The organism is Fontibacillus panacisegetis, from assembly GCF_900102215.1.
Taxonomy (GTDB): Bacteria; Bacillota; Bacilli; order Paenibacillales; family Paenibacillaceae; genus Fontibacillus; species Fontibacillus panacisegetis.
Genome location: NZ_FNBG01000033.1, coordinates 1 through 51569 on the forward strand (window position 1 = coordinate 1; position 51569 = coordinate 51569).

41 protein-coding genes are annotated in these 51569 nt (G+C 41.0%); 7 read left to right on the forward strand and 34 right to left on the reverse strand.

Translation table 11 applies throughout. From position 1 onward, the window contains the following. Window positions 1–360: 360 nt before the first annotated feature. From BLS49_RS20570 to BLS49_RS20590, 5 genes are all read right to left on the reverse strand, one after another. Complete coding sequence (locus tag BLS49_RS20570; protein WP_091235272.1) at window positions 361–1242, reverse strand: ROK family protein; 882 nt, start codon at window positions 1240–1242, stop codon at window positions 361–363. Between the two features lie 22 nt (window positions 1243–1264). Continuing rightward, on the reverse strand, window positions 1265–2749 hold the full coding sequence (locus BLS49_RS20575; protein WP_091235274.1) for a glycoside hydrolase family 32 protein: 1485 nt from the start codon (window positions 2747–2749) through the stop codon (window positions 1265–1267). An 80-nt stretch (window positions 2750–2829) separates the two neighbouring features. Further along, window positions 2830–4377 carry an ABC transporter substrate-binding protein gene (locus tag BLS49_RS20580; RefSeq protein ID WP_425432167.1) on the reverse strand — a complete coding sequence of 516 codons (1548 nt, stop codon included), beginning with the start codon at window positions 4375–4377 and terminating at the stop codon, window positions 2830–2832. Between the two features lie 119 nt (window positions 4378–4496). Continuing rightward, window positions 4497–5378 (reverse strand): carbohydrate ABC transporter permease, encoded by an 882-nt coding sequence (locus BLS49_RS20585; protein WP_091235278.1) that lies wholly within the window; start codon window positions 5376–5378, stop codon window positions 4497–4499. A gap of 18 nt (window positions 5379–5396) precedes the next feature. Beyond that, on the reverse strand, window positions 5397–6320 hold the full coding sequence (locus tag BLS49_RS20590; protein ID WP_425432168.1) for an ABC transporter permease: 924 nt from the start codon (window positions 6318–6320) through the stop codon (window positions 5397–5399). A 504-nt stretch (window positions 6321–6824) separates the two neighbouring features. On the opposite strand from BLS49_RS20590, the gene BLS49_RS20595 reads away from it, so the two are divergent. Together BLS49_RS20595 and BLS49_RS20600 are read left to right on the forward strand one after the other, a co-directional pair. After that, window positions 6825–7865: a LacI family DNA-binding transcriptional regulator gene (locus BLS49_RS20595; protein WP_091235280.1), complete on the forward strand. Its 1041-nt coding sequence runs from the start codon at window positions 6825–6827 to the stop codon at window positions 7863–7865. A 202-nt stretch (window positions 7866–8067) separates the two neighbouring features. After that, window positions 8068–9192 carry an acyltransferase gene (locus tag BLS49_RS20600; RefSeq protein ID WP_091235282.1) on the forward strand — a complete coding sequence of 375 codons (1125 nt, stop codon included), beginning with the start codon at window positions 8068–8070 and terminating at the stop codon, window positions 9190–9192. Between the two features lie 93 nt (window positions 9193–9285). On the opposite strand, the gene BLS49_RS20605 is transcribed toward BLS49_RS20600, so the two are convergent. The 16 genes from BLS49_RS20605 to BLS49_RS20680 form a co-directional block, all read right to left on the reverse strand. Further along, window positions 9286–10218, reverse strand: a complete 933-nt coding sequence (locus tag BLS49_RS20605) for a glycosyltransferase family 2 protein (RefSeq protein WP_091235285.1) — start codon at window positions 10216–10218, stop codon at window positions 9286–9288. Between the two features lie 120 nt (window positions 10219–10338). Next, window positions 10339–11211: a dTDP-4-dehydrorhamnose reductase gene (gene rfbD / locus BLS49_RS20610; protein ID WP_091235287.1), complete on the reverse strand. Its 873-nt coding sequence runs from the start codon at window positions 11209–11211 to the stop codon at window positions 10339–10341. After that, entirely contained in the window at window positions 11208–12230 is a 1023-nt protein-coding gene (gene rfbB / locus BLS49_RS20615) for a dTDP-glucose 4,6-dehydratase (RefSeq protein ID WP_091235289.1), read from the reverse strand. The genes rfbD and rfbB overlap by 4 nt, the downstream gene beginning before the upstream one ends. 19 nt (window positions 12231–12249) lie before the next feature. Beyond that, window positions 12250–12798 (reverse strand): dTDP-4-dehydrorhamnose 3,5-epimerase, encoded by a 549-nt coding sequence (rfbC, locus tag BLS49_RS20620; protein ID WP_091235291.1) that lies wholly within the window; start codon window positions 12796–12798, stop codon window positions 12250–12252. 26 nt (window positions 12799–12824) lie between these two features. After that, window positions 12825–13568, reverse strand: coding sequence for a sugar phosphate nucleotidyltransferase (locus BLS49_RS20625; RefSeq protein WP_091235293.1), 744 nt, complete (start codon window positions 13566–13568; stop codon window positions 12825–12827). Window position 13569: 1 nt separating this feature from the next. After that, window positions 13570–13986: a GtrA family protein gene (locus tag BLS49_RS20630; protein WP_175471492.1), complete on the reverse strand. Its 417-nt coding sequence runs from the start codon at window positions 13984–13986 to the stop codon at window positions 13570–13572. Next, on the reverse strand, window positions 13973–14329 hold the full coding sequence (locus BLS49_RS20635; protein WP_091235297.1) for a DUF2304 domain-containing protein: 357 nt from the start codon (window positions 14327–14329) through the stop codon (window positions 13973–13975). The genes BLS49_RS20630 and BLS49_RS20635 overlap by 14 nt, the downstream gene beginning before the upstream one ends. A gap of 29 nt (window positions 14330–14358) precedes the next feature. Continuing rightward, window positions 14359–15081 carry a glycosyltransferase family 2 protein gene (locus tag BLS49_RS20640; protein WP_091235299.1) on the reverse strand — a complete coding sequence of 241 codons (723 nt, stop codon included), beginning with the start codon at window positions 15079–15081 and terminating at the stop codon, window positions 14359–14361. Next, window positions 15047–16018, reverse strand: coding sequence for an NAD-dependent epimerase/dehydratase family protein (locus BLS49_RS20645; protein ID WP_091235301.1), 972 nt, complete (start codon window positions 16016–16018; stop codon window positions 15047–15049). Before BLS49_RS20645 ends, BLS49_RS20640 begins: the two co-directional genes overlap by 35 nt. 25 nt (window positions 16019–16043) lie before the next feature. Continuing rightward, window positions 16044–17876 carry a hypothetical protein gene (locus tag BLS49_RS20650; RefSeq protein ID WP_091235303.1) on the reverse strand — a complete coding sequence of 611 codons (1833 nt, stop codon included), beginning with the start codon at window positions 17874–17876 and terminating at the stop codon, window positions 16044–16046. After that, window positions 17867–18961: an acyltransferase family protein gene (locus BLS49_RS20655; protein WP_091235305.1), complete on the reverse strand. Its 1095-nt coding sequence runs from the start codon at window positions 18959–18961 to the stop codon at window positions 17867–17869. The genes BLS49_RS20650 and BLS49_RS20655 overlap by 10 nt, the downstream gene beginning before the upstream one ends. Window positions 18962–18985: 24 nt before the next feature. Next, window positions 18986–20770: a glycosyltransferase family 2 protein gene (locus BLS49_RS25545; protein ID WP_091235307.1), complete on the reverse strand. Its 1785-nt coding sequence runs from the start codon at window positions 20768–20770 to the stop codon at window positions 18986–18988. A gap of 28 nt (window positions 20771–20798) precedes the next feature. Continuing rightward, the gene (locus tag BLS49_RS20665; protein WP_091235309.1) at window positions 20799–22205 is read right to left on the reverse strand and encodes a glycosyltransferase; all 1407 of its coding nucleotides are present in this window, start codon (window positions 22203–22205) and stop codon (window positions 20799–20801) included. Continuing rightward, window positions 22202–22729: a methyltransferase domain-containing protein gene (locus BLS49_RS20670; protein WP_091235311.1), complete on the reverse strand. Its 528-nt coding sequence runs from the start codon at window positions 22727–22729 to the stop codon at window positions 22202–22204. The genes BLS49_RS20665 and BLS49_RS20670 overlap by 4 nt, the downstream gene beginning before the upstream one ends. A gap of 18 nt (window positions 22730–22747) precedes the next feature. Further along, window positions 22748–24022, reverse strand: coding sequence for an ABC transporter ATP-binding protein (locus BLS49_RS20675; RefSeq protein ID WP_091235313.1), 1275 nt, complete (start codon window positions 24020–24022; stop codon window positions 22748–22750). 11 nt (window positions 24023–24033) lie between these two features. Continuing rightward, a complete protein-coding gene (locus BLS49_RS20680; protein WP_091235315.1) occupies window positions 24034–24843 on the reverse strand; it encodes an ABC transporter permease in 810 nt (269 codons plus the stop codon). Window positions 24844–25320: 477 nt separating this feature from the next. Here BLS49_RS20680 and BLS49_RS20685 point away from each other — a divergent pair, with 477 nt between their 5' ends. Then, complete coding sequence (locus tag BLS49_RS20685; RefSeq protein WP_091235317.1) at window positions 25321–27777, forward strand: O-antigen ligase family protein; 2457 nt, start codon at window positions 25321–25323, stop codon at window positions 27775–27777. 28 nt (window positions 27778–27805) lie between these two features. On the opposite strand, the gene galU is transcribed toward BLS49_RS20685, so the two are convergent. The 7 genes from galU to uvrB all read right to left on the reverse strand — a co-directional run bounded on the left by galU (window position 27806) and on the right by uvrB (window position 39196). Continuing rightward, the gene (gene galU / locus BLS49_RS20690; RefSeq protein ID WP_091235319.1) at window positions 27806–28690 is read right to left on the reverse strand and encodes a UTP--glucose-1-phosphate uridylyltransferase GalU; all 885 of its coding nucleotides are present in this window, start codon (window positions 28688–28690) and stop codon (window positions 27806–27808) included. A gap of 201 nt (window positions 28691–28891) precedes the next feature. Beyond that, window positions 28892–29065 carry a hypothetical protein gene (locus tag BLS49_RS20695; protein ID WP_245742626.1) on the reverse strand — a complete coding sequence of 58 codons (174 nt, stop codon included), beginning with the start codon at window positions 29063–29065 and terminating at the stop codon, window positions 28892–28894. A gap of 280 nt (window positions 29066–29345) precedes the next feature. Next, complete coding sequence (locus BLS49_RS20700; RefSeq protein WP_091235323.1) at window positions 29346–30443, reverse strand: acyltransferase family protein; 1098 nt, start codon at window positions 30441–30443, stop codon at window positions 29346–29348. Window positions 30444–30886: 443 nt separating this feature from the next. Next, entirely contained in the window at window positions 30887–33403 is a 2517-nt protein-coding gene (locus tag BLS49_RS20705) for a U32 family peptidase (protein ID WP_091235325.1), read from the reverse strand. Window positions 33404–33599: 196 nt separating this feature from the next. Continuing rightward, complete coding sequence (locus BLS49_RS20710; protein WP_091235327.1) at window positions 33600–33806, reverse strand: DUF2759 family protein; 207 nt, start codon at window positions 33804–33806, stop codon at window positions 33600–33602. Window positions 33807–34283: 477 nt separating this feature from the next. Then, complete coding sequence (gene uvrA, locus BLS49_RS20715) at window positions 34284–37154, reverse strand: excinuclease ABC subunit UvrA (protein ID WP_091235329.1); 2871 nt, start codon at window positions 37152–37154, stop codon at window positions 34284–34286. A 47-nt stretch (window positions 37155–37201) separates the two neighbouring features. Further along, window positions 37202–39196 (reverse strand): excinuclease ABC subunit UvrB, encoded by a 1995-nt coding sequence (uvrB, locus tag BLS49_RS20720; protein ID WP_091235331.1) that lies wholly within the window; start codon window positions 39194–39196, stop codon window positions 37202–37204. A 222-nt stretch (window positions 39197–39418) separates the two neighbouring features. Between uvrB and BLS49_RS20725 the strand changes: the two genes are divergently transcribed. Both BLS49_RS20725 and BLS49_RS20730 read left to right on the forward strand, forming a co-directional pair. Further along, the gene (locus BLS49_RS20725; protein WP_091235333.1) at window positions 39419–40204 is read left to right on the forward strand and encodes a flagellar motor protein; all 786 of its coding nucleotides are present in this window, start codon (window positions 39419–39421) and stop codon (window positions 40202–40204) included. Then, window positions 40201–41040, forward strand: coding sequence for an OmpA/MotB family protein (locus tag BLS49_RS20730; protein WP_091235334.1), 840 nt, complete (start codon window positions 40201–40203; stop codon window positions 41038–41040). Before BLS49_RS20725 ends, BLS49_RS20730 begins: the two co-directional genes overlap by 4 nt. 261 nt (window positions 41041–41301) lie before the next feature. Here BLS49_RS20730 and BLS49_RS20735 read toward each other — a convergent pair whose 3' ends face one another. From BLS49_RS20735 to ftsE, 5 genes are all read right to left on the reverse strand, one after another. After that, window positions 41302–42612, reverse strand: a complete 1311-nt coding sequence (locus tag BLS49_RS20735) for a PDZ domain-containing protein (RefSeq protein ID WP_175471494.1) — start codon at window positions 42610–42612, stop codon at window positions 41302–41304. Window positions 42613–42697: 85 nt separating this feature from the next. Then, entirely contained in the window at window positions 42698–44149 is a 1452-nt protein-coding gene (locus BLS49_RS20740) for a S41 family peptidase (protein WP_091235336.1), read from the reverse strand. A gap of 140 nt (window positions 44150–44289) precedes the next feature. Beyond that, on the reverse strand, window positions 44290–45513 hold the full coding sequence (locus BLS49_RS20745; protein ID WP_091235346.1) for a murein hydrolase activator EnvC family protein: 1224 nt from the start codon (window positions 45511–45513) through the stop codon (window positions 44290–44292). A gap of 65 nt (window positions 45514–45578) precedes the next feature. Further along, window positions 45579–46493, reverse strand: coding sequence for a permease-like cell division protein FtsX (ftsX, locus tag BLS49_RS20750; RefSeq protein WP_091235337.1), 915 nt, complete (start codon window positions 46491–46493; stop codon window positions 45579–45581). After that, a complete protein-coding gene (gene ftsE, locus BLS49_RS20755) occupies window positions 46483–47169 on the reverse strand; it encodes a cell division ATP-binding protein FtsE (protein ID WP_091235339.1) in 687 nt (228 codons plus the stop codon). Before ftsE ends, ftsX begins: the two co-directional genes overlap by 11 nt. 288 nt (window positions 47170–47457) lie before the next feature. Here ftsE and BLS49_RS20760 point away from each other — a divergent pair, with 288 nt between their 5' ends. Then, the gene (locus BLS49_RS20760) at window positions 47458–48945 is read left to right on the forward strand and encodes a VanW family protein (RefSeq protein WP_091235342.1); all 1488 of its coding nucleotides are present in this window, start codon (window positions 47458–47460) and stop codon (window positions 48943–48945) included. Between the two features lie 259 nt (window positions 48946–49204). Here BLS49_RS20760 and BLS49_RS20765 read toward each other — a convergent pair whose 3' ends face one another. Then, the gene (locus BLS49_RS20765) at window positions 49205–49897 is read right to left on the reverse strand and encodes an endonuclease domain-containing protein (protein WP_245742634.1); all 693 of its coding nucleotides are present in this window, start codon (window positions 49895–49897) and stop codon (window positions 49205–49207) included. 249 nt (window positions 49898–50146) lie between these two features. On the opposite strand from BLS49_RS20765, the gene BLS49_RS20770 reads away from it, so the two are divergent. Continuing rightward, the gene (locus tag BLS49_RS20770) at window positions 50147–51406 is read left to right on the forward strand and encodes a CynX/NimT family MFS transporter (protein ID WP_091235344.1); all 1260 of its coding nucleotides are present in this window, start codon (window positions 50147–50149) and stop codon (window positions 51404–51406) included. The last annotated feature ends 163 nt before the right edge of the window (window positions 51407–51569 follow it).

A 51569-nucleotide genomic window follows, 5' to 3' on the forward strand; every position in this document is an offset into this window, starting at 1 on the left:
GGAAGATGATCCTGCACCGCTTGATTCCGCCACATTCTATGACTGTATCTTACGTGTAATAGTGTCATGATGCGGAATTCCTGAAATTCCTGCAAATATACAGGCTTTGATCATGTAAAGCCTCTAAATGCCCTAAATTGCTGCAAATGTGCAGGCTTTCTCTAAGGATTCTCTTCAAACTAGTCTATTCCGAACAATATTCCTGCATTTTGGCAGGCTTTTATTCATCCTTTCATGGCTACTTTAAAAAAAACTGTATTTTTGCATCCTTTTCCTGATATCTTGCCTTTACACTGCTAAACAAGAAGCGTCCCTCAAAGTTATCTTAGATAACTTTTGGGACAGCCTCACTTATGAAGCTTATTTAGTTGTCCGCAGTGCAGCAAGCCCCAATGCCAGTGCCCCACATAATCCGGCTTGCTGTCCAAGGCCCGGGGGTACAATGTACTCATCTATGTGATCCAAAATTTCGCTTGCGCTCACATAGCCGTTCAGATTTTCCTTCACCGCATCCCTGATCAGTGGAAACAGTTGGGACTGCTGCATCACGCCACCACCAAGGATGACTTTCTCCGGAGAATTCAGGAGAATAGCTCCTGTAATAGATTGAGCCAAATAAAAAGCTTCTATCTCCCAAGCCGGATGATCCACTGGAAGCTCATGCCCTTTCAGTGTCCAGCGGGCCTCGATTGCTGGTCCGGCCGCCATGCCTTCAAGGCAATCTCCATGATAAGGACAAATGCCTGCAAAATCATCATTGGGATGCCTCCTTGGCAATACATGTCCCCCTTCGGGATGAACTAAACCATGGACGAGCTTACCCTCCGAATAGACGCCGATGCCGATGCCCGTTCCTATTGTGTAATACAGGCAACTGCTCAATCCCTTCGCTGCTCCCCAGGTAGCCTCGCCAAAGGCCGCTGCATTCACATCAGTATCCCAGCCGTAAGGAACATCAAACTCTCGCCGCAAGGTGCCCAAAAAGTCATAATTTTCCCAACCCGGCTTTGGGGTTGTTGTGACATAACCGTAGGTCGGACTCCCGTGACGGATATCGATCGGCCCAAAGGAACCGATACCAATCGCATCTACCTGCTTGTCTTTGAAATACGAGATCACTTTATCGAGCGTGATTTCCGGATGTTCTGTCGCAAAGCTAATGCTATCCCTAATCTCGCCTCGTTCATTCCCGATTCCGCACACAAACTTGGTTCCACCTGCTTCGATCGCTCCAATACGCATTATTAGACTCCCCTTCCTGAGCTTACTCCAAAACCTTATCAGACGTTGTCAAAGAATAAACCGACATTGAAGCAAGCAAGAGACGTTCATTATCTGTAGCCAGAGAAATCCCCATGGAATCACCATCCGGGAAAATCAGGTCGGTGATAACTGCCTGACCATGATTTGCGAATACTTCAACTGAAGAACGATCCACAAAAATGTGAAGATCGATCATCTCCCCCTGAAATTGAGTTTGCAGCTTTGCAGTTTGAATCCCGCTGAATTGTTCATGGAAATCTTGCAATCCGGACTTCGTCCGGTCCACATACAGCTCCCCGCGATCCGCATCCACGCCGACCACAGTCTCTACACGACCGCCCTTTCTCACCTTAAATGCAATGGATGTACCGGAGGCGAGTACAGTTTTCAGTTCATAACTCTCCAAACGTAAGGTGGATAATGCCTTTTCTGCTTCTTGAAGGGAGACATTTGTAAGCTCCAGTACCGGAACACGATTGTTTTCCAGTTCACGTACAGGCTTTTGCACCAAAGTAACACTGCCGTCTTTTCCCGATTGAAGCTCAATTTCCCGCGGGATTGTCATGGCGCCACGAAACTCCTCCGCCGGAGTACGGTTAGCATACTTCCAATTGCTCATCCATCCGATAAAGAGGCGTCTGCCATCCTCCGCCGGAATATCGGACCAGCTTACACCCGCATAGTTGTCCCTACCGTAATCCAGCCAGCGAATCTCTTTGGAATCCACGTCGGGAATAAACGTCAGACCGTCAAAATCACCGGTGAAATACTGTGTTCTTGAACCCTCGACATAGTCTTGAGAATCACCAACACTAACCAGCATCACCCATTTTTCTTTCGATGGGTCACCGTCGACATTCAGGGGGAATAAATCCGGACACTCCCACACTCCGCCATGGAAACCTATTCCAGTGCCAAACTCACTTCCGAATGTCCACGATTTCAAATCAGGAGAATGATACAAGCATACTGTCTGTCCGCAAGCCAGAATCATAACCCACCGCTGTGTCTGCTTGTGCCAGAACACTTTAGGATCACGAAAGTCAATGAAGGTATCATGTTTCAGCACCGGATTCCCTTCATACTTTGCCCAGGTTCTACCGTTATCCTTACTATACGCAAGGCTTTGGGTTTGGACAGGATGACTGCCTTTCTGTTCAAGATGATGCGTAAAAATTGCGACAAGTCCAGGTTCATTCTCAAAAAATCCAGTTGTATTATTCCAATCTACCACAGCGCTTCCCGAGAAAATCATGCCGTTCTCATCGGGCGCAAGTGCAATGTCAAGCTCCTCCCATACGACCAGATCCTTGCTGACAGCATGGCCCCAATGCATCAGTCCCATGGTCATTTCATAAGGATGATACTGAAAGAAAAGATGATATTCTCCTTTATAATACACCATCCCGTTCGGATCGTTCATCCACTTCTCTTTAGGTGAGAAATGATATAATCCTCTGTAAGTTTCCTTAATACTTGTAGTCATGGATATCTCCTCTCCTTTTCCTCACAATTCAGATCCGGCAGTATTATGCCAGCGATTGTTTCTATTTCTAAATGATTTTATTATTTAGTGGCCCGATCATAACCGGACTGTTTGATTTCAAGCCATTCCTGCAGCCCCAAACGGTCCAGCTCTTTCAAATATGCATCCCATTGCTGGTCGATCTTGCCGTTTTGGTACCATTCTGTGCGCATTCTCAATACATAAGCGAATAAATCTGTCTCAATAGTAGTCAGGCGATCAAGCTCTTCTATCGAGTTAAATACGCTAGGCATCACGTTTTCCGCTTTCATATGAGGGGCCATAATTTCCTTGACGATTCTCATTCTTTCTTTGGCATCATCCGGCAATGTGGTATATTTACCGTAGTAGCTGTCCAGAATGGCGAGCGGACCACCGACACTTGTTTTCTCTCTCAGCTCAACCGGTGCCATTCCGTTAAGGGGCAGATGCTTCAGCGTATTTTTCTCTGCATCGTACTCAAAAATGTTTTGCTGCTTGTCATCACCATAGGTTCCCCAGTTGTTCTGAACGGATTGAATCGGATCATACATTTGATCGACCCATTTTGCTGTCGCCTCCAGGTTTTTGTTAGCGCTCGTAATTACCATTCTTCCGCGATGGAAGCCGAGGGCGTTCGTCCGGGTGACGTTAATCTCGCCATCAGGGCCAGCTAATGGTGACATTACGTCATAGCTGTCATCAGCACCGGAAATATTCGCTTTATCCCATGAAAAGTAAAGTCCGTATTTATGATCCTTCCCTTTGGCAAGGTAAGTACTCCAATCCTGCGTATAAGCCTCCACATCGATAAGTCCTTCTTTATAAAGCTCATTGATGAATTTCACCGCATTTTTGTAATCTTCTTCAGCTGGTGTAAATACAACTTTGCCGTCGTTCGTTACAACTGCGTGATCCGGATTTTCTCCAAGGCCAAATGACGCGAACAGAAATGCAATGTCCTCAGCACCCGGCTTGTTAATAAAGGACAACGGAATCTCATCCGCCTGACCGTTTCCGTTCGGGTCCTGCGTTTTAAAGGCAATCAGCACTTTTTTCAGTTCTTCCGTCGTTTTTGGCATTTCTAGCCCAAGTTTTTTTAACCACTCCACATTAATCCACGGAACCGCATCCACAGCCTGAATGCGCTCTTTGCCGCTTCCGAGCTCCTCTATCCACGGAAAGGCGTAAATATTACCATCCGGCGCCGTTATCATAGCTTTGTATTCAGGTGCTGCCTCCAGCACTTTATTAAAATTCGGCATATATTGTTCAATGAGGTCATTCACCGGAATTATAGCCCCGTCCTTGGCCAGCTTTAAGAGCTCATAATCACCGTATCCCGCATCAAAAATCGCATCTGGCAAATCACCGCTCGCCATGGCGAGATTTCTTTTTTCCACAAACACATCCTTCGTGAAGTTCTTCCAGTTGATGTGAACGTTTGTCTTTTCCTCCAGACGCTGATTAATGAGCTTATCATTAGGATCAGAAGGAGCGAGTGCAGAACTCTGCGTCATAAAGTTTAACGTCACCTTCCCGTTCGGGTCTTGCTCCTTGCTGGCGGAACCCCCGCCTCCCCCGCTGCTGCATGCAGAAAGCAAGAGCATTGAAGCAATTACGGACGCTGATAAGGCCTTCAGGGCAAATCCCGGTTGTTGTTTGATCTTTGTCATGTTTTGACCTCCCATTTATGTGTGTATTAAAAAAATCTATGTGCAGTTGGCCTCTATTTAAGAGAACCAACCATGACACCCTTCTCAAAATATTTCTGGAAGAACGGATACATAATGACAAGCGGAAGACTGGATATCACGATGGCAGCGTATTTGATAATTTCAGACAAACGTTTCATTTCCGCCATAGCAAGCTGATCGCTAATCATGCCCGGATCCACCTGATTCTGTATAAGAATGGACCGAAGGACAAGCTGCAACGGATGCAAATTCGGGTTATCCAGATAAATCATTGCATCAAAATAAGAGTTCCATTGTCCCACAAAAGCATATAGCGCAAGGACAAAAATAATCGGTTTGGAAAGCGGTAAAACGATTTGAAAGAAAATTTTCATTTCCGAGGCACCATCCACATTGGCTGCTTCCTTCAATTCATTGGGCACCCCTTTAAAAAAGGTGCGTGACAAAATAATGTTCCATACATTAACGGCACCAGGGATAATAATCGCCCAGATCGTATCGAGCAATCCGAGATTTTTGACAAGAAGGTATGTAGGAATCAGCCCTCCGCCAAAAAATAGCGTGATCAGGAACAATGTCATAAAAAATCGGCGGCCTTTTAGTCGCTCATCCGACAAGGCATATCCCGCAAAAACAGAAACGATCACTGTTATAAAGGAAAAGGAGATGGAATACAGAACTGCATTGCCAAACCCCCGAACCATAGCCGGATTGGACAAAATCTTTTGATAGCCGTCCAAGGTCCAATCCGAAACTTTAAATGATAATCCGCGGCTAAGCAGCACGGAGGGGTCCATAAATGAGGCAACAACAATGTAAAGCAGCGGCAGGACCACAATAAGTACAGCCAAGGTCAACAGGATGGCGTTTAATGCAAGCAGAAAGCGATCCAAGCCGGAATGTTTGATAGGCATTGCATTTTGCTCCTTTCTTTAGTAGAGACCTTCGCCCTCGTTCAGTTTTTTGACAATGAAGTTCACAGTAACCAGCAGAATCACATTGATTACTGCGTTAAATAACCCAACGGCGGCAGAATAAGCATAATCACCCGATTGCAACCCAATTTTATAGACATAAGTGGGAATGATTTCGGAGGTCGGCAAATTCATGGACGTTTGCATCAGATAAGCCTTCTCAAAGCCAATCGACATAATCCCGCCTGCCGCAAGAATGAACACTATCGCCATAATCGGACGTAGGGTCGGAATATCAATGTGGCGAATCCTTTGGAACAGGTTAGCCCCGTCAAGGCTGGCAGCATTGTGCAACTCAGGGTCAACATTCGCCAACGCAGCCACATATATAATGGACGCCCAGCCTGCTCCCGTCCAAATATCCGACAAAATATATATCCATCTGAAATACTCTGGCCTCGACATGAACATGATCGGTTCGCCTGTTATCGAGGTGAACAACTGATTGATCGGGCCGGTTGGTGACAAAAAGATAAACAACATACCGACAACAACGACAACAGAAATGAAATTAGGGGCATACAGAAACAATTGAATATTTTTCTTCATCCTCGCTCTGCGAACCTGGTTTAGCATCAGCGCCAGCAGGATCGGTACAGGGAAGCCAAGGATCAGTCCGAAAAGGCTCAAATTAAGCGTATTCATAAAGATCAATTCGAAATTGGGCGAAGACAGAAACTTGTCAAAATGCTTGAAGCCTACCCATTCACTGCCGATGATTCCTTTAATCGGGCTAAAATCTTTAAAGGCAATAACTGCTCCATACATAGGACCATATTTAAATATCAAGGTCAGGAGCAACGCCGGGGTAAGCAATAAATATAGAAAATAGTGTTTTTTCAAATATTCTAACGGGCTTTGCCGGCTGTGATTTCTAAGCACCGTGCTGCCTTTAGCGGACTTAATCGAGTTTTGCAAAAGTTTGCCTCCGTTCTTTAATAAAGTTTACATTTGTCAATCGGAAAAGGCTTTCATAAATAGATTATTATTTCTGCATCCCCTGCTGTATTTACAATTTATCAAATCAATTATCATTCGTCAATACATTATGTAAAATTATTGTTGTGCATTTGACAATTTATCGGCCGCATTTTCTAGTAAAAATATTTACATTTTGGCGATCATTGTTTCATTTATCTTGATATTCGAAATAAAAATGCTTTTTTAAGGCTGCAAAAAACAAATATAAATTATTTTTTAGTAATATATGGATGTGATTGATGTGTATTTTGTAAAGTTTCGGTTTGCAAAATGTAAACTTAATTTCACATTTGTAATGTTCTTATTGCTATTTTGCGTAAACTATAATACATTTGAATGAGATATCATAAGAACAAGTCTACTTTTGTAGAGATGGTTCAGAACATAGATAGTAGAGGTGAAATTATGGCGAAAGAAAAGGTAACTATTCAAGACATCGCCGATGCTTTGGGAATTTCCCGAAACACTGCCTCCAAAGCGCTTAACGGAATTGAGAGTATTCCTGATGAAACCCGAAATAAAGTCATCAAAAAAGCGATCGAGTTAAAATATAAACAGTTTGCTTTTATAGAAAGTGATAGTATTTTGACCAAAAGCCCAAAAAATATTGCTTTATTAACCGAAAACCTGCCCAACACATCTCACTTTGGCTCCACCTTAATAAGTGGTCTGGAGAAAACAATTAGTGCAGAGGGCTATAATTTATCGATTCACATTGTTAGAGATTTTGAACAGAAATCCCTGTCATTGCCTAACAATTTTGATGAATCGAATGTTGACGGAATTATATGCATTGAGCTTTTCGATCTGGAATACAGTAATCTCATTACGAGCTTGGGCATACCCACCATTTTTATTGACTGCTCCGCTTTTATTTGTTATCCGGATTTTCAGGCTGATATCCTATTGATGGAGAATGAGCACAGTACATACCAGCTCACCAAAAAATTGATCAATGGCGGATATAAGAGTTTCGGGTTTATCGGGGACTACAACCACTGTCGAAGCTTTAATGAAAGATGGGCAGGCTTCAATCGCGCCCTGAACGAGGCAGGGATCAGACTTGATCTTGCCCAGTGCATCGTAGATGAGGACCGCTTGTTTTCCTCCAAGCCGGCATGGATGGATGAACGGCTGAAAGAGATGGATGAGCTTCCTGCCGCTTTTGTTTGTGCCAACGATTATATTGCCGTGAGCGTGATGAAATCGCTGAAGAACCTCAACCATTCAATTCCGCAGGATATTGTCATTTGCGGCTTTGACAACTGGCCAGAATCCATGATTGTCGAACCCCATTTAACAACGGTCCATATTTATAGCAACGAAATGGGGATCAAGGCTGCAGAAATGCTTCTTTCCCGCATCAACAAACCGGATCAACCTTATCAGGTTTCCCATATTTTTACCAAACCTTTGATCCGAGGAACCACTCCGAATCTCAGTTAAGCTTTTCAGAAGCCTGGGACTATTTCTTGCCATACTTCATGGCTAGAGGTAGTCCTGTTTTTGTGATCCTTGCAAAAGAACTGGTTAGAGAGAAATGATATTGGATTAAGCTAACGCATTAATGACCAATATGCTTCTGATTGACGAAATCCCGAATTTTCATTATGGTAGGTCTAGCTCAAAGCAATAGGAGAGGATCGATTTGAGAAAAGCTAAACTAGAGGAGATCGAAATCTTAAGAGGAATTGCCTTCTTGGCAGTAGTGATGCAGCACACTATCGCAGGTATATTTTATCAGCCTGGCCTCAGTCCTATGGCGTTAAACGTCGGTACAACGTTACTAGGATTGATCCGGTTTGCGGTTCCGTTATTTGTGTTTATCACCGGAGTCGTGCTGTTCTACAACTATGATGCCAAAGTGAACTATAAAGATTTTCTGCGAAAAAGATTCAAACAGGTTATTATCCCCTATCTGGCCTGGACTGTTTTTTATTATGCATGGGTCGGTTTTCTAAGCGGGGTCGAGGCAACAAGCACGTGGAATCAATTGGCTGATGTCATCCAGCTTGCTTTTACCGGAAAAGCCTCCTACCACTTGTGGTTCATGGTTATGATTATTCCGTTTTATGTGCTGTTCCCGTTATGTAAATTACTAATCTCTAAAAACAGGAAATGGCCGATCAACCTCGCAGTGGTTGCGACTATATTCGTTATGAATATGCTTCTGGTTTATGCACTATCCAAAGGTATGATTACGAGTGATAACCCTAATCTGGGATTTATCTTCAATTATTTGGACCGTAATTTTCTATTCTGGATCTTTTATTTCATGTTAGGTGGACTCGTGGGGCTATACTATGACCGCTGGAAGACCTTCGTGCATAAAACCTGGGTGTTCAGTTTACTGCTCTTGGGAATTTGCATGTATTATATCTGTGTCAAAATTTTTCGGATCAATGAAGGGGTCACCGATAACCCCTATCTGTTTAGCGCTAATGTAACAGCTCCGCTGAAGCCATTCATGATGGTCACTATTCTGCTTCTACTCGTTATGGTATTTTACTTGGCGGAAAAAATTGCAGCAAACCGGAGCCGTCCAGCGAACCTGCTAAGAACGTTTGGAAAATACTCTTTTGGTGCATACCTCATTCATGCCTTTGCTTTGAATATAGTGAACAATCTGGTTATCAGTTACTTAGGCGTGTTGGGAGCATTTGCGCAGACGATCATATCCTTCGTATTGTGCTCGTTGTTGAGCTTGATTCTATGCGTGGGGATCAGCAGAGTGAAAAGTTCGTTTGGTGAGGTGTTGGTGGGGAGGGTGTAGGAGTGGGGGAGACTTTCGGTAGTATAAGGGAAACGACTTCCCTTATACTCTCATATTCATTCCATTCTCGAAAAATAGAGAAGGCATCTCCCGCTATTCAAAAAGTTTACTCCGAATCTCCCCCCGCTTTTCTCGCAAACTTGGCAGCTGTCGCCAAAAATCAATCCAGGCTCCAAGCACCTTCGGTTCCTTCAACAGCATATAGCCGTGAACGGCCACCTCATATGCCAGCAACTGCGGCAGGCTTCTAAGCCAGCGATATCCTGACAAGTTTTTGTACATCATTTTATAACGGTTAATGAAAGAATGCCTGCGTACAAAAAGGGGCTGAGAGCTTCTGCTACCTTTTTTCCATCCACGTTTGTGGACTCCAACTGCATTAGCACAGTAATAAGCTTTCCAACCAAGTTGTCCCGCCCTCCATGCTACATCTACATCTTCCTTGTAAGCAAAAAAGTCAGCATCAAAGAACTCACCTTGAATAGAAATGTCTTCGATCATTTTTCTCGAGTACATTGCAGCTGCACCTGATACACCGAAAACTTCAGCTGAATCCATCCATTGATGGACAGGTTCTCCGGCTCCACGATCGAAGGCTCTCCAAATTTTATTTATTACTAATCCTGTACTGTCTATCGTCTCGGAAGAAGATTGAAGTATTAATCTACCTGTCGCGCTACCGGTCTCAGGATGTTGTTCCATATAGCTAATCAGGTGCTCAACATATGTCTCTCCAAGGACAACATCGGGGTTCAGTACCAGCACATAGTCCGTATTGGTGAGATGAATTCCTTGATTATGTGCAGGTGCAAACCCTGTATTCTGGACATTCTTAATAACTTGAATATGCTCACCAAACGGCTCAGCAAAGCTACGTACTTTTGATACTGTATGATCTGAGGAAGCATTATCGATAACAAGAATGCGTTCAATATGCCAGGTCTGCTGCAGAACAGCAGTCAAGCATTCTTCGATATCCTCAGAACTATTGTAGGTTACGATCTGTACACTGACTGTTGGGGTCATAGTTAATATTCCTTTTCCAATGTGATGAATTAAAAGAAAAAAAACACTATTGTTTAATAGTGTCCTTAATCTACTCTATTATAATAAAACAAGCCCCGTTTCTCTAGTCGGGTTCACTAACTAATCACTTTCAGCAGCTTGCAGTTCCTTCAAAAAATCCCGAAGCCCTTCTCTCCATGATCTTATATCCTTAAAACCATTCGTACGAATAGACAAATGCTCCATCACTGAATTCCGGGGTCTGGGTGCTGGTCTCGGGAAATCTTCAGTAGTGCATGGATTAACTTGAATTGAAAAAGATTTACCTATAGCCGCAGCCTCTTCAAAAATCGCCTGAGCGAATTCATACCAGGTACATTCTCCTGAATTGGAGGCATGGTAAACTCCGTACTTTTCTGTACTGATAAGCTCCAGCAAAAATCCCGCCAAATCAACGGTATAAGTTGGTGAACCTTTTTGGTCGTTAACAACGCTGATCTCAGGCTTTTCAAAGCCTAAGCGTAACATCGTTTTAACAAAGTTATTACCATAAAGGCCATACACCCAGGAAGTTCGCACAATGAAATACTTAGAGGACAAACTCTTGACTAATTCCTCGCCAGCTCTTTTGGACTTACCGTAAATGCTTTGCGGATTCGTATTATCGTACTCTTGGTAAGGTAGAGTTGATGTCCCATCAAACACGTAGTCTGTGCTGATATAGCAAAACTTAGCTCCAGTGCATTCCGCAGCTACTACCATATTTCTAGTACCTACTGCATTTACGGCATAAGCACTATCAATGTCACCCTCCGCCTGATCCACTGCTGTATATGCAGCACAATGAATGATTGCATCAGGTTTAAGATTGAGCACTTGATCCAAGCAGGCTACCTGATCCGTTATGTCTAATGTATCGCGATCACAGCCTATAACATTATGGTTAGCCTGCTCCAAAATATTCACAAGATCTTGACCGAGCTGACCTCTAGCTCCCGTTACCAGTACCCTCATTTGCCTTCACCCAGACGTTCGCCATATTGCTTCGCGTAATATTCCTGATAAGCACCGGATTGAATACGAGTCCACCAATCTTTATTTTCTAAGTACCAGGCAATAGTCTCCTTAATACCAGTCTCAAAGGAATGCTTCGGCTTCCAACCAAGCTCTGTCATAGTTTTAGTCGGGTCAATACCATAACGTCGGTCATGTCCAGGGCGATCCTTCACATAAGCAATCAGGGATTCAGGCTTACCCAGCTGTTCCAAAATGGTTTTGACGATGTGTACGTTCGTACGCTCGTTATTTCCACCAATGTTATATACCTCACCATTTCTTCCCTTATGAATGACAAGATCAATCGCACTGCAGTGATCCTCTACATACAACCAGTCGCGGATGTTTAAACCATCACCATAAATCGGAAGCTGTTCATCTGCCAGAGCTTTGGAAATCATCAATGGGATCAATTTTTCAGGGAACTGATATGGTCCATAGTTATTTGAGCAGCGTGTGATGTTTACAGGTAGCCCGAATGTCTCGTGATACGCACGAACCAGCAGGTCTCCGCCTGCTTTACTAGCAGAGTATGGACTATTGGGCTGAAGCGGAGTTTCTTCCGTAAATAATCCCGTTTCTCCAAGTGATCCATACACTTCATCCGTCGATACTTGGACGAATTTTGTAACATTATGTTTCCTGGCAGCATCAAGCAAAACTTGAGTACCCAGAACATTCGTTTTAACAAAAACATCCGGTTCAAGGATACTGCGATCTACATGAGATTCAGCAGCGAAGTTAACTACAACGTCGACACCTTGACCGATGAGCTCATTCATTTTTTGAACATTGGTAATGTCCGCTTTGACAAAGGTATGATTGGGATTGCCCTCGATTGATTTGAGGTTTTCCAAATTTCCAGCGTAGGTAAGTGCATCTACATTGATAATATGATAATCAGGATGCTGCTGTAACATATATAATACGAAGTTGCTGCCGATGAATCCGGCGCCGCCTGTGACGAGCAGTTTCATGGATGGTGACCTCCTAGTTCTAGTCGAAATTCAATTCCGCTTCCGCAAGTGTCGGATGACGGCGATCCTTGTCCGAGAGCAATGGCTCACTCACAGGCCAATCAATATTAAGGGCAGGATCATTCCATAATATGCCGCGATCGTTCTCTGGGGAATAGTATTCATCCACTTTATAGAGAACTTGGGTGTTTGGCACAAGGGTACAGAAGCCGTGGGCGAAGCCTTTGGGAACCAATAACTGACGTTTATTGTGCTCGCTAAGGATGACTCCAACCCATTGACCAAAAGTAGGCGATCCCTTGCGGATATCCAGGATTACATCGTAAATAGCTCCCGTAAGCACTCGAATTAACTTCGACTGGGCTTTAGGATTCAGTTGATAGTGTAATCCCCGTAAAACTCCCGCTTCAGCAGATAATGACTGATTGTCTTGAATAAAATTATATTTAACTCCAATTTGCTTCATCACTTCTTCATTGTAGCTTTCCATAAAAAAACCCCGGTGATCTCCGTGTACCACTGGTTCGAGTAAACAAGCGCCCTGGAGCTCTAAAGGAGTTATTTTCATAATAACATATCCTCCCTAATAGAAGATCATAATTTCAATTTACCGAATTCTTCACCGAACACTAAACTTTGAGCAAGTTCATTGGCTTTAGCCAGAGATGCATGTGTTCCCGCATCTGTCCACCAACCTTTAAGCACATCAAAGCTTAACTCTCCTCGTTCAATATATGCATTATTCACATCTGTGATTTCCAATTCACCGCGTGCCGAAGGTTTTAATGTTTGAATGATCTCAAACACCTTATGATCAAACATATAGATTCCTGTTACCGCATAATTAGACTTTGGCTGCTTCGGCTTTTCTTCAATCGAGACTATACGATCACCTTGAAGTTCGGGGACTCCGAAGCGTGTTGGATCTTGTACCTCTTGAATCAGAATTTTCGCACCGTTTCTCTGTTCACGGAAATGTGAAACATAAGGAGTAATATCATCCGAAAAAACATTATCACCAAGTATGACAACCATTTGATCATCTCCGACAAATTGCTCAGCCAAACCAAGTGCTTGAGCAATTCCTCCAGCTTCGTCTTGAACTTTGTAAGTAAAGGAAACTCTCATTTCGCTTCCACTGCCGAGTAAGCCTACTACATCGCCCATATGTTCCTTACCAGTAACGATGAGAATATCAGTGAGGCCCGCTTGTTTGAGTTTGTTTACACTATGAAAAATCATAGGATATTTGCCGACAGGAAGTAAATGCTTATTTGTAACCTTAGTTAATGGGTATAAGCGCGATCCTGTACCTCCGGCTAAAATTATACCTTTCATGTTACTCCACCTGAACCTTTTTTTTAGATTTAGTATTAAATGCCCAGTACTTATTCAATATAAAGTTCAAAATAGGAACGACAACTATTGAAATAATTTGACCGATCATATAATGCATGAGAAGAATATTTTCAAAAATAAAAAGTATGGTTATATTAACAAATAACCCAAATGAAGAAACAGTGGCGTATTTTATAAAAAACTTCAGGGTAATACTTCTTTTAAAAGTCAAAATACTATTTAAATAATATGAGATTAGTAATGACAACAAGTAACCAAATATAGATGATAACAGAGGATTTAATCCCGTTTGTTCAGTAAGTAACCACAATATACCGGTATGAATTACAGTACCAATTATACCTACAAACCCATATTTAAAAAATTGGCCTGACAGCAATCGCTTAATCTTGCTCATTTTTCTCGCATACTTCCATGATTTTTTGTTCCAACAAAGCATTTCTTTGTATTAGTTCCTTAACATTATTAGTTAGAATAGATATTTGTTGTCCCTGTCTTAATAACAAAATTAAGATAAACATCATAGCGCACAAAAATAAAAGTGAAGGTGGGTACTCAATACCCAATATGCGAGAAAACTGATCTATTACTTTAGGAAAGATAGAGAGAATAAAAACTACTACTGCTCCTAGCATCCAGAACATACTTTCCTTTTCAGAAAATAAGTTCTTCTTAACACGATTGTATACATAAAATATTACCAACAATCCTATTAAAGCAAAAAATATTCTAGTAATCATTGATCTATTCTCCTAAATTGAATATAATGTTAATAATTGGAAATTGTCCTTTGTTTGCTTATAAGTATAAATATGATCGCATAGAACATTTTTATCATGTACTTTATAGGTTTAATGAAACCACTATGCATACTTGTTCCAAATTCTCTATTTCTCATTTCCACTTGACACTCTGCTATACTGTACTTTTCAAGCAGCATTTCAATGAGTAAATTTGCATCTGGATACTCAGGATAATTGTTCATCTGAGCATACTTTTCAAATACAGATTTTTTCAACACTTGAAAGCCTGAAGTTGGATCTGTAATATTCACCTTACATATTTGTTTAATAATGCCACTAAAAAAATGAGTACCAATTTTTCTAAAAAAACTATGATTATACTTATTTTTTGTTTTGAATCTAGAACCTATAACTATATCTACATCTTGTTCCTTCAAAATATTTAGTAGCTTTTCTGCCTCTGATGCTATATGTTGTCCATCACCATCAAATTGTATGACAATTTCATAATCTTTCTCTACCGCATATTTAAATCCTGTTTGAAGAGCGCCGGAGTACCCTAGGTTAACAGGAAGTGAGACAACGACTATATCTTTAATTAACATCAACGTCTGTAACGTATCATCTGTAGAACAGTCGTTTACTACTAGAATATCTACATAACTCAAATCTTGTTTTATTTCATCAATAACATTAGCAATATTTTGCGCTTCATTATATGCTGGAATAATCAGAAGAATCTCCGACATAGTGCAGCTCCTTCGTAATTGTTTTTTTAAATTCTAGTTTTTTATATGTTTCTAATAATCCCTGTTCAATTGTAAAGCTCGGTTTCCAATTCAATTGTTTGAACATTTTTGAATTATCTAAGTAACTATCTTTTATATCACCTTCACGTGCAGGTCCATAGACAGGCTTAATTGAAGCGTTCGTTATTCTAGAAATCTTTTTAGCAACTTCTTTAATATTAACTGGGGTATTGGTGCTGACATTAAAAGTTTCATTATCGCCTTTATTCATAGCAAGAATATTTGCACTCACTATATCCTTAACGTAAATAAAATCTCTTGTTTGAGTGCCATCTCCATATATTATAGGGGTTTCGTTATTTAAATATTTGTTAAAAAATATTGATATAACTCCTCCTTCTCCTTGATAACTTTGACGTTCACCGTAAACATTTGCAAATCTTAATATTGTATACTTTATATTATTCATATTAGAAAATACTTTTATATAATTTTCAGGTGTATATTTTGATAGACCATAATAAGATATAGGTTTACTATCAAATTCCTCATTTATAGGTAGTTTCTTGGGGTTACCGTAAATCGCCGCCGAAGAAGCGTAGACAATTTTATTTACGCCATATTTGATGCATTGCTTTAGTATATTTATTGATCCATTAATATTAACATTTGCATCGAACTCTGGCATATTAATAGACTTCTGTACATCTACTTGTGCTGCTAAGTGGTACACTAACTCAGGACGAAACTCTTCAAATACATCACTTATCGTTTTATCACAAATATCAATTTCAACAAATCTAGCAGCTATATTCAAGTTTTCAATAGAACCCGATGATAAATTATCGACAACAACCACTTCATGCATTTCTTCTATCAGCCTATCCACTAAATGCGAACCAATGAAACCACACCCACCAGTGACCAGTATTCTCATTGAAAGTAATCTCCTCTTTTAATGCCTATTTAACAGTTCTATACTTATAAAGAGTTGCGCCTTCTGTCTTATAAACTGTATCAAATAAGCTCAGATCAACATTTTGCTCCTTAACCCAATTATCACTTGTCCCATGAATTAATACGATATATGAGTTTTTGTTTGGGTCTGATTTCCAAGCATTATAGTCCAATATATTGGGCTCGTACATTGCGGCTAGAGCAGTATTGTTATATTTAGGCCATATTTCTGTATATGAATAAAACCATAGCTGCTGTAACAAGTCCCCTATAACAGGTAAATATGAGTTTTCCCCCACATATTCATCTTTATTCGCTAAAATGTAGTCCATAAATTCCCGTTGCTCATTAGTATATATAATACTCATGTTTTTAGATACATCCTTATTAAACTTTTGTACTTTTGTGATATTTCTCTCAATTTCTATATTAAACAAATTATTTTTTTTTTGTATAGGTTCATCAAAAGCAATAGATGCTAATCCCAGAAAACATATAACACCTATATAACATATAAATAATGGTTTAAACTTCTCCTTCGTATAATTCAAGCCTATTGCAAATAGTAGGATAAAAATATTTTCTAACAAATAATAGTTTTTATAAAAATAATAAGAAGATGCTATTCCTAGCATACCAAATATAAAAATTACAATCGCATAACTAAAGTACGTGATTGAACTTGCAAGAATTAAAGATTTTTGTTTTTCTCGCAGTAAATAAAATAAAGCGACCCCAGAAAAAAGTAAATAGGGTTTAAAATCCGAATATAGTTCCCTATATATAAAACCTTCTGCTGAAATAGAACCAACACCCCCAGCTTCCACTGTGTGATTTAAAAAAACTAGATATACACAACCAAATAGAAAGGTAAAACCACAAACAATTAAATTTTCAAGAGTAGACATTCTTTTAATAACTGTTTGAATATTTAAATCTGGCTTTTTATATCCATCTTTCAATAAATTAGTGAGTACGAATCCCATTATTGCAGGTGGAATAAAATAATAATAAGCAAACATTAGCCCTACTAAATTTAAGGTGAGTAATACTATTCTTAGAGTACCTTTTTCTATTCTATCTGCTATGAAAATAAACGCTAACGCTAATAAAATACCTGCCATTTGGCTGGTAAAACCGAAAAGTATACTATTCATGTTATAGCCAATTGCTGTTGCGATACTCAAAATAGTAATTTGCAAATAATCAGTTTTTTTGGTTATACTTATATACATGTTATATATTGTGATTATTGTAAAAAAATAGAAAATGAAATTACTAGTGAGATATATTCCCAAATTCAAAGAGTTAGAGGTAGAAAAACTCATTAACAAACCTGTATTCACATAAGATAAAAAAGGATAGCTCGACATGTGCATATAGGAAATCATATCATTTATGCTTAGTAAGAGTCTTCCTGTATGAGAGAAGTACTTAGAAAACAAGTAATGTACAGAAGGATCTGTCGTAAGAAAGTTTATATTCATTGAAGAAGTGTACATATGAAAAAAAACAAAAATACTAAAAGCTAAACTTAAAATACAAACATATATATCATGCGTGGTAAATTTTAATTTTGATATTTTCAAGTCTATTTTTCTTTTTCTATATAAAGTAATTAAAAAAATAATTACTAAAACATTTATAATAGAAATTGTTACTCCAGTCGTTCTGATGTTAATCAAATCTAAAATAAGGCTACACAAGGCAATATAAGATAAATATGAAACAAATAAAACGTTAATTACCATTATGATTCTATCAATTTCGTGAGAAATGATAACAAATGCTATACTTAATAAAGCAATTGATGTTAACAAAAATAATATTAGTTGCATTGATTTACATCACCCTTTAATTGATTAGCGCTACTGTTGCTAGTATTTTTTTTAAACTTCAAAGCCTGTTTTTCTACTAGATGCCACGAAAAAAATGCAAACATTAAAGTTATTGGTAAGGAAATCATAAAATTAATAAATGGTGACGTTTGATTATTTAGTTTCCACTGTACAATTTGTTGAACAGGAAACGCATATATGTATATGCCATAGGAAAGGTCTCCATATTTGGATACTTTACTAAAAATAGATTTACCGTAAAACGCAAAAAATACTATTAAATAAGACCCGCAGAATAAAAAGGCACCTTTAAAGTTTCCTAATTGCATTGTTATAATCAAAACTACTATGCAACCAATTGCCCAAATGGGTTTTAATTTTATACTTTCACGGTAAGAATAAAAAATCGCTCCCATTAAAAAGTATAATATCAATTCTAAAAGGCTGCCCAATAAAAAACCATGTATATTAGTATTAAGAAGTTGCTGAGGAATGATGCTATTTAAAATAAATATGATAATAAATAATAAAAGTACACCTTTACCTTTTTTTATAAGTCCATAGTATCCTATAATTGCCAGTCCTATATAACATAGTATTTCATATGGAAGTGTCCAAATTGATCCATTAATGGCACTTGGATATACATTATTTTCAAACACCCCTGGTAATCCGTATTGAATACTTATTAGAAATGCATTATTAAAGTAACTCCATGTCGAATAATTTCGGAAATACTCTGATAATGTTAATGTTGTTAATAATGGTCCTAAAACTAATACTGTTAAAATTGTAACTATCCATATGGCAGGAAACAATCTTAAAATACGATTTAATATGAATTGTTTTAAATTTGAATGTTCATAACTCTTACTTATTAAAAACCCGCTGATTACAAAAAATATTGATACAGCAATTCCACCAAAGGTCCATTGTCCTCTAGAAATAGAAGAAAATAGTTCAGTTTGCTGCCCAGTAATCGGATAGCTGTGAGAAACGATTACTAAAACTGCTGCAATCAGCCTTATAAAATCCAAATTATTAGATCTTGAATGTATTTTCTCAATAAGCAACTCACTTTTCATTTATTCACCCTCACCATTTCAATCCTATTTCAGTATCTTTTTACCATAATAAAACAACTTGTTTTTCACTTTAAATAAAAGAGTCCTAAAACTCATTCCCTTAATCTTGTAAATAATAGTTGGTGGTTTCTCCATTAAATATTCCACATCTTTAAATATAGATGCCATATCAATTTGAAATTTATACTTCAGATTTTTTTCTCTTACGATAGATAAGTATTGATCAAAGAGAGCTTGCCTCTCAGTGTTATGACTTATATTAGACGGAACCCGATATAAGGAGGTTAGTTTCTCAACATATAGGAAATCATATTTAAAAGCATACCTCATCCATAAATCCCAATCCTCCAAAACTTCCAAATCAGGATCTATCCCCCCCAAATCCTCATATATTTGTCGATCAAATAAAACTGTTTGAATTGGAAAATAGTTATGATGCATAAGTACTAATCTATTAAAAGGTTGCCTATGTTGTACATTATGGAATATTTCTCTATAGATATAGGGTTCTCGAGAAACAACCTCTGTTGGTACTTCAAAGCTAATGGAATATGCTGCTTTACATTCAGGATGCTTTAAAATGCTAGATACTAGGACTTCCACATGATCCGCATAAAGCAAATCATCATCATCTAAAAAATTGAAGTACTTTCCTCGTGCTAATTCTAACGCCATATTTCCTACAATGCATCTTCCAACTTTATCATTTGTAGACTTGTAAACTATATTTAAATCTTGAAATTCTTCATGCAGTAAGCTTTCAGAAATCGGTGGGCCATCCTCGACAATAATCACTTCAATATTTTTATATGTCTGATTTCTAACACTAAGCAACGCTTCTCTAAGAACATTTGGTCTTCCACATGTACGAATTAATATCGATACTAAAGGAAAACCATCTGGTTGTTCATTAACATAAAAAGCTCCATCCCTATTAATCTCATAATCCCAAAGTTTAAAATCTGGTCTAAATTGACTTTTATCAGCCTTCCGCTTCCATTTTCTATATTTAACTCCCTCAAATGGACTTTTCAATAGTTTTTTTAATATTGTACTTTTATGGCTTTTAGCCGGTCCATTAATAAATAATAGGCCACTAAACATTACATGTCCCTTAATAATATCCTTAATACTACCAAACTTATAACGGAGCATCAGATTCATGTAAGTACTATTATAAAATTGGTTTGGTTTTACTTCTCCCGCGCTCATATAAGTGTAGTGGTGAACCACACTTTTAGGTACATAGTTTAATTTATATCCTTGGGCTCTAAATCTCCAACTTAGATCCACATCTTCACCATACATAAATATTCTTTCATCAAACATACCTATTTGTATAAAATAATCTCTTCGTACTAAGCAACACGCTCCACTGGACCAACTTGTTTCCATAGTAACAGGATTATATACCTTAGGATGTTCATATGGAAATTGCCTCGATTCCCATAACCCAACATTATCATCAGAACTATCAATTGCATTTATTAATTCAGTAATACAATTGCAATCCACCTCAGTGTCAATATTCAGAAAGAAAATATAATCCTGTTTTGTATGATTAACACCATAATTATTAGCCTTCCCGAACCCTAAATTCTTATCCAAAAAAAAGTGTTGATAGCCACCAAATAAATGTTTGTTTTCATAAGACTCTATTATTTTTCTACTATTGTCTTTAGAGTTATTATCTACGAAAGTAAGATACAATTTTTCTAAAGGATAATTCTGATTAGTCAAACTTTTCAATAGTCCTGAAATCCACTTTTCAGAATTATAAGAAACAAAAATTATGTCTATCGTACTCATTCTTATCTCCTTATGCTCACCACATAATTTATTTCATGTCATTATTTCTATTTTCCAGTTCACCTTCTAGCCACTTTATACCTTCATCCTTTTCTTTTAATTGAGCCTTCAGCCACTCTATACCCTCATCCTTTTCTTTTAATTGTGTCTTCAGCCACTCTATACCCTCATCCTTTTCTTTTAATTGTGCCTTTAACCACTCTATCCCTTCATTCCTTTCCAGTAACTGATTTTCTAACCACTGTATTCCTTTGTCCTTTTCCCCATTCGTATTTTCAAGCCAATTAATATATTTTTCTTTATCTTCAATTAGCATATTACTTTTCTTATAAGCATCTTTATAGAATGCAAGCTCTGCATAAGATATCATTTTATTGTTTGCTTGATCTCGCGAGTGCTGTCTATATTCAAGCAGGGGCTGATTTACCTTTTTAGCAAGCCACCCCTGACTTATCATTCTGGAAAATAAATTAAAGTCCTCTGGAACTGTACTCTCTTGAAGATATCCTCCTACTTCTTCAAAGGCCTCGCGTCTATACATTGAAGAACCATGTATAAAATTTTTTCCTTCTTTAATTGTTTCAATTGCATTTGTATCGAATTCCGGAAAATTAATGATATAGAATTCATTATATTTTATTGAACCCTTCCATTCTTCATTAAAACTATCATAGACAATGCGAGCTCTCGGACCAAATAGCGCAAAATCAGTATAAGCAATTCCAATTCTAGGGTTACAGTCTAATATCTCAGAAGTCCTTTCAATATAATCACTTCTGAAACGATTATCTGCTCCCAAAAAGCAAATATAATCTGACTTAGTTAAAGAAACTGCCTTATTAAAATTCTGGACAATCCCCAAATTTGTTGGATTTCTATTAAATTTTATAAGGTCAGGATACTTTTCAACGTAAATTGAGGCAATTTCTTGTGTATTATCTTCAGAGCAATCATCAGTAATAAGAATTTCATCTGGCAGAAATGTTTGTCGCAATACTGATTCTATTGCTTCTATTAAAAAGGAGCCATAGTTATATGAGGCAATAATTACTGCAGTGGTCTTCTTTTTAAAGTTGCTATCATTTTTAACTAAATAGTATTCTCCATTATAAGTGAATCTTTCATGTACATGAATCTGGGTGTTCTTCAGAAGATTTTCTAACTCATTCTCGACTAAAACACTTCTAACTTTCTCCGATATAATAAATTCAAAGGGATAGTTAAACTGATTGCAAAGAAACACAACTGCCTTCAAATCAGTCTCTCCTGTAATGTTAATAAACAAAACTACATGATTAATATTAAAAGCATCATAATTCGAAAATGGAACAATTTCTTTTGTCCTTAATTCGAGAAGTTGCTTATATAATTGATCCATAGTTACTTGACAGTTATCATTACTTTCATAATAAACTCCCTCGTATTTAAGGATCATTTGATATACACCTCTAATTTATAAATGTCATTCTCATTATCAAAATAAAGTTGATTCTTCAGCAAGTAGGGGAACCTCATTCTATAGTAATCATCAACATGACATGTAATTACAACCCCATTTTCATTTAATATATTGTCGATAATCTTATATATTAAATTGCATGAACCGCCTATATAGGGTTCATATAACACCTCAGAAAATAGAACAAGATCATACTTAGAATTTTTTTCATCTATAAGATCAAACAGGGAGTGTTTGGAAAATTCCACATTCCTCGTACAATTTTCATCTGCCTTTTGTATAACAGCATCCGAAATATCAATACCCAAGATATGATTACCTCTTATTTTTTTAGTTATATATCCATCGCCGCAGCCGATATCTATCACATTGTCAAAACTTCTAAAACTGGACTCTGCTATAATAATATCCCTTTTATCATTTAAAAATTTTGCATATTTATCAGAATCGGTTATAGAATTTTGAATATTCAAATAATCATTAATAGCATCAATACCCATTATCTATCCTCTCCCAACCTAAAGCAAAGTTACATCCATTGGGATCCCCATCAATGACCATCTGGTCTGATTCGGTGGATCGTTACTTTTGAAAAGAGCAACATTGTCAATTCGATCAAAAAACTTGTTAGTTGGAATATTATCTACTAATAAAATTGTAAAAGTATAATAACCAGACCTCAGATAATTAGCAAAACTGAACTCTATAATATTTAACTTGTTTGCTCGAACATTTTTAATATTTATGCCCTCATACCTAGTGTTCGTTCCAACTAATTCAACCTGATTTTTGTCTCTTACATGCATACCAACAACAATTTCATCTAAATCTATTTTTGAAATTACTTCAATTCTTAACGTCATTTTCTGATTAAAATCAAATTCATTACATGGTTCCCCTTTAGCGTTATAAAGAGCACAATATTGAACTATAGCCTCACCAGTTCCACTTCTAGTATTTGAAACTGCTTCGGCGAATTTTTTTGCCGCCTTAGAAGATTTGCTTGCACTTTCAATAGGATGTATATTGTTTACTCTATTCAGCAATCCTTCATTACTACGCAAATCATTAATATATATATCTGAAACAGTCCCAGCGTCGCCCTCAAGTTTTATTTTTCCATTTTCTATATAAATGACTCGATTACATAAAGACTTAATTGCTCCTGTATCATGGCTAACAAACAAAATTGTACAACCTTGTTCCATCAAGTCACGCATTTTTTTCATACATTTGGCCTGAAATGCCGCATCTCCAACACTCAAAGCCTCATCAATAATTAGGATTTCTGGTTCAACATTAATAGCAACGGCAAATGCCAAACGTGCAAACATACCACTTGAATATGTCTTAACTGGTTGGTATACAAAGTCTCCTATATCAGCAAACGCTAGTATTTTACTGATTTTTCTATCCATTTCCTCCTTTGAGTAGCCCATAATTGTTCCATTAAGGAAAATATTTTCCATCCCTGTATACTCCGGATTAAAGCCCGCACCCAATTCAAGAAGAGCTGAGACTTTGCCATTTACAACAACTGAACCACTAGTAGGCTGTAATACTCCCGTTATCAACTTTAATAAAGTCGACTTTCCAGATCCATTTTTTCCAATAACCCCAACTATCTCCCCTTTACTTACTTTGAAACTAACTCCATCTAATGCCCTGAATTCTTTATGCCACTTTTTTTTACGAGGTAATATAGCCTCTTTAAGGCGGTCTGAGGTCTGGTTGTAGAGTTTGTAAATTTTAACTACATTCTCCACACTAATTATTGTATCATTTTCTTCCATATTACCATCTCCTAAAGTACATCCGCGAAATGGGGCTTCATTCTTTTATATAGAACTATCCCTGTACCTGTTAATACACAAATTAGAGTCCAAAAGTATATCGTAAGATTATAATGATGCCAAAATCCAACATGGTGAATTAGTGAATCACGATAACCCTGAACAATATAAAATAAAGGATTAATTTTGAAAAAAAACTGGTATTTTTCTGGTACAATATCGAACGACCAAAAAATTGGTGTTACCCAAAATAACACCTGTAGTATCATAGTAATGAACTGCGCTATATCCCTGCTAAAGACTACAAGTGTAGAAGTAATAATTGTAATACTAAATACCAATGCTACGGTTGCTATTAAGTAATATAAAATTTGAAAGTGGTATACACTTGGTGATACTCCATAGCTATATGTTAGAACAAGTAAAATGACTATAAAAAACAGATGAGCGAATAATGAAGAAACTATCTTAACAATTGGTAACAAACTGATTTTGAACACAACTTTTTTTACTAGGTAGCTATTTTCCAAAAAAACACTCGTCGTATTATTAATTGCATCAGAAAAAAAATACCAAGGAACTATGGCAGCCATTAACCACAATAAAAATGGAAAATCATCTATTGGCATATTCCTAAATCCCAGTTGAAACACAACCCAATAAACTAGAATCATAAATGCAGGCTGAATGAAAGCCCATAGTACACCGAGATATGATCCCAAGTACTTCGATTTAAAATCCTTAAGAGATAATGCAACAATCATATTTTTACTTTTGTACAAGCTGAATATGCTATTAAAAACCTTCTTAATTAAAACCATAACGATCCTTCCTTGATTCCAAATAGAAACCCCAACTGCTTTAATAAATTCATATTAAATATGCATTAAGTTAAAATATCCTTGTATCTTACTAAAAAAGTTCAGGAAACTTGTCTAGTTTATACGGTAAGCAGGTGAAAAGATAGAGTAATGACGAGAATAATCTTTCACTGTTCAAATTAATGAGTAACTTTTCATTTGGATTAATATTGAGTGTCTGTGCACCATAATATTATGGGTCAGTATGTTCGAAGCAATCATCTGTTTAATCAGGTCGTTGAAGTTGTAAGCCATGTAGCAGTTACGCTTTATGCTCCTGTCGATCATCCAACTATTCATTTCAGGAATTCCCTATGAGGATTTGCTATTCCAACAGAGCAAAATTACGTTTAACATCACAATATTTTGTCAATTCTTTCTCTCCTACCATTGCTATGATAAAATACTAACGTACCAACTAGCAAAGGAGATAAAAACGTGTCGAATCCAGTATACGGGAAAAAAGCCATTGAGTCGAGGAATGGAAAAAATTTGTCTGCGACGATGTGGGTGTTAATTGTTGGTTTAATTCTATTTTTTGTCTGGGCTCCGTTCCAAGCAGGTGTGTTTAACGGTCTTGTATTAATTTTTGAAAAATCATTATTTCAGGCTGTATTAATTGGTAGTCTTTTATTGATTGTTTGGATCGTGGCATATTATAAAAGGATAAAGCTTGACGATCAGAGAGATTGGTTGGCAGTGATTGTGCTTCTATTACCGATTACGTATATACTCTCTCTCATATCGGCAGCAAGTATGTTTTTTGCTACAAACTCGCTGTTAATTCAATTTCTTTATGCTTTTGTTTTCATTATTGGACTGTATCTACTACAAAATAAACAAGCCAATACTATCATAGAAACTTCTATCATTACCGTAGCTTATCTCATTGTCTTTTTCGGACTGTTCAACTGGCTGGGGCAAGGGAGAACTGTTTCTGCTATTGTCGGCTGGTTTACTGGTATTGTCATCAATGGACAATATCACCAGGCGGTGTGGGTTGATTCAAACGGTCCTCGGCTTGCATCTGTATTTCAATATCCAAATACATATGCTGCCTTTTTAATGGCCTTTTTGTTTGTAGCTGTATTTGCTATTACACGTTCCAAAAAATGGTGGGCACAAGCAATTCACGCTTTCACAATTGTACCGATTGTAATTTCGATCCTGCTTACCCTATCTCGTGGGGGCTTGATGTTCCTGCCGATCGTGTTTATCATTCTTCTCTTGTTTTTGAAACCTGCCAAGCAAATCCTTTGGATTGTATATTGTCTAATAGGCGGTGTTGCAACACTGCTCATTTCTAAACCAGTAACGAATTTGGGACAACAATTCCATTTAGGTCAGATTGGTGATCCAGCTAAAGGATGGTTTTACGTACTTGGCGCTTCTTTGATCGTAGCTATTGCTGCCGTACTGATTCAACGGTTCGTGGCACCTTGGTTAGAGAACATTACAACAAACTGGAATACGAAAAAGTTGGCCAGTGTGTGGCTTCCTGTTATTTCTGTCGTTGCTGTTGTCGTCATTGTCTTTTTATTTCTTGGAACTAATCTCAAGCATGTTCTGCCTGGTAATATTGGTGCTCGTCTTGAAAACATCAATTTACAACAGCACAGTGTACTGGAACGTCTAACCTTCTATAAAGATGCTGTTAAAGTAATCAAGGATTATCCTGTTGTCGGTGTTGGTGGCGGTGCGTGGGCTTCTATCTATGAAAAATATCAAAACAACCCGTATTCAAGCCGTCAAGCCCACAGCTTTATCATGCAGTATTTAGTTGAAGTTGGGATATTAGGATTTATTGTGCTTATAGGTTTCCTAGCATTCATTTTCTATAAATATATTCGCGGATATATTCATAGTGATGAGGAAAAACGCAATAACTACTTTGTTTATTTCATCGTCGTTCTTTCTATTCTAGTCCACAGTTTAATGGACTTTAACATGAGTTATGTCTTTATGGGTATGCTGGTCTTCCTCGGACTTGGCGGTATGGCCGCAGCAATGGACAATCGCCCGATCAAGAGGCTTACTATCAAACCATCCGTTATGCGCGGTCTTTACAGCTCTGTAATGGTTGTTGCATCATTGATTCTGGTCTTTACCTCAATCCGTTATATGCAAGCCAGCCAAGCTGTATTAAAAGGACAAACATTAATGCAAACAAGCTCTGATTTCCAAGAAATCAAGGCGCCAATCGATGAAGCACTGAAAAAGCGCAGCAATCATCCGGATGCTGTAGTGAGTTTAAATGTTCTGCTAAAAGCGGCATATGAACAAACTCAAGAGGAGTCTTTCTACAATGAAGACGTTAAGCTTTTAACAAATGCGCTAAAGAAAGATTCATTTAATAAAAACATGTACAATCAGCTAATGTCCTTATATAAACTAAAAGGCGAGACCGATAAGGCCTATCTCGTGCTGAAAGATAATGCTGACCGCTACAACTACGATCAAAACTGGTATGAGCAACTAATTGTTCAATCTTTTGAGTTGGGATATCAGGCGCTAGGAAATCAGGATGTTGCTAAAAAGGAACTATATTTCAATACAGGGATACAAGCTTATGAACACGTCGTACGTGGTGTTGAGCATTTGAAGACACTCCCGGAGGGGCAGCTTCAAGGTAACCCGTTTTCTGTTACCCAGCTAATGGTCCTTAACGCAGGTAAAATGCAATATATGATGAATAAGCCTGCTGAAGCAGCAGATATTTTCAGACAATGGATCAACCAGGATCTAAATGATCCAACCAACCGAGAGATCGCTCGCTGGTATCTGGCAGCATTGCAAAAAACCGGTGGCAGCGATCAAGCCGTGTACGATCAACTGATTCAAATCGATCCGAGTGAAAAAGATTCAATAAATCAATTGACAGGGTTGACTTTCTAATCCGTTAATACAAAAAAATCGGCTCCTCTTATGAGAGGCCGATTTTTTTATCGTCAATCATTTTCGTCATGTATTCCAATAATCCACTACGCAGTTCCTTGTTCTGCAGTGCATAATGAATCGTAGTTTGAATGAAGCCTAACTTTTCCCCTACATCATGCCTTAAACCATCAAAATGATAGGCTACAATGCGTTCAATCTCTCTAAGCCTTGAAATAGCATCAGTTAACTGTATTTCACCGCCTACACCTTCATGTTGACTATCCAAAATATCAAAAATGGCAGGTGTTAAAATGTATCTGCCCATGATTGCAAGATTGGAAGGAGCCTGGTCTACTAGTGGTTTTTCAACCAATTGTTTTGCTTGGTATACCCGATCGCCAATTTCTGTACCGTCTACAATCCCGTAACGTGACACTTCCTCCCACGGGATTGGCTGCACACCTACAACTGATGCCTTCTGAAAGTTATATACGTCTATCATCTGTCTTAGACATGGAACTTCGGATTCTACGATATCATCGCCAAGAAGAACAGCGAATGGCTCATCTCCGATAAATTTCCTGGCGCACCAGATGGCATGTCCCAGACCCTTAGGTTCTTTTTGCCGAATGTAATGAATATCAGCCATTTCTGACGATTTACGCACCTCATTCAGTAACTCCCATTTACCCTTTTCTGATAAGTTATGCTCAAGCTCAAATGAATGATCAAAGTGATCTTCGATAGCACGCTTCCCTTTCCCAGTCACAATAATGATATCCTCAATCCCTGAGGCAACAGCTTCTTCGACAATGTACTGAATCGTCGGTTTATCTACAATAGGCAGCATTTCCTTAGGCATTGCCTTGGTCGCTGGCAGGAAGCGGGTTCCCAACCCTGCTGCGGGGATAATTGCTTTACGAATTTTCATAAACCATGCCTCCCATAAAAATAGTAATACTTGCCACTGTATCATAGATGTATTATCTAATAACATTCATAAAAGCTCAAACTTGTTGTCAGCTTGTGTCCTCATATCTCTTCTCATCATCTATAAATTACAATAAAAAAGGCAAATCGGAAAGTGAAAGTCTCCAATTTGCCTAAGGATGTTTACATATTACCTATCAACTCAACTAAATAACTGACGAAATGAATGGCGTTTAGACTCAACAATTTGGTCACTTTGGCGACCTCCGGGTTCAGGAGTACGAAGATAGCGCTCGGTTCCGAATTCGATTTTCCGATACTGCTCATCCCCACCGATTTCCAGCCGCCCATGAACCTGTGTCACCAACGATTGCATTTCGAGGAATCCTTCAAACATCACTTTCACCCTCCTATATCAATTGATTTGATAGATTATTGATTTCATATTGTTTACGCTTTCATCATACCATATTACGGATTTTTTTCTAAGTGATAAACTTTGTTTATTGGTCTAAAAATCGGTATTTCACAAATTGTACAACATTTCAGACTGTTACATCATTCCAAGAATAACTAATAGGCCTTATAGCTCCAAGGCCTATTAAATGTTATCTTATCTTTTTGTTAATGTGCAGTATCGTCCTACTACAGACTATTCAAAACATTCTTTTAACAGTTCCTACATTAATAAATCCTCGAGTTATCCTTGATTTCCCAAGAAAATATGTGAAGATAAGAGCAACCAAAAACCCAACTACATTAATAAGAACAAATACAATTAAACTTGGATTATGATACCCTAAAAATGCCCCGACTTTTGGAATTATAAGTGAAATCCAAATTAATACCCAATAATGTAATATAAAAACCCCAAACGAATAATCCCTACCCCATTCGGAAATCTTACTACACCATTTTAAATCGATTGTACTGAATTTATCGCCGATATATAGAAAGAAGATAGACATCCAAATTGGAATTGAAGCCTTCCAAGGAGTCCCATTTAATTCTCCCCAGTGTAACCTACCATAAACAAAGCCCATGATTACTATTGGAATCATGATACTCATCATAACAACTATCGACGATTTTGGAGAATAGTTTTTTACAAATTTTGATATATTTAATGATTCATAAAGAAATCCAATAGCCATAGTACCTAAGGCTAACTTATTTAATAATAAATATGAACTAACAACATTTGTCACATCCAGTGGAACAAAAGTAATACCAAACAAAACCCCGGTACAAATAACAATTATTGACCCTCTTCCAATGACGTTATTAATCACTCTTGATGCTAAAAAAGCAAACGCATAGATGACAATTAAATGAATCAAAAAATACCCTGGGGAGTAGTTGACTGAAATAAATGTGTTCCATGCATCTTGAATAATTGCGCTAAATGAATCTCCTCTTACAAACAAATGAAAAGGGTATCTTGAATATCCTTCATAAAGTATGTAATTGGGTATATCGTAAATCACGATACAAATAAAAATAATAACTAACAATTTTTGAATTTTAGAAAGCACTTTACTTATAGGGGCATTAATCATTGATTTTAAAGCCAAACGAGAAGATACTACATAAAAAAACGGCATTGCCCACATAATAGTATATAATTTAAACTCATCCACCAATGGACGCTGATATGAACCATCTAGCAAACCATAATATGAACTGTGAAACCAAACAATACAGAAGCAAGCAATAAACCTAAAAATATCTGTTATATTATTCGTAGACCTCATTACATATCTCCTAAGTGTTTACTATACTGTAAATAATACAAGTTTATACCTATTATTGGAATGTTAGCAGTGTAGTTTGTTTCTGATATAAAACTAGGATCCACACTATTCATAAAAAAGCAATGTAGAAAGCATTATTATCACTCTATTTTATCACCACCAGACGTAATTCCTCTTCTTCAATTATAGGCTTAACAACAATAATACTCCCTGTTAACACCTTATAAAAGTAAAAAACTGGGGAAGCAAACACTTTTACCACTCGAAGAACAAACATTCAGAGCATTTATTAACCATAGAGTTCAATTCTACCTCGATCTACGACTGTAAGATAATCCTTTAAACTCATTCCTAAATCATTAAAACTTTCGTAACAACCACAACAAAAGACGATTCTAGCACAGGCGCTAAACCGAATCGTCTTTATCATTCATCATTTCTATTTATTTCACCAACTGCCCCCGCGTAACCCCCAACTGATTCGTCGCCTTCAGCGTCTTCCATACCTGCGTTCCGCTAATCTCTCCACGAAGTGCACGGTTGTACAGGTTAATAACTTCATGTACTTGTTCTGGTGTTTCTTCCAGAAACTCTACACGGTAGCTGCTTACACCGAGATCAAGGAAGTGATTCAAGTATTCTGCGCCGGATTGTTCGATCGCATTATAGACGGTGTTGCGGCAGCCTTCATCAACGCGAACGGGATGGGACATTCCGATCCGATCCTGGAGGGATGCGCGTTGCTCTTCGCATGGTCGGCCGCAGTTGGTGTAGTTGGTGCCTTCACTGAGGAAGGTGCAGTACACGCAGTGCTCGGTATGGAACATCGGCAAATGCTGATGGATGACGACTTCCATTTGTGAGGTGCGGCTTTGTCCGAGCAAATCAACCATCTGCTGGATGTTCAGGTCATAAGAAGGTGTGACGATGTCACAGCCTGCTTCAAGGAACAGTTCAACTGCCAGATGATTAGCGATGTTCAGTGAGAAATCACCAATCAGACGCGGGTGAATTGCGTCAGGGTTTTCTTGGCGGTGGCGCAAATAATAGTATAGCGCACCGGTGTTGCGTACCAGGACTGCGTCGGGATTGAGACGCAGGATGTTGTTGTGATAGCCGTTCTCGCCAGGCATATGAATGCGCGGCGTAGCGAGCGCGATTTTGCGGTCCGCTGCACGAACGGCTTCAACCGCTGCCGGGAACTGCTTGATGAACTCGAAGTCGGCGTAAATATGCTCTACGCCGGCTTCGAGCGCAGCCTCCACCTGCGGGAGGCTGCGGCACAGCGCGGTGAGCTTCGCCTCACCGCGACGCACCGCGCGGCGCTCGGCCTTGCCCGAGCTGCCGAGCGGGTCCACCGCCCGTGTCACGTACACGGGCGGCTTCGGCCGTTCGCCGGCTAGCAGCTCCACTGCGCGCCGGCGAATGCCGTTCAGCTCTCGCATCGGGAGGATTACGTCGCCTTCAAGCGACGTTTCCAACTGCTCGAGCTGAAACACCGTGCCCCCGAGACGGCCGAACTGCTCTTCGAGCAGGGCATCGTCCATCGGGCGTTTTTGCGCGACCTCGAGCAGCAGCTCCGAGTCCACGCGCACGGTCGTTCCTTTCTGTACATCCGTCCAGAAAGTCACAAGCGGCTCGCCAGCCTTGCCGCTTACACCGACATGCACCGGGAATACCCGGTACGGCTTGTCCGTCTCAAAGGTCTGACGCAATCTTTTATCCAATGCCTGGTCACTCGTCTTCCAGATCCGGTCACCCACGTGCACCCGATGCAAATCCACATCATGCCGTCCCGGAATAATATCCACGATCCAGTTTTCATCGGCCTCGCCCTCAATCTTCACACCTTTGCGGCGCAAATCATAAATACGTCCGCCTTCTTCCTTTTTCGCAGGGTCCCCGGCATCAAAAACAATCCCGTCACCGCGCTTAATCGGAGCTTCAATCTTACACACAACCCCGTCGCGAAGCACCTGCTCGACACGACCTACATACACACCGCGGCTCTTTGGAAAAGTCCCCTCCACAAGCTTCTTGTTGTTCGTTCCATCCAAAAACCCATGCGTAAACCCACGCGAGAAGCTCTGCTGTAATTCACGAATTTCTTCCTTCGATGGCCGTGTATCGTCTCCATCAAAATACCGATCAATCGCCTTGCGGTATTTACTCACCACGTTAGCTACATATTCCGGACTCTTCAGTCGTCCTTCTATTTTAAAAGAAGTTACCCCTGCCTCAATCAACTCCGGCATAATATCGATCGCCGCCAAATCCTTAGGAGAGAGCAAATACGCAACATCCCCCATAGGCTTTTGCACACCATCTACCATCAAATCATACGGCAAACGGCAGGCTTGCGCGCATTCACCACGGTTCGCTGAACGTCCACCCCACATTTCTGAGGTAAGACATTGGCCGGAGTACGATACACAGATTGCCCCATGCACAAAAACCTCCATCGGAAGCTTCGCTTGATCCCCGATCGTCTTGATTTGCTTCAGATTATTTTCACGTCCTAATACGACTCGTTCCATTCCCCAAGGCTTCGTAAATTCAACCGCCTCCGGCGAGGTAATCGTCATTTGTGTTGAACCGTGAATCGGAAAATCAGGTGAAATTTCACGTATCATTTTTACCAAGCCAAGATCCTGTACGATAACCGCGTCCACGCCCGCATCAATACAAGCCTCAATCAGTTCCTGCGCATCTCGCAATTCATCTTCAAACACAAGTATATTAAAAGTTAAAAATCCCTTTACACCATAGCTATGCAAAAACGCCATAATTTCCGATAATTCATCCATACGAAAATTGTTCGCACGAGCCCGGGCATTAAACTTCTCCACTCCAAAAAATATCGCATCCGCACCATTAGCCACAGCCGCACGCATGCAATCCCAATCCCCTGCTGGGGCCAACAGCTCAACATCCTGTCTAGTTAGTACATTCTGATTCATAAATATCCTCCTGAATAAATCTGCACATATATCTATAACTTCAATAAGTATTTTCTCAAGCAGTCCAACTTGTCCATTCTAACAGACTAATGCCCAAGACTCTACCCATACCATAAAAAGTAATATCAAGAAAAAGACACCCTGTTCCTCTAGCAGAAACAAAGTGCCTTCATGTACGTTAACTAATGGTTTCCCTTTAACTAAACCAGGATTTGACCATGATTGCATCCGACGCCAAAAACACGAGCAGACTAAAGATGCCAAAGCCAATCGCAAACAGGTTCTTCTCACGTTGGGTTGCCAACCGTACTACACCAATCAAAATTACGATTGTAAACAAAATCATGAAAATATCAAACCCGTTAAAGGTCGAAGTCGTTTCCCCCGCAGCAGCGAGTAACATTGCAAGCCCCCCTCTGAGTCTCGGCGAAATTACATATACTTATATGTTATCCTGCCCACCTTCATGTTGCAAGTAAAAAGTCAAAAAATTGTTAAATTTTTCTCCGTTTCAGTCGAAATAATGAAGTATTAGCTATTCCACGTGTGTGTTTTGTAATTGACAACCCTCTGATTCTTATTTTTCCTCTCTGTACTCAATCTGTGGACAAATCACTCAAATGTCCATGCAAAAGTGGACACATACTATATAATCATTTCTACTTCAATTAATCTATATATAGATAACTAACACCTTCACAAATACAACATGCAGTTATTAAACATCTTGCACGAAGGCATCTCAGTAATAGTTCAGTGTCCACCTTTCAAAAGACATTTCATCGATTTATCCACCAGACAAGGACAATAACCTGCCACCGCAATCACAAATTAGAAAACCGCCCGAAAAAAATCGGACGGTTTCGCAAACAACATTACCCTAGACCTCTATCTGCTGAAGCTTCATTTGCTCCTGTGTACGCTTCGTGTCGCGCTCCAGGATTGGCGCTAAATAGCGGCCTGTATATGATTCCTCTACCTTGACAATCTCCTCAGGTGTTCCTGTAGCTATAATCGTTCCGCCACCACTACCACCTTCCGGCCCTAGATCAATCAAATAATCCGCAGTCTTGATTACGTCCAGATTATGCTCAATCACCAAGACGGTCTCGCCGGAATCAACCAGACGATGCAGCACCTTAAGTAAACGATCAATATCATCAACATGCAGACCCGTCGTTGGCTCATCCAGAATATAAATCGTCTTGCCCGTGCTGCGGCGATACAGCTCCGATGCAAGCTTCACACGCTGAGCTTCACCACCGGACAATGTAGTAGCAGGTTGTCCCAGATTGATGTACCCAAGTCCTACATCCAGCAAGGTTTGCAGCTTGCGGTGAATTTTCGGGATGTTTTGGAAGAACTCCGTCGCATCTTCTACTGTCATAGCCAGTACATCTGCAATACTCTTGTTCTTATACTTAACCTCAAGCGTCTCACGATTGTATCTGTTGCCTTTGCACACTTCACAAGGAACATACACATCCGGCAAGAAGTGCATTTCAATTTTGATGATACCGTCGCCACGGCAGGCTTCACACCGTCCGCCCTTGATATTAAAGCTAAACCGACCTTTCTTATATCCGCGCACCTTCGCTTCGTTCGTTTGAGAAAACAGATCGCGAATATCATCAAAGACACCCGTATACGTCGCTGGATTTGAACGCGGTGTGCGGCCGATTGGAGATTGGTCGATATCCACTACCTTATCCACGTGCTCCAAGCCTTTAATCTCACGATATTGACCCGGGCGTATCTTGGCTCTGTTCAAATCTCTGGCCAGAGTCTTATATAAAATCTCATTAACTAAAGTTGATTTCCCTGATCCAGATACGCCTGTTACGGCTGTAAAAACACCGATCGGGAACTTCACATTAATATTCTTGAGATTGTTCTCCTTGGCTCCCTTCACTTCCAGCCAACGACCATCTGGCTTGCGACGGTCACCAGTTACAGGAATAAACTTCTTACCGCTTAAATATTGTCCGGTCAGTGAATCAGGATCATTCATCACTTCCTGTGGTGTACCCTGCGAAACAACATTACCACCATGAATCCCTGCACCAGGACCAATGTCTACAATATAATCAGCGGCCATCATTGTATCTTCATCATGCTCGACAACGATTAGCGTATTACCGATATCTCGCATATGAGCCAATGTAGCAATTAATCGGTCATTGTCACGCTGATGGAGACCGATACTTGGTTCGTCCAAAATATACAATACTCCCATCAGACTTGAGCCAATCTGTGTAGCCAAACGAATACGCTGCGCTTCACCGCCTGACAATGTACCTGCAGCACGGCTAAGCGTCAAATAATCGAGCCCTACGTTAACAAGGAACCCTAGACGGCTGTTAATTTCTTTGAGAATCATTTGAGCTATTATCTGTTCTTTTTCGGTAAGGTTGACCCCCTCGAAAAACTGCATAGCTTCGCCAATTGAAAGCGAAGTAACATAGGCCATGTTTTTCTCATTGATCGTAACCGCAAGACTTTCACTCTTAAGTCGATGTCCTTTACATGTACTACAAGGCTTCGTCCCCATAAATTCTTCAATAAATTCACGAATGCCTTCTGAGCTTGTATCACGATAACGGCGCTCCAAATTATGCACAATTCCTTCAAACGTAACATACGCATCCTTGCTCATTCCAAAATCATTCTGATAACGGAATCGGATCTTCGTATCACCTGTACCATTCAGAAGCTTGTCCATCTGATCTTTGCTTAGCTCTGACACTGGTACATCCTGAGGAATCTTATAATGCTCACATACTGATTTTAGAAACTGCGGATAATAATTGGACGTACTGCCTGCCCAAGCTTCAAAAGCCCCATCTTCAATACTCTTTGATGTATCAGGCACAAGCAAGTCGGGATCTACAATCATCTTCGCACCGAGACCATCACATTCTGGACAAGCGCCAAAAGGACTGTTAAATGAAAACATTCTTGGGGACAATTCTTCAATGCTGAAGCCGCAAATCGGACATGCAAAATTGGAGCTAAAGCGCAGCTCCTCCTGTCCAATAATATCAACTAGAAGCTGACCTCCCGACATCTTAAGCGCAGTTTCAATCGAATCCGCTAATCTACTTCGTACATCCTCTTTCACAACGATCCGGTCAACGATGACCTCGATCGAATGCTTCTTGTTCTTCTCAAGTTCAATGTTCTCCGACAGATCGCGCTGCTCACCATTCACGCGAACACGAACAAATCCTTGTTTGGAGATTTCAGTAAAGAGACTTTTATGCTCTCCCTTTTTGCCAGATACGACAGGAGCTAAAATTTGCAGTCTCGTCTTCTCAGGGTACTGCATGATTCGATCTACCATCTGCTCTACGGTCTGAGAAGTAATTTCGATGCCATGCTCAGGGCAATGCGGATGACCAACTCGTGCGAATAGAAGCCGCAAATAGTCGTAGACTTCAGTAACCGTGCCTACAGTGGAACGGGGGTTGCGACTTGTCGTCTTCTGATCAATTGAAATAGCCGGAGACAAGCCTTCAATAGAGTCAACATCCGGCTTCTCCATTTGTCCTAAAAATTGCCGAGCGTACGCCGAGAGAGATTCCACATAACGGCGCTGACCCTCTGCATATATCGTATCGAAGGCTAGCGATGATTTACCTGATCCACTCAGTCCTGTCAGAACGACAAAACGATCTCGCGGTATCGTAATATTTACATTTTTTAAATTGTGCGCTCTCGCGCCTTTAATCACAATATTTTCACTAGCCAAAAGTCTCATCTCCTTGATACAACTATGTTCTTTTTGCTGTTATTCCATTATTCAGCCTTAAGCTCCATAATCGCGTCGCGAAGCTCTGCCGCTCTCTCAAACTGCAGGTTCTTCGCCGCTTCCTTCATTTCAGCTTCCATCCGACCGATCATCGCCTCACGATCACGTTTAGACATCTTACTCTTAGCCGCATCCGAAAGGTAGTCACTTTTGCTCTCAGCTACGCGGGTAGCCTCAATAACGTCACGAACCTTCTTGCGAATCGTCTGCGGAGTAATGCCATGCTTCTCATTATAGGCAATCTGTATGCTGCGACGGCGTTCGGTCTCCTTAATCGCTTTGTCCATCGATTCCGTGATGTTATCACCATACATTAACACGCGACCTTCTGAATTCCGCGCCGCACGTCCTATCGTCTGAATAAGAGACCTCTCAGACCGAAGGAAACCTTCTTTATCCGCATCCAGAATTGCCACAAGAGTTACCTCAGGCAGATCGAGGCCCTCCCGCAAAAGATTGATTCCAATGAGAACATGGAATGTTCCAAGTCGAAGATCACGCAATATGCTCATCCGCTCAAGTGTCTTGATATCAGAGTGAAGATATCGTACCTTTATGCCGATCTCCTTCAAGTAATCCGTCAAATCTTCTGACATCTTCTTAGTCAGCGTAGTGACGAGAACTCTTTCATCCTTCGCGATCCGGTCGCGAATTTCCCCGATTAAGTCGTCGATTTGCCCCTTAGTAGGCCGCACCTCAATAATTGGATCAAGCAACCCTGTCGGCCGAATAATTTGCTCAACCATCGTATTGCAGTGTTCGATTTCATAAGGTCCCGGCGTTGCCGATACGTAGATTAGCTGATCTGCTTTCCCCTCAAACTCCTCAAAACGAAGCGGCCGGTTATCAAGGGCAGACGGCAGTCTGAAACCATGCTCAACGAGCACATTTTTACGCGCTTGGTCACCGTTATACATCGCTCGTATTTGAGGCAGCGTCACATGGGATTCATCAATAACGACCAGCATATCGTCCGGAAAATAATCCATCAGCGTATACGGTGTGGCTCCACGTTCACGGAACGTCAATGGACCGGAGTAATTTTCAATCCCCGAGCAGAAGCCCACTTCTTTCATCATTTCAATGTCATATCTTGTTCGCTGCTCAAGACGCTGAGCCTCCAGCAGCTTGCCTTGCGATCTGAATAATTCAAGCCGCTCCTCAAGCTCGCGCTCAATGTCAGTAATGGCTACCTTCATTGTCTCTTCTTGAGTTACGAAGTGAGATGCCGGGAAAATAGCTACATGCTCCCTGTCTCCAACCAATTCTCCCGTCAGGACGTCAATTTCAGTAATCCGGTCTATTTCATCACCGAAAAATTCAACCCTAATCGCTTGTTCTCCCTTTGATGCTGGGAAAATTTCCAGTACATCACCGCGCACGCGGAATGTTCCGCGTACAAAATTGATGTCGTTGCGCTGATACTGAATATCGACCAGGCGGCTTAAAATCTGATTTCTTGGTTTTTCCATCCCTACGCGCAGAGACAGAACAAGGTTGCCGTATTCCAATGGGGAACCGAGGCCATAAATGCACGATACGCTAGCCACAATAATGACATCGCGCCGTTCAAAAAGCGAGCTTGTCGCAGAGTGCCGTAATTTGTCGATTTCTTCGTTGATGCTGGAATCTTTCTCTATATAGGTGTCGGATGAAGGAATATAAGCTTCTGGTTGGTAGTAGTCATAGTAGCTGACAAAATAATCTACAGAATTATGTGGAAAAAACTCTTTAAACTCACCCGCAAGCTGCGCAGCGAGTGTCTTGTTGTGAGCGATGACCAGAGTGGGGCGATTCAATTGTGCTATCGTATGGGCTATTGTGAACGTTTTACCTGTGCCTGTAGCCCCTAATAGGGTCTGGTGCTTTTTACCCATCTTTACACCTTCGACCAATTGCTCCACAGCCCGCGGCTGGTCTCCCTGCGGCGAATATTCGGAAATAAGCTCGAATTTATTGTTACTAAAGACAATATCACTCATTGTCCAACATCACCCTTATCGTCTAAAATGAGATACTAGAGGGGAAATCCACCTGAATTCAACTTACTTCTATAATTAACCTTTACGGTGATTTTCAAAAATAGAAGACAAGAAACGACTCATTCCGAAAAATGTAAAATAGGAATAAGTGTTCTCATGTATTATACCTTTTTCATTATTTATATGCAAACGATATGTTAAGAAATGGAGCTGGAGTTAAGAATGGATATTACAACAATATTGGGGATCATTATCGGTCTCGCCGCACTCATCGGCGGATTCGTGTGGGAAGGCGGAGAATTGGCAGGGCTTATGCAGCTTGCAGCAGCCGTTATCGTGTTTGGCGGTACGCTGGCTGCCGTTATGGTCAGTTTTCCTTTCGCCAAGCTGCGCACTGTACCAAAGGCTATCGTGCTCGCTTTTACCTCAAGCCAGCACGACGAGAATCAACTGATTGAGGACATCGTCAGTATGTCGACCATTGCTCGGCGTGAAGGGGTGCTGGCTCTGGAACGCAAATCAAACGTGCATGCTGATGCCTTTTTGCGGGAGGGTGTTCAGCTTGCTGTTGACGGCACTGAACAAGGCATGATCAAACAAATCATGGAATACGAAATTGATGCTATTCAGAATAAATACGACGGATATGCGAAAATATTCGAATCCGCAGGTGGATATGCACCGACGATGGGAATTATCGGTACAGTCATGGGGCTTATTCACGTTTTAGGCAGTCTGACCGAGCCGACATCATTAGGACCCTCAATTGCCCTGGCCTTTACCGCGACTTTGTATGGGGTTGCCAGTGCCAACCTGATTTTTCTTCCGATCGCTTCCAAGCTTAAAGCGCGTGGTGAAGATGAAATCAACCGGATGGAAATGATGCTGGAAGGTATTCTTTCGATTCAGAATGGCGACCACCCACTGCTTGTCCGGCGCAAATTGGTATCTTTTACAGCTATTACTCATCAGAAGGCTGCTAGCCCGTCCGAGGAGATTGGAGCATGAGAGAGAGATCAAGATCATCTCGGCGCAATCGACATGTCACGCATGATATGAAAGACCGTTGGATGATTACATATGCCGATTTAATTACTTTATTACTCATTTTTTTCGTAGTCATGTATGCAATGAGTCGTCTGGATGTAGAGAAATACGAAATCGTGACGCAATCGCTGCAGCTTACCTTCAAAAGTGGAGACTCACTCATTGAAAAGGGAACCGGCATCCTTGGTACGGAGGACCAGTATGATTTTAAAAATCCACCTTCGAATCAAGGCAACAACGAGAATGGATCAACTGGAGCAGAAGGTGATTCGAGCAGCAATGACGACTCACAAAAGCCGCTAACCGAACGTGAGCTTGCCTTCCGCAAACAGGAAGAGGAATTGCAGAACCTCATGAATCGAATTCAGACTTACGTCAAGGACAACAAACTGGAGGATCAAATTAATGTAACCGATATGCCCAAAGGCATTTCTATTACTTTAAGCGATCGTTTTCTGTTTGATACCGGCAAGGCTGAATTAAAAGCTGGGTCTGCTAAAACTTTATCTAGATTAGCCAGTCTGTTCAGCGAGCTGGACACGGCGATCAGTATCGAGGGTCACACCGACAACAATCCTATCGTCCGCGCCTCAACCTATAAGGATAACTGGGAGTTGTCCGGGGCGAGAGCTCTGTCGGTGCTGCGTTATTTCATCGATAAGGAGGAGCTTGATCCAGACGGCTTCCAATATGCCGGATACGGAGATACAAGACCAGCAGCAGACAACTCCACATCAGAAGGAAGAGCTAAAAATCGTCGTGTTGAAATTACTGTGCTAAGACAGTTGCAGCAATAGCCCTTATATCGTGCTTCATAATTAAATAGAGGAAATTACTTCTCTTATTTCTTGAGAATGGGTTGTTTTTTTGAGAATAAGGGAATTTTCTTCCTCTATTAGTGCAAAATCAGGCCAAGCAGTCAAATGAACAGCTGATAGCACCACAATAGCGGAATTAATTTCCCTTATTTTTTCAGAAATGAGATACCTTTGAGGAATAGAGGAACTTTCTTACCCTATCACAACTAACAACCAAATTTGCTCATAGCCCTTCGTTGTTTATGATTGATTGTTTACGTTCACGTTCGTGTCGTGGCTACCGCCTCTGTTGACATTTTTCGCCCCGCGCTTAGGCTTAAGCAATTGCAGCAGGGATAATGGCTGAAGACGTACAGCTACAGGAGCCTTTTCGTCCGGAGATAAAATCACACCTAGCTGATGGTGTTCACCAGCATAAAGGGCGCGTTGAAGAAATTTACTCTCCCCAGCGAGGTTGCGAACCTCCAGCTTACAAAATGCTGCGTTCAATCTTAATGCCGCATGCAGTTCCTCTTTTGTGCCCACATGCACTCCGTTTGCTCGTACAATCGTCTCACCCGGCTGTATTCCCATTGCAACTGCCGGACTTTCAGGAATTACTGCAAGCACTCTTAACCCACCTAACGGATTCACATACAACGGGCTCAGCTGCTGTTCATCATAGCGACTCCGGAACACCAGATATTCGTGAATTCCAAAAGAACAAAGCGCTGCAACCACTATAAACGGAGACCATTTAGACGATATGACCGCCAATATTACAATAAAAGTACCATACCACATTAATCTTCCCGACGTAATTCTAGCTTTGGCTTGTGGCAGCATTCCGATTGTCATTTCCGAGAATCCCATCACGATTGGCAGTGCAACAAGACCGAAGCCCCCTTGCCATGCGTCCCCCCCGAAGAATGGACTCCATGGCAATACTCCTCCTGTCGTCTGCGCTGGTATGAGTAACAATAGTGGAACTGGCCATAGACTCTGCATTTGGTATCCGCCGACCAGCTTCCCTCGCTTTCCCTCATAAAAGAGAGGGCCCGCGAAAGATGCTCCTTGCCAGCGAACAAGCATCCCCTCCGCCAAATGAAGCACACCTACAAGACATAGCAGTGCAGGGATATTTAGTTCACGTATAGCAAATACGGCCTGTCCAACGACACTTTCACCTTCAAATGAAGGAACCAGGTTCAATATAAACTGGATGACCCCCAAAAGCCCTACCGAATAAGCTAAACATAAATACCTTACTCTCAGAAACAGCAATATTACCGTCGCTATCCAAATACAAATAATACCCTCTACCGTTAACGTCATCCCAATAAAAGCGAAAGCTATAGAAATACCTATGCCTGCTACCAGTCCACCCAGAACTGTTCGCCAGGTTTGGGTCAGCCAGCTATGAAGCTTCACATGAAACAATTTTCGTTCTAAAAGCACCTGCCTACGATATAAGAGCATAATCAAAATGATCGAAATATAATAAAAAGGCTGCAATAAGAGCTGTACTCCAGCCTCCGCGAAATTCCACAATCCTTCAAGTACGAGATCCAAGAGAGGTTCACTCCTATCTAATGGTCTTAACATAATTAGCAGAAAAAAAGAAGGCCAGTGTCAGCCTTCTTCATGTATTCGACGCCTAAGATGCAATATCCTTCCGGATTTCTTCAATTGCCCGGTTCATTTGATTATCGTTCTTCTTATCCTGAATTTGCTTTATCAGACTACTTTCCAAAGCCTCCGCAGTCTTGGCATCCAGAACGCCCGTTACTTCAAGCTTATTGTCATCCTGGAATTTCTTAACCGCATTTTCCGTACCTTTACCAAAATAACCGTCCTTGCGACCTGGATCATATCCTAAGCCGCTGAGCATGATTTGGGCACTCTTAATATCGTCACCCAGCGTATCGTATTTATAGTTTTTTTCTTTGTTAATTGGCGCTACCGAGAAATAATCTGGTTGGGATACCGCTAAATCCGGCTTAATGCCCTTTTTGTGAATCCACTCTCCATTAGGAGTCAACCACTTGGCGATCGTTACTTTCAAGAGGCTGCCATCTCCCAATTCATGAGTAAAGCTCGTCTGAACCGTACCTTTCCCGTAGGTTGCTTCACCGATCAGCTTCGCACCCGCAGATTCCTGCAACGCTCCGGCCAAAATCTCAGATGCACTGGCACTCCCTTTATTAGTGAGTACAGCTACAGGATAGGACTTGCCCCCGCCTTTGGACAACGTCCCCTCACGCCGTTTATTTTTGTCCTCAACCAGTACGATGCCTTTACCTTTAGGAACGAACTGTTGCGCCATCTCGATTACAACCGGCAAAACTCCTCCTGGATTGTTACGCACATCAATAACAAGACCTTTCATACCCTTTTGTTCTAAGGCAGCTAGTTCTTTTTGGAACCGCTCTGCTGTGTTCATCGAAAACTCAGTAACTCCAATAACACCGACCCCGCCTTGCTCCATGCGGGCATACACTGTCTCCAGTGCAATATCAGCCCGGACAATTTTGAATTCCAGCGACGCCGCAGAACCGGACCGTTTCACTTTCACTTTAGCCTCTGTACCTTTAGGACCGCGAATTTTAGATACCGCTTCATTCAGACTTAAGCCCTCAAACGATTCTCCATTCACTGACAGCAAAATATCTTTAGGCTTGATCCCTGCCTTTTCAGCAGGGGAGCCCTTGATTGGAGACACAACAACGACATTCCCATTCTCCATGGACACCTCAGCACCAATTCCCGTAAAAGAGCCTTCAATCTGCTCAGAGAACTGCTGTGCCGTCTCAGGCCCCATGTAAGAGCTGAACGGATCACCCAGTGCACGCATCATGCCATCAATAGCACCATTAACGAGCTTGCTCTGATCTACGTCCTCAACATAATTCTTTTTGACAAGCTCGAGCGCCGTTTCAATTTTTTTGATATCACTTTTGGTGCTTGATCCGGAATTATCGGCAAAAATACCACTGGTGACCGGACCTGCGCCTGCAAAACTCCACTGTCCCGTAAAGGTCAAGGTGAGCAAGCTGCTAACAAGCATCGCAATTACTACAAAAAAAGCTACTGTACGTCCTTTAAACATGGATGAATTCACCGCCTATAGTTGGTATATATAGTATATGTCTGGCTTGTACGGAATATTTACGAAGCAAAAAGAAGGGAAAAACGGATACGCCTTGTCTAAAGGTGGTATCCGTTTCCAGCAAGCACAATCATATTTTATTACAAATAAGGCATAGGGTCTACAGGATTACCATCGATACGAACCTCAAAGTGGCAGTGCGGTCCAGTTGAGTTTCCTGTACTACCGACCTCAGCAATCTTCTGACCCTTTTTCACCTGCTCGCCTTTTTCAACCTTAATCCCGCCATTGCGAATATGGCCATACAGTGTCCATACGTTGTCTCCATGGTCAATAATAACGGTGTTGCCGTAACCACTCCACCATTCAGCGACGATGACTATGCCGCCTTCTGCAGCATGAATGTCAGTACCCTCTGCAGCTGCAAGATCGACCCCAGTATGGGCCTTAACTTTTCCAGTTATAGGATGAACACGAGTACCGTACCCTGAGGATAGACGCGCCCCGCTAACCGGAAGGCTCATCGATCCGCCATTTCCTTTAAAGCTGCCGCTGGAAGATCCTGAAGAGCTGCGTTTATAAGTATATACTTGCGCTGCTTTCAGCTTGTTTTTTTCCTTCTCCAATTCAGCACGCTTCGTAGCAAGCTGGATGAGCAGCTGCTCCTGTTCTTCACTAATATCGTCGGACTCTTCAATTTCTGCGTGGTATTTAGCGATCAATTGCTGTTTCTCTTTTTCCTTCTCTTCTAAAATGCCCTTACGAGATTCAGCATCTGCATACAAGGATTTGACCTTTGCATAATCATTCTTAAGCTGTTCCTGCTGCTCAATAATTAATTGCTTATCATGCTTGTGCTCTTCAAGCAAAATATGATCCTGATTGGCTATAGCCTGCAAGGAATCCGCTCGTTCCAGAAAATCTGTAAAGCTAGTTGAGGATAACAGCACATCCAAATAGGAAACTACGCCATCCGTATACATCAGCCTCACTCTTGAATCCAGCAAATTGGAACGTTCTTCGATACGAGCCTTCGTCTCATCGAGCTTGACGGCCGTATCGCGCAAGTTCTGCTCTGTATCATCAATCTGGATAGAAATTCGGGCCAGTTCATCACTGACATTCGTAATTTGCTCCATTACTTGCTTGAGATAGTCATTATTTTTATTCACGTAGTGCTGAGCTTCTTGTTTCTTATCCGCCGCGTTATCCTGCGCCTGCTTAGCTTCCTTGGCCTGCTGCTGAAGCGCTTTAAGCTCTTTATCAATTTGATTAATTGTTTTTGTCTTGGCATAGCCCTGAGCAGGCTGGAAGATCATAGCAGCTAAAGCGACAACGGCAATTGTGGATACCCATTTTTTCAACTTCGATTCCCCGTCCTTCTTTATCAATCTACCATCTCTAGACAATTACTATAAGCTTAATATAACTACACCTTTAAGAACTTACGAATGGACATTGTGCTCCCCCAAACGCCGATCAAAAGACCAAGACCCACAATTAGTGCAGCCAGCTCCAGTGAAATCTCATGGATTGGAACAAGTTTGATTGCTAGCGTAATATCTGCATTTAAGGAATTGACTAATTCACTATATCCAAAAAACAAAATGCCTACCGTTATCGATGAGCCTATGAGTCCGATTAAGGCACCCTCTACGAAGAAAGGCCATCGAATAAATGTATTCGTCGCACCTACCAGCTTCATGATGCCAATCTCTCGGCGGCGAGCCAGTATGGTAACTCGAATCGTATTCGAAATAAGAAACATCGCCATAAGTCCCAGACCTGCTACAAATGCAAACCCAATGTTGCGGACCGCTCTGGTTATTTTGAACAATTTCTCGGTGGTCCCTTTGCCATAGTTGACCTTATAAATGGGATTGTCTTGATATTTTTCATTTAAAGCATTGATTTTGCTCGCTAGATAAGGCACTGTGGTCGGTTCAACCACTTCGACTTTGAGCGTATCCGGAATCGGATTCGTTTTCTCATCATAACCTTCTAGTAAGTCCTTACCTTCTTCACCAAGCTTCTCTCTAAAATCTTTGAGCCCTTCTTCCTTTGGAATCAGAGTCACGCGGCTCACCTCATCCATTGAAGCGATCTCATTTTGGAGCTTGTCACGGACTGGTTTCTCTACGTTTGAGGCCAGGTATACACTAATCTGAACCTGACTATCGGCTTCATCAGCAAAGGAGTTCACATTCAGAACTAATAAAATAAAAACTCCCAAAACCAGTAGAGAAACTACGATAGATGTAACGGATGCCACAGACATCCACCCGTTGCGGAATACGTTCTTCGAGCCTTCGCGAAAGTGTCTGAAGAGGGTGTTAAAAGTCATAACCATATTCCCCTCTCAGCTGATCTCGAACAATGTTGCCATGCTCGATTGCAATAACCCGCTTCCGCATCGTATTTACAATATCCTTGTTATGAGTCGCCATAACAATAGTTGTGCCGCGAAAATTAATTTCGTCCAATAACTGCATGATACCCCACGATGTCTCAGGGTCGAGATTTCCCGTAGGCTCGTCCGCGATGATGACCGAAGGATTGTTAACAATCGCTCTGGCAATAGCGACGCGCTGCTGCTCGCCCCCCGATAGCTGCGAAGGATCACGGTTTGCTTTATTTTTCAGACCTACAAGGTCCAGCACTTCATTTACACGTTTCTTGATTACTTTCTTAGGGGCTTCAATAACTTCCAGCGCAAAAGCTATATTCTCGTATGCCGTCAGCTTGGGCAGCAGTCGAAAATCCTGGAATACAACGCCGATGTTCCGGCGTACATATGGTATTTTACGAGGTTTAAGCTTGCCTATATTAAATCCGTTGACGGAAATTTGGCCCTTGGTCGGTACCTCTTCCCGATAGATCAGCTTCATAAAAGTGGATTTGCCGGCACCCGAAGGTCCAACCAGATATACAAATTCATTGCGGTCAATTTTGACTGATACTCCCTTAAGGGCATGTGTCCCGTTCGGATACGTCTTCCAGATATCCTGCATTTCTATCACTTGATCACGTCCTAAACTTGATTCCTTGGTCTACGTTAGTTTGTTGCCGCGTTCTCTCGTTCGACATGGTTACTTTGGCCTGATATACCAGCATGTTAAAATTCGTCATCATTTACATGCACTTAATTTACATTCGACATGTTCCAGCCAATTCCTTTAAAACATGAGCTAATTCACCAGTCCGTTATTTATTGTAACAAAGATGTTACCAATTGAGTACCCGAAACTTTCCAGAATTCCATCATATATAAAATTTCATATGAAATTAAATGAACAAAGGAGAAGCGTATGCGAAAACTTCATCTTTCTTTCATAATAATATCTCTCATATTTCTTACTGTTGTCGTCCTGTTCGGAGGGATTCAATTATATACGTCAAAGAACACAGTACCAGGCGGCACTGTTGTAGGAAATCTCGACTTAGGCGGATATTCCCAAGCTCATGCTGTCCAGATGCTTGATAAGGAACTATCAGCTCTGTCGAACGGCCGTGTAGTATTCACTCTTCAGGAAAACAAAGAAACTACATTCTCCTATACCTGGAATGAACTCGGTGTCAGCTGGGACGCTCCAGAATTTCGTGCAGCACTTCTTGCACTTTCGTCGGGAAATCTCTGGGATCGCGCTGTCGCTCGTAAAAATTTTCCCGAAAACTGGAGCCTTCAGGTTGCCTTGGATCAGAATAAATTAATAAAAATATTTAGTCCTGCGTGGGAAACCGAGCATTTTGGAGATCCGGTCAACGCCGTTCGGTCTTTAGGGCAGGATGACAGTATCCGCTATCTGCCCGGGTATCCGGCACAACGAATCCAATGGGCCGCCTTTATCGCACTTATACGTGAAGCCATACCCAATCAAATTGCAGCTCCCGATGAACCGGTGTCGAAATCCAAGATCATTATTCCTGTAATTCTTCAGCAGCCCTCTATAACCATTGAGAGTTTGAAGCGAGAGGGAATTCATCGCAAAATTTCGCAGTTTACAACTTCGCTTCTAGCCAGCTCGGAAGGTCGCGTTCACAATGTCGATGCCGCAGCGCGCAGCATCGACGGCTTGATTTTGCCGCCTGACGGCATTTTTGACTATGCCTCCATTGTTGAAGCAGCCGAACACGACTACGGCTTCCGCGAAGCCCCTGTCATTGTGAACGGCAAGCTCGTCCCAGGTGTTGGAGGCGGCATTTGCCAAGTGTCCAGCACATTGTACAATGCAGCGATTCGTGCCGGCCTTGAAATTGTAGAGCGCCGCAATCACTCCTTACCGGTTAGCTACGTCCCCAGAGGACAGGATGCTACCTTTGCCAAGGGATATATAAATTTTCAATTTAAAAATACCACGGACCACCATCTACTTATTTCTGCAAGGGTTCAAAATGGACAACTTACCATCAAATTGTTCGGAAATACCCCCGAGAATATATATTACGATATAGAATCCATTACAAAAGAGGTACTTCCTGCCTCAAATAAATACGTTGTCAGCTCTGCCGTACCTTCAGGGAGCCAAGAGATCATCCTGGAGGGAAAACCCGGATATGTCGTGGAAACCTACAGAATTAAAAAGGTGAACGGCAAGTCGCTCAAACGCACACGCCTCTCCCGTGACACCTATCCTGCCCAACCCGCCGTAATCGCTGTCCATGACTTATCCGAAAATGAGGGAGAAACGAATTCCGGCTCCAGAACCAACTCTCGCAAGCCTCCCCAAATCATAGTTGAAGACGGAGTGGATGCTCCTACTTTTCGTGCTATATATGAGAGGGAGCTTGGTGACTGATTGGGCAAAATTCCGAATAAAGGAAAAAATGTTCGCTATTCGCTCCAAAACAGCCTTTTTGCTAATAATAGAGGAAAAAAAGTACGCTATTAGGCTCGGAACTGGGCAAATTCAGGTAATTTGGATTCAGTTTTAATGGATAGAGGAAATTACTTCCTCTATTCTTCTGAAGTTCGCGTTTTCCCACCAAATAAGGGAACTTTTTTCCTCTATCCCAAGCTACCAGACGTCTGCCACCGCACATCGCACAACCCGCTCTCTACAGTAAGTAATCCTTCCCCTCCAAATTCAACTTGTATGCACGAATGCGCTGAGATCCTCCAACGGGTTGAATCCATTTTTTAGTCAACATCTGATGTAACCATACTCTCGCAGTCTTTGTTGTAACGCCAAAATGATTAGCAAGATCAGTTGGAGTAACTGGGCAACTACTCTTAAGAAATAAGCGAATAATCTCCTTTTCCTCCCAATCGACCTCCACTACACGCTCATCTTGTCCAAGCCATCGTCCCATGAATTGTTGCAGCTTCTGCTGACAAAATCTAGGGTTCTCTTTTACATCATCATACGAGTACCGCAGCACTTTCCATCCGTCGATAACCAGATCATTCTGACGTCTGCATTGATCTGAAAATTGTACGCGACTTATATGGCGCATATGCGGCCCATAACCATCAATTTCAATTGCGAGCTGCAAACCCGGGCGAAGATAAGCGAAGTCTAGATATCGAAATCCATCTTTATAATCTACGACCTCATACTCTGGGTGCAGGTTTTCAAAGTTACCTATGGCCAGCCACCACACATTTTCCAAAAACAGCTTCTCTGCATGTCCATGCCCTTCCTGTAATCTTCTAGCCCTTTCACCACTCCTGATCCCTAGATGCTGTTCAATATACCCTGCGTGCTCCTCCTCAAACCTTTTGTTCAAACCAGTATCCCATACTCCCACGCAATCCCTTCTTTCGCCAAAAAATAACGCCCCCCGTCCACAGTACAAAACCATAGACAAGAGGCGTGCGCTTCACGACCTGCATTATATATTTTTTTAACTCACCATTTGCTGCTGCTCATATTTTAACATCACTGTACCTTCACGGAAAAGGATCATTTTTACATTTTCGCTATTGAATACAACTGACTTCATATGTTAAGGTTAATCCACTTTAAGTAATACTCAACAGGAGGCAACAAACACGTCATGATACAACAGAGTAACATATCTCTTTTAGATGCTGATTCTAATTCTATTACAGCTAAAAAGGCTACTCCGCTGATTCTTTTCATAGCGATTCTGCTAACAGCAGCCACTCAGCGTTCGCCAATAACCGGCGTAGGTTCACTGATTGTAGACATCCAGCATTCAACAGGCCTATCTCATACACTTGCAGGGATGCTGACTACATTACCTCTCATTGCTTTTGCCGTGTTTGCACTGGCAGCACCGAAGCTTTCAGTCCGGTTTGGTATGGAGCTGACCCTCTTGTCCTGTATGATTGCACTGACGGTCGGGATTATTGTTCGCTCTCTCTCAACAGTAACTGAGCTTTTTATCGGGACCGCCCTCATCGGAAGTGCTATTGCAGTCTGCAACGTACTAGTTCCAAGTATGATAAAAAGAGATTATTCTCATCGTATCGGCCTTATGACTGCCTTATATACCTCATCGATGAATTTAATGTCAGCCATAGCTTCAGGCATTAGCGTTCCACTTTCTCGCACCGCCATCGGTTGGCGTGGATCTCTGGCCTGCTGGGTCATACTCTCCGTGATTACCGCATTGTGTTGGTTGCCACTGCTTGGCAGAAACAAAGAGCATAAATCTTTTGTCAAGCAACAAAGTACCAGTGCTGATCATTCCATAGTTAAAATCGCAAGCAAGCCAAAAAGTTTGTGGGTTTCTCCGGTTGCGTGGCAGGTTACTGTGTTTATGGGGCTGCAATCGATCATGTTCTATGTTGGCATCTCTTGGCTGCCGGAAATTCTTCATGAACGGGGAATGAGTATCGATAAAGCTGGCTGGATGCTGTCACTCATGCAAATCTTAGGTATGGTCGGCTCCTTCGTCATGCCTCTAATCGCGGCTCGTACTCAAAGCCAAAAGCTGCTAACAGCAGCTTCCGCTTCACTTTTCCTGTTTGGATTCGGAGGGATATGGCTTGGCTCTACCGTACTTGCTCCGTTATTCATTACTCTAATCGGGCTCGGTTGCGGTACAACATTCAGTCTGGTTATTTTATTTTTTGCATTCCGAACCAGAACTGCTGAAGAAGCTGCCAAGCTATCCGGCATGGCTCAATCGGTCGGATATCTGGTAGCAGCGGTTGGACCGACGCTATTCGGCTTTATTCATGACAAGAGCGGCAATTGGAATGCTCCTCTAGCTACCATCACCTGTTTAACTATTTTGACGATCATTATAGGCTATCTCGCAGGACGCAAGGGTTATGTCAACGGCTAGTAAGGTAAGCTTTCGCTAATAATAAACAGTTTTTGTGTACGGGGTTGTCCCCAGGGGCTGTCACGTTTTCCCGGCTACCGCCATCATAGAATGACCATACATCTAGGCCAACCAGTAATATCTGGTTGACCTCATAATACGAAGGGGCTGTCCCAAAAGTAGG

What these genes read in the sequence shown, in the direction of transcription:
- BLS49_RS20760 (WP_091235342.1), top strand. Translation starts at nt 47,458, where the DNA reads ATGCGAAAACTTCATCTTTCTTTCATAATAATATCTCTCATATTTCTT.
- BLS49_RS20730 (WP_091235334.1), top strand. Translation starts at nt 40,201, where the DNA reads ATGAGAGAGAGATCAAGATCATCTCGGCGCAATCGACATGTCACGCAT.
- galU (WP_091235319.1), bottom strand. Translation starts at nt 28,690, where the DNA reads ATGAAAATTCGTAAAGCAATTATCCCCGCAGCAGGGTTGGGAACCCGC.
- BLS49_RS20625 (WP_091235293.1), bottom strand. Translation starts at nt 13,568, where the DNA reads ATGAAAGGTATAATTTTAGCCGGAGGTACAGGATCGCGCTTATACCCA.
- BLS49_RS20635 (WP_091235297.1), bottom strand. Translation starts at nt 14,329, where the DNA reads ATGATTACTAGAATATTTTTTGCTTTAATAGGATTGTTGGTAATATTT.
- BLS49_RS20575 (WP_091235274.1), bottom strand. Translation starts at nt 2,749, where the DNA reads ATGACTACAAGTATTAAGGAAACTTACAGAGGATTATATCATTTCTCA.
- BLS49_RS20710 (WP_091235327.1), bottom strand. Translation starts at nt 33,806, where the DNA reads ATGTTACTCGCTGCTGCGGGGGAAACGACTTCGACCTTTAACGGGTTT.
- BLS49_RS20585 (WP_091235278.1), bottom strand. Translation starts at nt 5,378, where the DNA reads ATGCCTATCAAACATTCCGGCTTGGATCGCTTTCTGCTTGCATTAAAC.
- BLS49_RS20770 (WP_091235344.1), top strand. Translation starts at nt 50,147, where the DNA reads ATGATACAACAGAGTAACATATCTCTTTTAGATGCTGATTCTAATTCT.
- BLS49_RS20630 (WP_175471492.1), bottom strand. Translation starts at nt 13,986, where the DNA reads ATGAGCAAGATTAAGCGATTGCTGTCAGGCCAATTTTTTAAATATGGG.
- BLS49_RS20670 (WP_091235311.1), bottom strand. Translation starts at nt 22,729, where the DNA reads ATGGGTATTGATGCTATTAATGATTATTTGAATATTCAAAATTCTATA.
- BLS49_RS20595 (WP_091235280.1), top strand. Translation starts at nt 6,825, where the DNA reads ATGGCGAAAGAAAAGGTAACTATTCAAGACATCGCCGATGCTTTGGGA.
- BLS49_RS20640 (WP_091235299.1), bottom strand. Translation starts at nt 15,081, where the DNA reads ATGTCGGAGATTCTTCTGATTATTCCAGCATATAATGAAGCGCAAAAT.
- BLS49_RS20695 (WP_245742626.1), bottom strand. Translation starts at nt 29,065, where the DNA reads ATGCAATCGTTGGTGACACAGGTTCATGGGCGGCTGGAAATCGGTGGG.
- BLS49_RS20700 (WP_091235323.1), bottom strand. Translation starts at nt 30,443, where the DNA reads ATGAGGTCTACGAATAATATAACAGATATTTTTAGGTTTATTGCTTGC.
- ftsX (WP_091235337.1), bottom strand. Translation starts at nt 46,493, where the DNA reads ATGACTTTTAACACCCTCTTCAGACACTTTCGCGAAGGCTCGAAGAAC.
- BLS49_RS20650 (WP_091235303.1), bottom strand. Translation starts at nt 17,876, where the DNA reads ATGCAACTAATATTATTTTTGTTAACATCAATTGCTTTATTAAGTATA.
- BLS49_RS20580 (WP_425432167.1), bottom strand. Translation starts at nt 4,377, where the DNA reads ATGCTCTTGCTTTCTGCATGCAGCAGCGGGGGAGGCGGGGGTTCCGCC.
- uvrB (WP_091235331.1), bottom strand. Translation starts at nt 39,196, where the DNA reads ATGAGTGATATTGTCTTTAGTAACAATAAATTCGAGCTTATTTCCGAA.
- BLS49_RS20665 (WP_091235309.1), bottom strand. Translation starts at nt 22,205, where the DNA reads ATGATCCTTAAATACGAGGGAGTTTATTATGAAAGTAATGATAACTGT.
- BLS49_RS20655 (WP_091235305.1), bottom strand. Translation starts at nt 18,961, where the DNA reads ATGAAAAGTGAGTTGCTTATTGAGAAAATACATTCAAGATCTAATAAT.
- BLS49_RS20605 (WP_091235285.1), bottom strand. Translation starts at nt 10,218, where the DNA reads ATGACCCCAACAGTCAGTGTACAGATCGTAACCTACAATAGTTCTGAG.
- BLS49_RS20570 (WP_091235272.1), bottom strand. Translation starts at nt 1,242, where the DNA reads ATGCGTATTGGAGCGATCGAAGCAGGTGGAACCAAGTTTGTGTGCGGA.
- rfbC (WP_091235291.1), bottom strand. Translation starts at nt 12,798, where the DNA reads ATGAAAATAACTCCTTTAGAGCTCCAGGGCGCTTGTTTACTCGAACCA.
- BLS49_RS20705 (WP_091235325.1), bottom strand. Translation starts at nt 33,403, where the DNA reads ATGAATCAGAATGTACTAACTAGACAGGATGTTGAGCTGTTGGCCCCA.
- rfbD (WP_091235287.1), bottom strand. Translation starts at nt 11,211, where the DNA reads ATGAGGGTACTGGTAACGGGAGCTAGAGGTCAGCTCGGTCAAGATCTT.
- BLS49_RS20740 (WP_091235336.1), bottom strand. Translation starts at nt 44,149, where the DNA reads ATGTTTAAAGGACGTACAGTAGCTTTTTTTGTAGTAATTGCGATGCTT.
- BLS49_RS20675 (WP_091235313.1), bottom strand. Translation starts at nt 24,022, where the DNA reads ATGGAAGAAAATGATACAATAATTAGTGTGGAGAATGTAGTTAAAATT.
- BLS49_RS25545 (WP_091235307.1), bottom strand. Translation starts at nt 20,770, where the DNA reads ATGAGTACGATAGACATAATTTTTGTTTCTTATAATTCTGAAAAGTGG.
- BLS49_RS20725 (WP_091235333.1), top strand. Translation starts at nt 39,419, where the DNA reads ATGGATATTACAACAATATTGGGGATCATTATCGGTCTCGCCGCACTC.
- BLS49_RS20645 (WP_091235301.1), bottom strand. Translation starts at nt 16,018, where the DNA reads ATGAGAATACTGGTCACTGGTGGGTGTGGTTTCATTGGTTCGCATTTA.
- rfbB (WP_091235289.1), bottom strand. Translation starts at nt 12,230, where the DNA reads ATGAAACTGCTCGTCACAGGCGGCGCCGGATTCATCGGCAGCAACTTC.
- BLS49_RS20680 (WP_091235315.1), bottom strand. Translation starts at nt 24,843, where the DNA reads ATGGTTTTAATTAAGAAGGTTTTTAATAGCATATTCAGCTTGTACAAA.